The sequence below is a fragment of the Diaphorobacter sp. LR2014-1 genome, assembly GCF_002916785.1.
Lineage (GTDB): Bacteria > Pseudomonadota > Gammaproteobacteria > Burkholderiales > Burkholderiaceae_C > Diaphorobacter > Diaphorobacter nitroreducens.
In genome coordinates, this window is record NZ_MTBE01000021.1 from 1 (window position 1) to 55,604 (window position 55,604).

The following is a 55,604-nucleotide window of genomic DNA, read 5'->3' on the forward strand; positions in this document are numbered from 1 at the left end:
CTAGTGTCGTGAGTTAAAAATTCATTGAATTATTTTCTGCCAATGCAGTCAGTCGTGTAGTGTGTTGCACGACGAGGTGCCCATGAGCGGAAGACCAAAGACTCCATTGGTGTTGAGCGCGACGGAGCGCGAACAACTGATCGCGCTGACCAAGCGTCGCAAGACAGCGCAGGCCCTGGCCTTGCGAGCACGCATTGTGCTGGCCTGTGCCGAGGGCCTGGAAAACAAGGTGGTGGCAGCGCGTCAACGGGTCACTCAGCAAACGGTATCGAAGTGGCGCGGTCGGTTTGTCCAGCTGCGCCTGGACGGTCTGTTTGATGCGCCGCGCCCGGGTGCGCCGCGTACGATTGACGATGCCCGAGTCGATGCCGTCATTGCCAAGACGCTGGAGTGTGTGCCCGCCGGTGCCACGCACTGGAGCACGCGCAGCATGGCGCGCGCCATGGATGTGTCACAGACGGCTGTGAGCCGAATCTGGCGGGCTTTTGGCTTGCAGCCGCACCGCCAGGAAACATTCAAACTCTCCAGTGATCCGCTGTTCGTCGAGAAGGTGCGCGACATTGTCGGCCTGTACCTGGATCCGCCGCTCAAGGCGATGGTGTTGTGCGTGGATGAGAAGAGCCAGATCCAGGCGCTGGACCGCACACAGCCGATACTACCGCTGGCACCGGGCATTGCCGAGCGGCGCACCCACGATTACATGCGCCACGGCACGACGACGCTGTTTGCGGCGCTGGACATTGCCACGGGCGAAGTGATCGGGGAGTTGCATCGGCGCCATCGCAGCGCGGAGTTCCTGCAATTTCTGCGTACCATCGAAGCCAACGTGCCTGCGGGGCTGGACGTGCATCTGGTGATGGACAACTACGGCACGCACAAGACCGCCTCAATCAGGGCATGGTTCGCCAGACACCCCAGGTTTCACGTGCACTTCACTCCCACCTCGGCATCCTGGCTGAACCAGGTAGAGCGTTGGTTCGCTACCCTCACTGAGAAGTACATCCGTCGCGGCACGCACAGATCAACAAGACAGCTCGAACAAGCAATCCGCCAATACCTCAAACTCAACAACGCTGATCCAAAACCATTCGTCTGGGCCAAGTCTGCCCAAGACATCCTTGCAAGCGTTGAAAGATTTTGTCTGCGAATTTCTAACTCAGGACACTAGTGCGATGACCGGGCTGAAAGTTTGCAAAGCCGTGAACACCTGCTCCCACTGCTGAATCCAACAGATTCACGAGGTTCCAACACACACTCTCGTGTCAATTCACACTTCCTCTTCGCCTCCGACCGTAAGGTCGCAATCCAATTGCGTTTGCTGCTGCTCGAGGATGGCAGTTCGACATGGGGCATGCGCTATTTACAATGTCTCGTTCCCCATAACTGGTACAGAACCTGGAGGACGCCGAACTCCACGGCATGATGAGCTTGACGCACGACAGCGCTCGGTAACGCCGCACGTTGGTCTCCCAGCGCACCCCCCAGCGGTCCACCATGTCGCCGGCCGGCCTGCGGACGGTCACCAGTTCCCAGCCCAGCCTTTGCGCGAGGCGCTCGCACACCGGCGCCGAATCCTTCCACTCAATCCGGCCCAGGTCGCTGTGGATCAGGACCCGCTGCCCCATATGCCCGATGGCGTCGAGATGGCTGCACACGCGGTACGCGAGCGCCTGGCTGTCCTTGCCACCGCTCACCCCCACATAGGCCGGCGCGTGCTCCGCCAGTGCCGCGTCGATCATGGGATCGCGGGCGATGTCGAAGCGCGGTGCGGGAACGGAGCCAGGGCGGGTTGTCATGCTCCCAGCATCCCTGCGAACAGCGCGCATTCAAGGGCGGCCCCGCACGCGCGCCCTCCTCATTCGCCTCCAGCTTGCCGCCGGGGCTGCAGGGAGGCTGTCGTCCCGCGCGCTCTGAACAGCAGCGCACGTTCTCCTCAATAGACGTCGCGGGCATAGCGCCGGTCTCTCGACATACAGGCCAGGTAGTCCGTGGCGGCATCCGCCGTCATGGCGCCATGCTCCTGCACGATCTGCCGGAGCGCTGCATCCACGTCCCTGGCCATGCGGCCGGCATCGCCGCAAACATAGAAGTGCGCGCCCTCCTGCAACCAGGCCCACAGCAGCGCGCCCTGCTCCCGCAACCGTCCGAAGTTCGTGGGGTGGGTCTTGATGCCGGAGACTTTGACCACCTTGCCACCCTGCACGTCCAGGGCCATGCCGCAGCCCACCCCGCAATAGGGGCACACGGTCTTCACCGAGGTCGTGGTCGCCGAGTTCATCCCGTCCTCCCGGAGAGCCGCTGCGCGCGGCGCAGGGGGTCCTGCGGCGGTCGGCAACAGCAGCCTGTCGAATGCGCAAAAAAAACGCGTCCGCACCTTCCTGACCACCGCGCTGAAGCGATGAAGGAACGTGCGGACGCCGTTGTCCTGCCTGAATCACGCCCAACATCGGGCGAGGTCCATGGATCTGCCTAGATCATGGATCCGGTGTCGCAAGACTTGTGCCAGCGATATACCTCCACGGATATAGCGCCGGTACACCGACAAGCCTGCGCTTGCTGCACCAGAACGCAGCAGCCGACATGCGGCAGTGCCCGGCTTGGTGCGCTGCACCGGAATGCTGGCGGCGGCTACAGGCCGTCGGTGCGACCCTCCACGACCTGCAGCAGCATCAGCATCACCCGCCGCGAAAGCTGCTGCGGCGAGTGCACGCACAGGCTGAGGACCGGGGTCGGGGTCAGCCCGGCAACTCCAACGCCGCCACCAGCGCCTCGGTCATCGCTTCATTGAGCGCGCGCGGCACGTCGAAGGTCTCGTGCAACGTGTTCATCGCATGGAACAGGCGGTGCATCACGCGGCCCAGCTGTTCGGGCGCGCGCATCCGGTAGCTGACCGCGGCGCCCTGCCCGGGCTGCGGCTCCGCGTCCACCAGCATCAGCACGATCAGCTTCAACTGGTCGGGCAGGGGCAGCAGGAAGTGCAGCCAATAGCCCCACTGCGCATCGACCGCGCGGAAGAAGCGCACGCATTCGGGGATCAGCGGCAGCGGCCGGGGATCGTCGTCGTAGCCTTCGACCTGGATCACCATGCGGCCGGCGAAGCGCATCACCTGGTTCGCGTCATCGCTGAACAGCAGGAGCCGCTCGACCGTGCTGCCGACGCGGAAGGCCTCGATGTCGGCGCGGGTGATGACGACGATGGCCAGGTCCGCCTTCGGCGACAGGCGACCGAATCCGTCGGCATCCGTGATTCTGATTTCCATGGCAAATGCTCCTATGTGTGGTGGTGCGGCCTCGCGGCCGCTCAGTCCTCATCCTTGGCAGCGTGCGCGGGAGGGGCCGCGCCATCGAGCGGCCGCTGCCGGGCCCCCTGCGCCGCTGCGGCGCGCGCATCCATCACCTCGCGGGTGCGAAACCCGACCGGCAGCCGCACCTGGGGGTCGGCGAAGACCCACAGATGGAACTGGTTCGCCGTGTCCACGAGCCGCGACTCGGCCGGATAGACCTCGAAGCCCTCGTGCTCCTCGCCGACGATGGCGTTCTTGATCCGCTGCAGATCGCGCCAGTCGTGGATGGGCGCGCGGTCGCGGCGCTTGATCGACAGCCAGAGCATGTCGCTGGTGTCCGGCCCGAAGGGCGCCGCGATCCGCTGGACGTTGACCTGGTAGCGCTCGTTCACGTAGACGCGCTGGCGCCTAAGCGCCGCAGCCTGCGCGCGCGCCGCTTCCACGTCGATCCCGAAGCGCGCGGCCAGCACACGCGGATTGAACGCGCCATCGGGCAGGCGCGCGGCTTCGAAGGGGCCCATCGGCGGCAGGGGCGTCTCGAGCCGCTGCAGCGCGATGGCGCTGTTGTCCAGGCGGTGCGAGCGCCGCTGCCCACGCCTCCCGCTCGCCTGCGACCGTGGGGCCGACCTCGGCGCTAGCCATGCCCGGCCGCATCCAGGTGAACCAGCACGCGCCGGCCAGATCGGCGCCGTCCTCCGGCCGGCCACGGTGGACCTCGTAGCCATCGGCCTGCAGCAGGCGCCGCACTTCTTCGCAGAATCGGGTCGTGTTCATGATGAAGGGGGTGTTTCGTCGTCGGGGCGGCCGCTGTCGCCGCGTTGCCCAAGCTTCCCGCGCTTGCGCGCGGGTTCAACCCCGCCGGGCGGCGGCCGCGCCGTATCCTGGGTGCCGTCAGGCCCGAACAGCAGCCTCTGCACGTGCGCGCGTGGCAGGTGCGGCGCGGAGCCCGGCTCGCGGGCGGCGGCATGCGTGCGCGTCGCCGACGCCGAAGCCCCGTGGCCTCCATCGCCCCCATGCCGCGGCACCTCGCCGGTGCCGGCTCCAGCGGCCGGTTGCCCCTCGGGCGCGGATGCCTCCTCGCTGGCGAACCGGCGCTGCAGGCGGTATCGCCAGCCGCCGAGCACATGGGCCGGGGTATGCCACCGGCTCCAGACCTCTCCGCTCAGCGAGTTGCCATGCACCACGACGGCCGGGATGTGCAGCAGCGCGAGCTGCAGGAAACTCATGTGGACGCACCGCACGTCGATGTCGACGCACGTGGCGTGCAGGACCTGCTGGTAGTTCAGCCCCGCCGCATGCAGCGCGTCGGCCATCGCGATCACCATCCCCCCTGCCCCGCAGGCGGGCTCCATGACGTCGACGAAGCCATTGGCTTCGACCTCGCCCCTGGCGGCGGCCGCGTCCCCCACGAGGACCCGCGCCATGAGCTGCGAGACGTGGAACGGCGTGAACACCTGGCCCGCCCTGTCGTTGCCCAGGTCCAGCGTCATGTACAGGCTGCCGAGCAGGTCCTCGAACTCGCCTTGCGCGCAGCACTGTTCCATCGCGAGGGAGAGGTACCCCAGCATGCGCGGAAAGCGCTCAAAGTCCTCGCGCGGGTACTTCTTCACGATGTCGTGGTAGCGGGCCTCCCGCTGGTCGAACTGGGCCTTGTCCACCGCGTTGCTGATCGACAGGCACGACAGCTCGATGAAGTCGGCGAACACGTCGCGAACGCTCCAGCGCGGCGCCATGCCCTGCAGCAGCGCGACAAGCTCGCGCCGTGGATCCTCGATTCCCCGGCCTTCCCGGCCGGAAGGGTGTTGCTTCATCACGTTCTCCTTCGTCCTCGCGATGGCGAGGCGTCGGAGACAGGTTCGAAGGCAAAGCAGGCGGATCAACCCCGCGTCCGGCGGGGCCCGGCCAGGGCCGTGGCCTGGACGCCGGCGCATCGGACAGCGCCGATGGCGGCTCCAGGCCGGCGCTGCCGCTCAGGGGGTCGGGGACGGGTCCTGCGCGCACTCGAGCCACGCCGGCCGCCGGGCGCGGTGGAACCGGCAGGTGGCCCAGTGGCGCCGGGCCCGTGCGCGCAAGGCCTCCTGGTGGTAGCGCCGCTGGCCCGGCGTGCCCCGGTACGCCAGCTCCCCTGCGTTCACCCAGTGCTGGATGGTTGTGGCGCTCACCCCGGCCTCGCGCGCGGCGGCGCCCAGGCTCAGCCATTCGGGGGCCTGCGGCTCGCGCACTGCCTGGGGATGCCGCAGCGCTTCACGCAGCCGCTCCACCATCGGCCCGGTGAGGTACTGGCGGCGCCGGTCCCAGCGCGCCTGCGCCACGCGGACGGTGCCGTCGCGCTTGCGCGCCTTCACCCAGGCCAGCGGCACGTCCAGCAGTGCCGCCGCCTCTTCCAGCGTGTGGCCCTCCTGGGATTCCCGCCGCTTGATGGCCGCCTGCACCGTCACCAGCGGGATGCCCCGGGCCGTCCGCCACGTGAGCCCGTCGAGCAGCACGCGCAGGCGCTCGATGGAGACGCCCACGCGGCGCGCGGCCTCCGCTTCGCTGAACCCCAGCCGCTCGCGCAACTGCGCGCACTGCTGGCGCAGCACGTAGTCCCTGCCGCGCATCGCGCCCTCCGTGCCGTGTTTGGAGCCCAGGGTGCCCGCCGCGATGTGCTGGCGCAGTTCGCGCGGCGTGAACAGGTACTGGCGACAGGCCGTCTCCAGCGCGATCCAGGACCGTTCTCCCTCGCCGCTGGGGCAGCGGCGAGCGATCCACCGCGTGGCGTCGGTGCGGGTCACGTAGAGCGTGCCGTTGCAGGACGCGGCCGCCAGGACGCCGCTGGCGATGGCGCGGCGCACGTGGCTCTGCGGGCAGCAGGCCGCCGCGGCCACCTCCGCCACCGTGCTTCCGGGCGTCCAGGGCCGCGTCAGGTGGCGCTTGGCGCCCTGGGCCAGGCCCGGGTAGCGCGCCGCGAAGTCGTCGAAGTCCTTCGGCGCCCCCTGCACGCCCCAGATGTCCCGGCAGGTCGCGCAGTCCTCGGGGTGGCGCCGCTGCTGCCACCGGCGCCAGGTGGCCCGCAGGTTGTCGGCCAGGGGCTTGCCATGCCAGGGCATGGGCCGGCCCGCGCGCCGGTCCGCGATGAGCTGGCGCGCCATGTCGGCCGCGATGTGCCAGGTGCCGAACTGCGTGGACGGCCCGGGCACCCCGAAGGGGTTGCAGCGCAGGGCCGTCGGCACATGGCCCATGCGCGCGAACTCGGACAGTTTGTCGCTGCGGATGCCCAGGGGTTCGCGCAGGGATGCAAGGCGCACGAAGCCCTCGGGTGGCGCGGCGCGCTGCGCCTTCCAGGCGGCCCAGGCCGCGTGCGGTATCACGAGCCGGCGGCCGACCTTGTGCGCGGCGAGCGCGCCGCTGCGGATGGCCTGGTGGATCAGCGCCGTCGAGCCAACCTCGCGCCCGGCCTCGGTGGTCGTGATGCCGCCGAGCACGTCGCCCGACTGCAGGCCGATCAGATGGACGCGCCCCTGCACGGCCACGGCGGTGCGCTCGGCGGCCGCATCGCCCGTGCGTTCGCGCAGGCGCGCCGTGAGCACCTGCGCGATTTCTTCCGTCCCGAGCTGGCCCACCAGCCCAGCCAGCAGAGCGACCTCCGGCGCCTGCCACTCGTAGCCGCCCCGCCCCGTCCTGCGCGGCGCGGGCCATTCCTCCTCGGCCGGAGCGCGGCCGTGCCGCAGGGCGAACAGTTCGGCGAAGTCGAGCGGCCTGTCCCGCCTCTCGCAGGCGCCCGTCCGCCGCACCGACGCGACCGCCTCGGGCGACCCCGAGCACGGTGGCCAGATGGTGCACGGCCGCGCGCCAGCCGTGCGCGAGCACGAAGTCCACCCAGCGCGGTTCCTCGTCCGCGCCGCCCGGAACAAGCGCGGCAGCATCGTGCCGTTCCATCATCGCGTCTCCAGTTCGTCCTGCAGCGCGGCAGCGCCGGCCAGCATCTGCTGGGTGGACAGCCCCGCGATGGCGCCCAGCAGGCCCACCACCGGATCGGTCAAGGCCTGCAGGCGCCCGGTCGGGATGCCCCGCATGGCGCGGTCCCATTGGCTGAAGGTGGCCGGCAGGGTCCGGCGCACGGGCCGGGCCTTGGGCGCCACCCTGGCCAACGCCTGCGCCATCGGCATGCGCACCTTCTCGACGCCGCGGCGCGAGAGACAGAAGAATTCGCCCGGCGCCAGCGCATTGAGGTCCGTGAACTCGATGCGCGATGCCCGGAACTGCGGCGCCAGTGCCGCCCAGGCAGTCGCGTCCTCCTGGCAGCCGATCAAGGTCAGGTTCTTGTTCGCGAAGAGCGTGCGGTGCAGCGTGCCGGTGTACCGCAAGGCAGTGATGAACAGGTCGAGGGCGCGCTTGCGGCCCCGGCCGGCGAACTCGTTGATGATGCCGGCGGCCTCGCCCGCATCTTCGGCGCATTTCTTGGCGGTGCTGAACAACTGTCCCTCGTCCACCACGACGAACAGCGGCTTTCGGATGCGCTCGGCCGCGTCGAGGATGGCGCGGCCATAGGGCAGGAACGCGGTGGCATCGCGCGCGCTGACCACGACGATGGACTGCGCGCGGCTTTGCAGCAGCGCGGCCAGATGCTCCGCGTCGCGCACCGCCGCGCCGTAGAGCGACTCCATCTCGCTTTCAGGGTCGATCAGCACGCTGACCCAGCCCTGGGCCGACAGCTGCTCGGCCATCAGCAGGCCGGCATTGGTCTTGCCCATGCCGCGCGGGCCAACCGCGACCGCCAGCAGGCCCGTGGTGGCGTACTCGGCCAGGTCGATCGGCGCGCCGCCGAGGTCCAGGTGCGCGGTCAGCATCTCTTCGCGCCGGATGACGGCGTGGGGGACCATAGGGTGGTTCATTGCCCGTCCTCCGGCTGCAGCAGCGTGTCGCGCAGGCAGAGCACCTGCTTGGGGTTCAGCGAGAACACCACGGCGAAGTCGTCGATGACCTGCTCCGTGATGGCGGCCAGCAGCCCCGAGCGGCGCGCCTGGGCGATCAGCTTGCGCTGGGCCGCCCAGCCGTGGCCGCCCGCAGGGGCTGCCGCCGTGAAGGTGCCGATCTGCGCATGCAGCTGGTCCATGCCGTACGGCGTGGCATCGGGGCCGAGGTCGCAGGCGAGCCGCTCGTTGAGCAGCGCGAGCAACTGCTGGGCCGGCATGAAGCCGTGCACCTTGCGGATCAGCGCGCGCTCGGCTTCGGTGAACTCGCGCGCAGGCGCCGACGGCGCGCGCGCGGCCAGGGCCGCGGGCGCCGTGGGCGGCGAGGCGCCGGGCTGGCCCAGCCCCAGGCGGCGCGCCTCGGGCCGGCGCTTGCAGGCGCCGCACAGCGCCAGCGAGGGGTCGTCGTCCTCCTCCGCACCGAGGATGCAGGTGCACAGGCGGCAGCGCAGGGACGCTTGCGCGGCGGCCGGCGGGACGACCCCGTCCTCACGCGGGTGCGGGTGCGCCTGCTTGGCCGACAACGCCCCGGGGTGCGCGCAGGGTGCGGACGGCGCCGATGAGGGCGTCTGTCTGCGCGTCGTGCAGTCGGGCCAGGGCGGGCGCTTGGCCGGCGCGTCGCGCGATGGAAGATCGAGAAGGGAAGATGGCATGGCGAGGCTCCTGTGTGTTTCCAGGCTATCGCCTCGCCTTGCGCCTTCAAGGGCGCATGCGGCCGGTTCCCGCGCGCCGGCCTCTTTCCCGATGCGGTGGGCGCTCCGCAGCCGCCCTCAGACCTGCAGGGCCGGGTTGAGCAGGTCGATGCCGGCGCCCTTGCACTTGATCCATGGACCGCAAGGATGGTCCTCGCCGTCCCACGCGCCCAGCGCCGCGAGCGCGTCCTGTCCGTGCCCGTAGCAATAGCGGCGCTCGTAGCCTTCCCAGGTGAGGCCGACCACAAGGCCGAAGGTGAAGTTGAAGCGACGGACGCCGCAGACCACGCCGCCGATCCGCCGCAACTGGCGGTAGCCCTGGTTCTGCAGCCAGGCGTCGAGCGCGCCAGCGTTCACGGCCCCGGCCTCGGCCGACCACCCCGCTCGGCACCTCTCACCTAGTCACGTTCGAACGAGAACGCCCCCGGCCGCGCCGCCCAGCGCGCTTTGCGATGGGCATCGAAGTCGGGATCGATCTGGCGGGCGAGCGCATCGACCTCGCGCTGCAGGCCACCGGTGTCAAGGCCGAGGACATGGGCGGCCGCACAGATGCCGCCGCCGAACTTGTCGAACAGGGCGGCGGCGACGGCCGGCGATTCGGCGCCCCGCTGCACGTCGGACGTGCGCCCCTCGGCCGCGCTGCGCACCTCGCGCCGGAGCTCGTCCAGCCATCGTTGCGCCTGCGCCTCTTCCTGCGTCGAGGCGTCCGGCCCACTGGTATCCGCCATCTTCATACCCCTTGTTTCACTGGAAAGATCATAGCCCTGGCCCCTGTCCGCGCTCGACGTCCCCCGGTGGCGGGCGGTTTGCAGGATGCCCTAAAAATATATATCCTATGCATATACCGAAATGACAAGGATCGTGCGATGCCCACCACCACCGGCCAGCAGCCGCTGAAGCTGAACTTCAAGGACGACACCCTCACGACGGTGTCGCGCGACGCGTTGAAGGCCATTGCCAGGAAACTGGGTTTCAACGAGACCCAGACGGTTCTCTACGCGCTCGCCAGGCTCAGGGACGAGGTGCTTGTCGAGCAGGACACGGAGAAGCTCCTGCCGCTCACCCGGACCCAGCACCAGGCGATCGCGAAGGCCGAGCCCAAGGGCAAAGGCAGGGTCATCGGTTCGCTGCTGTGAGCGCGACCTACTGGACACCCCGCCCGAAGCCCGGCGACATCGTCGAATGCCGCTTTCCCCAGCAAGTGGGCGTGCCGGGCCCCAAGGACCGGCCGGCCCTGGTGCTTCAGGTCGAGGAAGCGGCCGACGATCCCGCGGGTTCCGTCGTCGTGGTGGCGTACGCCACTTCGCAGAACACGACGGCGGTGTATCCGGGCGAGTTCGTGATCGATGCCAGCGCCAAGACAGGCCTGACCAAGGCCACCAAGTTCGACCTGGTCAACCACCACCGGCTGCCCTTCGATGATGCCTGGTTCGCGCCTGCGCCTGGCAAGACGCCGAAACATCCCCGGCGGGGCCGGCTCGACCTCCAGGACGCCGTGGTGAAGCGCAAACTGCAGTCGGCCATCCTGGAGGCCAGGAGTCAGCCCAAGGCCTTCTGAGGCCCGTCGCGACTCTCCGGACTTCGCCCGCCTGGGCGGGGCTCCAGCCGTTCACCGGATCGACGGGAACGACCCGGCCGCCATCCGGTGCTGCAGCGCGGCTTCGTAGATCGCGCCGCCCACGGCGGCGAGCGCCGTGAAGTCCTCGTCCGTCAGGCGCGTGCGCCGTTGCGACATCCAGCGCGCGAGCCCCACGACGGCCTCGTCGAGCGGCGGGTTGCGGTTGCGGACCGACAGGTCCTCGAAGACGGCGACGATGTCCTGCGCGGTCATGGCGGCCGCGTGGATCTTGGGCAGCGCCATCGTGGCATCCGCACCGTGGCTGCGGCGCGGGCGCCGGGGCATGCGCAGCACGTGGGCGATGTGACGGGCATACGTCGCGACCGCGCGCCAATAGCAGGCCATGGGGCCTTTGCGGCGGCGCCACGCGTTCTCGGCCTCGTCGTTGGCCTGGGCGCGCAGATCCATCAGGAGCCGCGCCAGCGCTGCACGCTCCGGGGCACCCAGCGCCTGCAGGCCCTGCGCGGCCGGCAAGCGCAGCAAGGGATTGAGATAGCCCATGGCGGTCACCTCCCCGGCGCGTCGGCGGCGCACGGCCCCGGTGGCCGGCGCACCGCGGTGCGCGGCGCTGCCGCCGTCGGCGGGCGGCGGTTCCCTGCAGGGGCTTTGGTGGAGCGAGACGGTATGGTCATGCGGCCAGTCTGGCCCCGGCATCGGCGCCATCAAGGGCGCACCCGCGCCCGCCCGAATGGCCCGCTGGCCCACCGCCTTCGGGGCTCCAACGGTCCGAAGGGTGCTGGTCCGGCCATGCCGCTGCTACGATCGGCACCGGGCCGAGCCCCCTGCTTTCCTCCCCGAGCAGGCCGCGCTCCGCCGCCACTGCGGAGCGTCTTGCCACCCCGGGCCGCATGCATTGCGCCCGGGGTGTTTCTTCCACGGCCCGGCCACCGCGCGGGCGCCGCGGACAAGATCACCTCCGCCGCGCGCGGCTGCCTCGCGAAGCCTCAGGCGTCCTTGAGCCGCCAGACGCCCCGCCCGGGCGACTCGAACCAATGCTCCGAGCGATTGAGCACCTGGCGCACCTTGGCCTGCCAATGCGGGTTCGCCTCGCAGCGGTTCGCCGCCGCGCCGCGCACGGCCTCGTAAAGCGTGGCCAGTTCCGCCTGCCCGCCCAACTGCATGAGGCACAGGTGGACGATGGCGCGCCACGTCGAGCGCAGCCGCTGGTGCGCCCCCGCCGCGAGTCCGCGCAGCACGCCGAACACCGTCGTCTCGCGGCGCCGCCACAGCAGGATGTATTCGTGCGTGATGCGCGGCAGCGCCATGCCGCGATAGGCGCGCGCATCGCTGCGCACGTTGTGCTGCGCCTTCAGCAGCACAGCCGCGAGCTCGTCCGAGGGCATGCGCGCGATGGCCTCGGCCTGGTAGGAGACATAGCGCCCGCCCTGCCGACGGTCCCCGATGATGGTGCCGTAGTGCCCCCCGGGACGCGCGGCGGCGCGCTGGTTGAGCAGCACGACCTGCAGCTTCTCGTGGAAGTCCTCGTCGTCGGCGCAGCGGCTCAGGTCGTCCGGATGCGCCTGCGTGCCCCAGACCTCGCCCGAATAGACGATCATGGGCCCATAGGGCACGTGCGAGATGCAGGCGTCCACGGGCTCGCCGCCGATGGTGGCCAGGATCGAGTGCCGCAGCGCGTTGAAGCCCATGCGCAGGTCCAGGCCGTGGGCGAGGATGCCTAGCTCGCGCGCCACCTCCACCGAGGTGCCGCTGCCCGCCATGGGATCGCAGAAGCTGCGGGGCCGCAGCATCTCGAACAAGGCGCGGTAGACATGGCCGGAGCAATTGCCCCGGTAGCGCGCGTTGCCCCATGGGCCGCGCTCTGGAAAGCTGAGGATGGATGACATGGCCGGATGGCTCCTTTGCGCGTCCAGTCTCCCGCGCGCCGCCTTCATTTCAAGCGCGGCGGCGCCTGCGGACGCGACGATCCCCCGGCAGCCGAGCTGCGCGGGGGATCCACGGTTCGTCGATGTCCTGCCAGGGACGGCTATCCGCCCTTCTCCGACGCCATGCGCTCCCGCATCTCCTCGACGAAGGCGAGCGGCTGCATCAGCCCGTACCGTGCGAGGCGCACGGGAATGTCCTCGGCGGCCAGCTCACCGTTCTCGATTCGCCGGCACAGGAAGTCAGCGATCTCGTCCTCGGACAAGGCGGCGGCGTCCGGGTCCCCGGGCTGCTCCGCGCCGAGGATCTCCGCGTCGGTGACCGAGACGCCGACGGTCCGCGAATGGAATCCCCAGTCGAGGCGCCCGACGAACTCGGCGAGACTCGCTCCCGCCGCGACGCGGACCTGCAGCGCCACCGTCAGATGGACGCAGGCCTTCACCGGCGCTTCCTCGTACCAGCGCCAGCGCGCGAACGCGAGGGCCTCGTCGGTGATGTCCGCCACGTCGTCCACGCCGAAGAACTCGCACACCGATTCCACGAGGGTGACCCGGAAAGGACCGTTCCACGCCACGTGCGCCTGCCCCACCGCGTCGCTGCTATCCCGGTTGTCGCGCAGCGCGCGCAGCTCTCCGCCCGCCATGCGTAGCACGTGGCCGGTCGCGTCGAACTCGAGCGCTTCGCACTCCACCGCCTCCTCCCTTGCGCTCCAGTATTCCTTGTGGAAGGTCCCGGTGATGCGGCGGTTCGTCACGCTCGCCAGCAGTCGGCCGTCGCGCTCCACGGTGAAGGTCGAGCACTCGCCGACCGGGATGCCTCCCATCAACTCTTCTGCGAGGCCGATCGCCTCGCAGAGTGTGCCCAGGTCGTCATAGCGACCGCCATCTTGAAAAACGCCATATCGAGGCATGTCCATCTCCTTGTTCATTGCGCCGCGTCAGCGCAGCGGGACGGAAGCTAGCAACGCATCCAGCGCGCGGCCGTGCAGCGAACAGAAGCGCTCGCAGTGCTCCGCCACATGGCGCTCGAGCCCCGCCCGGCGCGCCAGCGCCAGCAGTTGCAGCACGGCCTCCGAGGGCACGAACCGCAGTTCGCGCCGCCGCTCATCGACCCACACGATGGGGCCGCATCCGGCGCCGGGCCGGGCGGCCTCGACGCCGTCGATCTCCCGGGAGAACCTGGCGCACACGGCGTCGAGCCAGAGCACCTGGTTGTTCCTCAGCCACGCCGTACCGTCATCGAGCCCGTGCGCGCCCGTGAGCAGGTCGCCCGCACGCCGCCACACTTCCTCCAGCATCTGGCTGTGCGAAAGCACCCCGGCTTGGCGGTCGCTGATCCAAAGCCAGGACAGCACCCACGCGCCGCCCTCTCCGCGCGCCGTGGCCGTGTGGACGTCGATCCGGATGTCCGCGTTCGACGCCGTGGCTTCGCGGGCCGCCGAGACATACGGGTCGTCTTCGGGCGCGGCGAGCACTTGGAGGCACTCGCCGATGGTCAGGCCGTCGCGGCGCAGCGCGTTCAGCGCTCGCGCGCGCGCCGTCCCGCGGTTCGCCTCGGCATCCTCTGCGTCCTCGCCCGGCCTACGCTGGTGCTCGGTCTCGCGCAGGCAGCGCCGCGCCTGGGCGACCAGGTCCCAGCAACTGGCGCTGGCGGCCTTGCCGTCGTCGGCGGCGTACCTCAGCGCGTACGCCAGGAGGCTGTCGACAAGATCTCTCATGTCGTTGCTCATGTGATTTCTCCTTCAGGAAGTGAAGGGGCGGCCTGCCCCCGAGGGGCACGGCGCCCCGGGGGGTGATCGATGACGCCGCGGCGGCGCCTTGCCGCCTACGGCCTTTTGTGCCCAGCCCGTACGCCGGGACTGAACGGATGTGAAGTGCCACGGCGCCACGCCCCGGATGGGACAGTGGCCGGCCGCGGCAGCCGTTGCGCGGCTAGTGCGCCGCGGCGCCCAGGCGCACCACCGTGGACAGCACCGTGTCCTCCAGGGTCTCCTCGGCATACGCATGGCCGATGAAGCCCCAGCATTCCTCGTCGCGGTCCTCGATGCGCCGTCCGGTGGCGCGGTCTAGCACGTAGACGACGACGCCGTAGACCTCGCCGTTGACCCAGGCGTTGTATTCCTCCAGCACGGCCTGGCAGTAGCGCGTGGCCTCCTCGGCGAGCGTGGCCGCGAGCTCGGCCGGCGCGAGGCTCAGGCCGCGCGCGTCGGCCCACGCGGCCAGAGGGCCGGCCTCGGTCGCATGGTCACCGTCCCAGGTGTGCCCGCCGTCGTTGGAATGGCGAACGACCGGCGGTTCGTTCCCGCCGCCGGTGGCGCCGAACCAGCGCACCTCGCCGCCGCCCAGCGCCCGCAGCACGTTGCAACGGATGTTGTCCTCGGCCTGCTGGTCCGGCACCCAGATGGCGCCGCCGCGCGTCGTGTCCCAGGGGCATTGCATGCCCTGACCCGCGACGCTGTAGACCACGCCACCATGCTCGTAGATGTCGAGCAGGACGGCGAGCGGGCTGCCGATGCGGCCCGCGGCGCGGGCGCGCTTCCACGCGGCCTCGGCCTCGCGCTCGTCGAGCAGGCTGGACAGGTCCTTGAGCTTGTCGCGCCAGGCCTGCGGCAGCTCGGCCCACCACGGCACGTCGAGGAACCACTGCGCCACGTAGTCCAGCGCGTACGCCCAGCCTTCCTGGTGGATGGCCTGCGCGACCGTCTTGAGGACCGCGTCCCAGCTGGCGGCCGCCCGGCCACGGCTGCGCAGCAGATTGCCGAGTGTCGCCATCAGCGAACGGTTCGAACGGATCGACGCGCAGACCTGTCCGGCCAGGAGGTCGGACACGCATTCCGCGGCGAGGTCCTTGTTGCCCTCGCCGTCGCGGCCCAGCGCCTCGAAAAAGGACGCCTCCTCGCCAGGGCGCGCGCGGCGCCCGCGGTGGTACAGGCTGCCGTTGCCCTGGTCTTCGGTCAGGGGGTTGCAGTGCCCGGCATCGTCGTCGTGGCACAGGCCGCCGGCCACGATGAATTGCTCCATCACGACCATGCGGGCCTCGGTGTCGGGCTCCAGGCGGCATCCGGCCTTGACGTCGATCCCTTCGTCCGCATCGGCCGCGCCGCCGGGGGCGACTTCGGACAGCGACTCGCGTGCTGCCTCGACGCCAGGCAGTGCCAGCGCGCGGCTGGTGAACGGAACTCCTTCCACGGCAACGACCGTCTCCGGCCGCAGGTTGGAAAGAGCCATGACTTGGTGCTTGTTCATTGACGGTCCCATTGAACAGGTCGCGGGGCCGCCCCCTGCGGGAGTGCGTCCCGCGGGGGTTGAAACATGTCCGGCGCCCGATCGGCGCGTCGGACGGCGATGAAGGTCTGGCGCCCGGTCCGCGCACGGCGGTCCGGTGCCCAGAGCGAAGGCCGGCAGGCGCCGGCCAGGGCGGGCCGAGCCGCCGCGTACGCAGGCAAGCCCAGCCCGGAAAAATCGAGGCCATCCGGCATTGGCCGATGCAACGCCGGCGGCGCCTGTGCCTGTCCCGACCGGATCAGCCCAGCGGGATCACGGTCAGAACCGCGTCCAGCGTCCTGCCGTACTGCGCGCAGAAGCGCTCGCAATGTTCGGCGAGCTTCGGCGCCAGGCCGGCCTTCCTGGCGAGCCCAAGCAGATGCAGCAGCGCCTCGGAAGGAACGAACCACAGGGCGCTCCCCGTCTCGTCGACCCACAGGATGGCGCCGGGTTCGGCCGTGGGCCGTACCGACGTGATCGCATCGATCTCTTCGGCATGGTGGGTGACCAGTTCCTCCAGCCAGAGGAGCTGGTTCTCGCGCAGCGCGAAGGTCTCCTTGTCGAGGCCGTGGACGGCGGCGAGGGCCTGGCCCGCGTGCTCGGCCAGTTCCTCCAGCATCTCGCTGTGCGAGAGAACGCCGGCCTGGTGGTCGCTGACCCACAGCCACGCCAGGACCCAGGCGCCGCCGTCGCCGACCGAGGTGGTCGTCTCGTCGTCGATCTCCACGTCGTCGTCCCATCGGATGGCCTCGCGGGCCGCAGTGACGTAGGGATCGTCATTGGGGACGGCCAGCGTCCTGATGCACTCGCCAATGGCCAGGCCATCGGTCCGCAGCGCCGCGAGGGCCGCGGCGCGATGGCTACCGGCGGTCTCGGGGCATGCGCATGCCGCTGACGGCGGTGCTGTGCCCGCAGGCACCTCGCGGGGCTCAGTGCCGGAAGCGCCCGGGTTCGATTCGGGATGGGTCATGGTGGCTCCTTGAAGAACGCGCGGGGCCACGCCGATCCCTTCGGGGAAGTGGCAGCTTCCCGCGGAAAGGGTAAGACGATCCCGCATGCGCAGGCACGCGGGACACAAAGAAACGGGCCATCCTGGAAAGGGATGCCGCGGGTCGGGTGTCGGGCCGTCCATCGGAAGGGCGGCGGGGTCGCACAACGGGCGGGAGTCCGTGGTCTCTGAGGGCTGCGATTCGCTGGATCGACCAGCGGGCTGGCAGCTTGCCCACGCCGGTGCATGGCACCGCAAGCGCGTTCACTCTATCACTGGCCACCACTTCCTTCAATCCTTACGCAGGGCCTCGCGGCTGGCGGACGCCCGCCACCACGCCCGGGCGATGCACGCCGGGTGGTCACGGCGGCGGCGCACTGTTTCAGCGGGACGAGCGCCGCGGCGTGCGGAAGGTGATCGACCACCGCAGCACCCTCACCGGCACTGCCCGCAGCGCTGGAGGGAGGGCGGGGAGCTGGGCCACGACTACGCCACGGTCGGCCTGACGCTGCGCAGCCACCCGCTGGCGCTGCTGCGCCCTGCCCTGGCCCGGCGCCAGTTGGCCAGGGCGGCCGACCTCGAGGACGTGCCCGACGGCCGTTTCGTGCGCTGCGCCGGCATCGGCACGGTGCGCCGGCAGCCGGAGGCGGCCAACGGCACCATCTTCGTCAGCCTCGAGGCCGAGACCGGCAACGTGCAGGTCACCGTGTGGAAGTCGCTGCGGGAAAAGCAGCGGCCCGAGGTGCTGCGCTCGCGCCTGGCCGCGGTGTACGGGAAATGGCAGCGCGAGGGCGACGTGAAGAACCTCGTCGCGCACCGGCTGGCCGACCTCACGCCGCTGCTGGGGCGGCTGGCGACGACGTCGCGGGATTTCCGTTGAAGGCCGCGCCGCATCGCCACCCGAACCGCCCGCGTACTGGGGCGGTTTCGCGGGCATGCGCGCTGCGCCGCGCCGCGTGCCGCCGGCGATGCCCACAATGACCTCGCGCGCTGTCTCCTTCAAGGAGGCGCCTCCCGGCCCTGGCCGGGCGCCGCAGACGTCACCTGCCCCGACCTGAGCGCGACCCGCGCTCGCCGACTCCCCTGGGAACACCGCTTCCCTGGGGAGGCGGGTGTTCCCCTTTTCACCTGGAGAACACCATGCCCACTCCCGACCATGCCGGTGCCGATGCGGCACCGGACCGAGACCCCTCCGACCTCGAAGAGGTCCTCGGCGACGACGACGCGCAGCTCGTCGTGGACGCCCTCTACCGCCTGCGCGCGGACAAGCTCGAAGCGCTGCAGAGCGTCCAGGCCGAAGGCCTGTGCCCCGGAGGCCGCCCCTTCGAGCCGCAGGACTTCGGCATCCCGCAGATGAACCGCCTGCTGGCCCGCCTGGGTGCGGAGCCAGTCGACGAGACCTCCCCAGCGACGGAGCACTGACATGGGCCCGACCCCCTACCGGTACCTCCCCCTCTGGGCCAAGGTGGCCATCGAGCGGCTGGACGCCTGCGCCGAGCTGCGCACCGAGGCGATGCTCGACGAATTGCTCGACGGCTACGCGAGGACCTACGGAGAAGCCGTCGATGCGCAGAACCGCGAATCGGCCCGGCACATCTGCCGCCGCCGCTTCCTGGGCTCGTACAGCGAGCCGCCCCAGAGCGAGCCCGTCCCGCCCGGCACCCTGCGACTGGTGCGACTCGCCCGGGAGGGCGCGCTGGGCATCGGAGACCTCGTCGCGACGCAACGGCTGGGCGAATGCGAGGTCGCCCGCGTCCACACGCCGAACGCGATCGAGGTGCGCGCACTGGCCACCGGCCGGCACTACCTGATCAGCGGCCTGCATTTCGGGCCGGACGCCCGCGTCGTGGACCCCGGGAAGCCTCCCGGCACGCCGCGCCCCTGAAGCCACATCCACCGGCGGGCAGGCATCGCCTGGCCGCCTTCCGTTGCAAGGAGTACCGCATGTCCATTCCCAGCGCCATCGAAGGCGCGATGAATCTCTGGAACTCGGTGGAGACGGCGCTTCGCGCCGCCAACCCCGGCGCCAGCCACGAAGCACTTTTCCAGGCCACGGCCGAGGCCATGAACCAGGCCCTCGGCCTGGGGTGGAACGGCACGCGCGTCGTGTTCGACGACGGCACCTACAGCGTGCGGGTCAGCCGCGTGCTGGCGACCATCGCGCAGGGGGGCGGCGCCCGGTTCAGCGTGCCCGCAGGCCACGCCTGGTTCGACCGGTGCGCGCAGGCACGCACCGCCCGCGCCGCCGAAGCCCTCTATGCCGAGCTGCTGGCGCTGTCGGGTCCCTGAGCGGTCTGCCGACGCCACCCCGCCCCGGCCGCTGCGCGTGCCGCGCCCCCGAGCGCTGCCGCCACGCGCAATGCCCCGTCTACGGGGGCCATTGCGCGGGCGAGCGGTGGGCGGCGGCTTCCTGCAGCGGCGGGAGCCGCCCACAATCTGCTGGTCCCTTGCTTCCGCGCCTTCCTGCGGAAGCCCTCCCGGCCGACGCCGGGCGCCGCAGGCGTTATCTGCACCAGAGACCGCGGGCGCATCGCGCCCTCTTTCCCACGGGAATGCTGCTTCCCGCTGGGGTCGCGGCGTTCCCTGCCCATCTGCAAGGAGAACTCCATGACCCATCCTGTCCACGGCCGGACTCCGGCCACGATGTCCTGAGCGGAGGCGAGCATGCCGCATGCCACCTTCCCGCCCTGCCCTGTCTGCCAGGGCGACGGCTGCCTCCTCGGATCGCTGGGGCGCAGCACCTGGTTCCGTTGCCGCCAGTGCGGCATGGTCTTCCGCCGCGCCCGCCGGGCCCGCGGCCCACGCACGCCGGCGCCCAAGGCGCAGGGAGGCGCGTCATGAGGACCGCGCTGTCCCGATCCCTGCTGCGCCACCTGGAGCCCCTGGCGGCGATCTCGATCGTCCACCTCAGCGGCCCGACACGCGAGCGGCTCGCCGAAGGCAGGCTGTCCATCGTCGCGTACCCCAACGACTACGGCGGCTTCGTCCACGTGGGCACCGAGGACACGACGCCGGAGGAGCCCGATCTGGCCGCCATCTTCCGCATCGCGCGGCCCGCCGGGGTCGTGTGGATCAAGTTCGACGCGGATGCGCCAGCCGTCGACGGCCTGCCGGCGTTCGACGGCGCGGAGGACGCGCCATGAGCCGCCACATCGCCCATCTGGAGCACCGCGGCCGCAAGGTCACCGTGGTGGCGGGCTACGACCGGCCGCTGCGCGAGCTGTTCCTGCAGGTCCTCTATGCCGACCTGCCGCCCTGGGAGGACGAGCAGTTCCTCTATGCCAGCCTCGACGATCCGGCCCACGACTGGACCGACATCAACACCGTGGCCGACAGGCTGGAAGCGCTCGGGATCGCGGTGCCGGTCGGCATGATCGAGAGCATCTTCCTCGACCAGTGCCGCAACATCGGCAACCTGGTCGTCGAGCACCACGGCGATCAGCCACCGACGGTGCTGGCGGCCGGGTGATCCGACGGCACCGGCCCGCATGCGCGGGCCGGTGCCGTTCCCATCCCCCCGCCTGCCACGGCGTCCATGCCCGGCGCCTGATCCGCCACCCTGAATCAGCGCGCGCGGGCGCCGTTTCCGGCCGCGAGCGCGGCCGCCCTCTCGCCAGCCTGCGCGGCCCCTGGCATGCTGAAGGCGCTTGTCGGGCCCGCGCCCGAGCACGCCTTGTGCGTTCCCGAGCACCTCGGGCGTTGCGGTCGTTACCCGCCTGGTGCACTGCACCGCTGCCCTCTGCATCGCCGCCCTCGGGCGGCCGATCGCCTGCCGGCCCCGCCGGCCCCAGCCACTGCGCCCGCGCCCAGCGCGGCGCCTCCCCCTTCTCAGCGGCCCTGTCCGCGCAAACGTGCCGTACCCGCTCGCGGGTCGCGGCCCATCTCGTTTTCAGAAAGGCCATCCCATGCCCAACATCACCGAAATCCTGTGCGCCATCGAGCGCCGCGCCGAGCGCGCCATCGTTCAAGAGCTGCGCGTGATGACGCAGGAGATCCTCGCGATGCGCACCCACCTGTCGCACGAGCACCGCGCGCACGCCGATGCGCTGCTGCTCAAGCTCGACCATCTGGAGCGCTGCCAGCACGTGGAGACCGCGCCCCTGGCCATGGCGGCGCCGGATGGCGCGCCCGTGGTCCGCGGCGGCCCGCCGCTGGACACGCTCACGGCGCTGCAGCCGAGCCACCACCTGGTCCATTTCTACAGCCATGACGTCGGCGAACTGGAGCGGGTCGAGCTCACCGAGACGCTCGCCCAGGCCGCGCAGCTGGTGCGTGGGCACCTGTGCGCGCAGCCCCGGCCCGTGTGGCAGGTGCTGCACCACGCCGCGGACGGCGAGCTGAGGTTCCTCGGCGGCGAGGACATGGTGCTCGCCAGCATCCTGCCGACCGAGCCCAGCACGCCCGAGGTGGAGAGCGCGGTCGAGCACGCCTGCGCGGCGCTGACCGCTGGCGATCCCACGGCGCTGCGGCGCCTGTTCGCCGACCCTGCGGCACGCCGTCCGGCGCGCCTGGTCGCCTGACACCGGCACCACGGCGCCACCATTCACCCACCCCGCGGGGCCCGTCCCGCGCAGGGCCGGGTTCCGCCTTCACCGGAGGAATCCACCATGGATGTGACGCTGAATGCCGATATGCAGCTGTACGTCATCCCGAGCGGCGACGGCTACAGCTGCCTGGGCTTCGACAATGCCCGCGGCCATGCCGACCTGATCGCCGAGCGGCTCGGCCGCCGGGATCTGGCTTTCGCGGAGGGCGAGCACGGAACGCTCGCCGGCTACGCCAGATACTGCACGGCTGTCCACGCCTGGGGGCGCTCGCCGCTGGCCGGGTGTACGTATTTCGGGCCGGGCACCGATCCTCAGGCGGCGCGCGTGCTGGAAGCCTGCCGCCGCGACGGCCGCAAGGTGCGGCTGATGCTCGGCGACACCGCCACCGGCCGGTGCTGGCTGGAGGAACACGGCGTCGTCGGCTGCATCGGCCGCTCCACCGGCACCCTCAAGGTGCCGCTGCTGGTCGAGCCGGGCGCCGGCGGCGGCGGGTCCATCCTGACCGATTGCCTGCTGCGCATCGTCGAGTGGGACACCGGCCGCGACCTCTACCGGCACCGCGCCTACCGCCTGCCGAAGCTGGCGCTGCGCCACACCCCCGAGGAGAAAGCGCGTGCCTGGCAGGTGCTGCAGGGCGGCACCGTCGCCGCCGCGTTTTCCGACGCGGGCCGGGCTGGCGCCTACCTCGCCTTCATGTGCGGCGAGACCGTGGAGCCGCGGATTTTTCAGTGAGGCGGCAACGGCGGCCCTGACGGGCCGTCCCGCCTTCCCTTCTTCCCGATGCCACCACCCCCTTGGCGGGCGGCGGCCTGGAGACACCATGTACGAGATCCCTTTCGAGACGCTCAAGGAGCGCGCCAAGTGCGCGCTGGACCAGCGGATCGCCCGTTGCGATCCCTCGCACGGCGCGGTCGGCTTCGATGGCGGCCGCGCCGTGCGCATGCTCATTCCCTACACGCTGCTGGAAGCCGAGGAACGCGCGGTGCTGAGGGCGCTCGCGGCAGAGAGCGCGCAACGCTCGCCCCTGGGGCAGCGGGCCCGATCGCAGGCGCTGGCCGGCCGGACCGACTGGTCGCAGTGGCTGCTGCACGTGCGGCGCCGTGGCCACCGCCTCATCGATCACTGGGACGTGCGCTGCGTGGCGCACCTCATCGCGCACTTTCCCGAGTGTGTGACGGAGCGCCAGCGGCGCTTCGCCATCGCCTGCCACGTGAACGACGGCGCCGAGGAATGGGTCGTCGCCTTCACGGAAGCGCCCGCGGCGCGGGACCGGCGATGAGCCGCGGTCCGAAGCCCGCGGCGGGCCCACCCGACCTCGGCTGGCGCGACGACGGGCTGTTCACGTTGTTCCTGCCGAACACGAAGGCCGGCGAGGACGCCTGGCGCGTGCTGACTGCGCACACCGAGGGCACCGGCAAGGTGTTCTCGCACCACGCGCCGGAGGTCATCCGCCAGCTTCGCGCCCAGGGATACACCGTCGCGCGGCTGCCCGCCGGCAGCGGCGGGCCTTCCAGGGACGACGCGCTGCTCGCCGGATTGCTGGGCACACCGCAGCCGCCGAGCCGGCCCTAGCCGCGCCACGGTGCGAAAAGCGGACAGCCGGGACACCCGGCCGCGTCCGCGCTCGCGCCACTGGCGCGCCCCCATCACGGCGCCTCGCCCCGAGGCGCCGCCACAGCGAGCCCGCCGTCAGGGCGGGCTCTTTCAATGACCCCCTGGGGCGCCGCCGTCCCGAGAGGAACGCGTGCGCCCCCTTCATTCGAGGAAACGACATGCAAGACAACGAGCAACGGGAGAGCGCCCCGCTCTCCGCACCGCAGCGCATCGCCGCCAACCGGGCGGCGATCTTCGACGCGCTGCGCGCCGACGGCGTCGCGCGCGCGGTGGCCAGCTACACCGGCTCCGGCGACAACGGCGGCCCGGAAGGCGTCCAATACGAGTTGCCGGACGGCAGGACGCTGGAGCCCATTCCCGAGGTCCTCCAGTACAGGGAGACCTGCGAATGGTCCGGCGGCACCTGGCAGATGACGGTGACGCTGAAGGACTGGCCCCTGGACGACGCCATCACGGACGTCGCCATGGAGCTTGTCGACGAGCACTTCGGCGGCTGGGAGAACGGCGACGGCGCCTCGGGCGAGGTCGTCTTCGACACGGCCGATGGCAGCGTGGTCATCGAGCACCGGGCGTACTTTACCGACTCCGACTACCAGGAGGTCCGGCTGTGAAGGCGCATGTCTCGCTGGCCTGCTGGCCGGGGATGCGCCACGAAGCGGCCGCGGCGCTCCTGCACGCTCCGATCGGCGAACCGCTATTCGGACCGCTGTCGGCCGAGCACGTCCAGCTGGTGCCGCAATCGACGGGCTGCCTGACCGAGGACCGGGCCGACGCGCTGCGCATGGCCCATCCGCGCACACGCTTCCGGCTGCACGCCAACGTACATGTCCTCGCGGACCGCCGCTTCGCCGACCTCAGCGGCTTCACGCTGCACGCCGATTGGTTCGTCCAGGCGGCGCGCATCAGCCGCAGGCTCGGGGCGCCCGCGTACACGGCGCACGCCGGCCGGCGCGCGCAAGCGACGCTGTCCATGGCGCTGGAGCACGCGCGCCGCTGCGCCGACCTGTTCGGCTGCCCGGTCGGCATCGAGGGCCACTACCCCACGCCGGGCGACACGTGGCTGGTCTCGAGCTGGTCCGAATACCGGGCGGTGTTCGAGTCGGGCGTGCCCTACGCGCTCGATCTGTCGCACCTGCACATCCTGGCGACTGCCACCGGACGCCATGAGCCGACGTTCGTGGCCGAGATGCTCGCCTGCGAGCGCTGCATCGAGGTCCACGTCAGCGACAACGACGGCCGCGGCGACTGGCACCAGGTCTGCACCGTGCCGTCCTGGTGGTACCCGCTGCTGATCCACATCCAACCCAGCGCGGTGGTGTTCTCAGAGGGAAACCACCGCAGAACGAGGAACACCCATGTCCACTGAATCCACAGAAGAGCAGCCCGCCTACCTCGCGGGCGCCGACGGCGCCGTGGCGCTCAATGCCGCCGGCATCGGGGCCGAAGCCCGCTACCGGGCGGCGCATGCCGATCGCGAGCGGCTCGACCGCAGCTGGGCGGGCGCCACGCTGGCGGCGCTCTTCCTCCAGCACGCCTGGCTCGACGCCGTCACGCTGTCGTTCGAGGTCACATCCGAGTACGACGACAGCGGGGGCTTCTACCGCTGCATCCGGTGCCAGGCCTCGGCGGTCCGCGCGGTTCCTGGGCTGAACGGACCAGAGGAGGCGTTCCCGGATGGTGAGTTCGACCTCGATGCCGCCAGCAGCCTCGTCGAGGAAGCGCTGGAAGACGGCGAATTCGACCTCTACACCGGTCTTGCCAAGTATCCCGAGGGGTTCGACACGCTCACCGTGTCGCTGGAGCGCGCGGCCATCGCCACGCTGCTTGAGCACTGCCCCTTCGACGGAGACCTCGCCTGCGCGGCCTGGGGATTGACGTAAGCCGGGCAAGGCGGGGGCAGCGACGGCGCCTTCAGTGCGTCCTCGCCCTCCCCTGCTGCGCGCATTCCGGCCGCCCGGCCGGAATGCGCCCTTACCTCCGGGCCGCCGTCGCCGATGCCGGCCGGCGGCCCGCCACTTCTTTCGGAGATATCCCATGACCTACCAGTTGATGACCATCGGCCCCTCGCCCTGCGAGGAGGCCTGCGCCCAGGTCGGCCGGGCCGACTACGACGAGCGCTCGCGGCGCGAGTGCCGGGTGTTCCTGCGCATGCTGGAGCGCCTGTACCCGCTGGCCGACGACGTGCCGGCCCGGTTCACAGTGCGGAGCTTTCCGCACGATTTCGGCGCCTACCGCGAGGTCTGCGTCCGCTACGACGACACCGATGCCCGCGCCTGCGACCACGCCTACGAGGTCGAGGGCAACACCCCGGCCGAATGGGACGCGATCGCGCGCTATGAACTGCTCTGGATCGAGCGGCACGACCTGCTCCAGCGCGCCGTGCAACGCGGCGAGATGCTGCCGCAGGAGGTGCCCGAGCAGTACCGCCGGGATGAGGCTCCGGCGCTGCCCACGCAACTGAGTTTCGCCGAGCTGCTCGCGGCGTTCCCGCTGTAGCCCGGAGCACGCGAGCGGCGGGGCGCTGCGCCGCCGGGCATCACCCAGGCGGCATGTTCCCATGAGCCACCAGGCAGGCTTCCTCCGGAGCGCCTGCCTCTTCGACGCGGAGGCGGCCGGTTTGTCCCTGGCGGACACCGCCGCCTGGCCCTTTCAGGCCGCCTGAAGCCTGGATGAACGCACCGGCCGCTGGGACGCGCCGACGATCTTCGGCGCAAGCATGCGGCGCCTGGCCCGGCCGGGCGCTGCCGAGGCGCCATCCCCGGGTCCCGCCGGGATCACCGGCGGATGTCCGCGGGCGGCGCGGTGAATTGCGTGTCGATCAAGCGCCAGGCGTCCTGTGCCAGCGGCGCCGCGCTTTCCTCGAGGATATGCGCGACCAGTCCGCCGCAGCGCCCGATCAGCGCAAGGCACGTCGCGAGCCGTGGCTCGAGCCCCATGCCCAGGACGCACAGCGCCGTCCCGCCGGCCGCGTTCAGCGGCAGGCGCCGGCCCTGCCGCTCGAGTTCCTGCACGATGGCGTCGGCCAGGCGCCATGCCTTGCCGTGGAAGCCGTTCTCCTGCGCGATGCGCCGCAGCGCGGGGACGCGGGGATCGCCCTCGGTGTGCACCGGATGGCCAAAGCCGACAAACCGGGTTCCCGCCGAAGGTGCGGCCAGTTCGCGCGCGAGCCGGGCGTAGGCTTCAGGGCCGTTGCCGTCGGTCAGGCCCGCCGTCCAGCCGGCGAACTGCTCGGCCGCCAGCGACGCCGGGCCCAGGAAGCGGGAGCCCGCGCCCAGCAGCCCCGCCGCGACGGCGCCAGCCAGCGACTCGGGTGCGCCGAGATAGGCCATCCGGGCGGCGATGGCCGGCGGGGTCAGGCCATGGTCCAGGGCCACCACGAGGATGGCGTCGATCATCCGCTTCTCCTCGGCGCGCGGCCTGCGGCCCAGCACGCACAGGACCAGCGCCTCCACGAAGTCCATCTTGCCGAGGACCTCGTGCGCCAGGTCATGGCCGCGCAGCGTGACCGTGTGGGTGCTCGCGTGGCCGATGGCTGTCACGTTCATGGCGGATACCTTCCTTTTTGTCTTTCGCGTCGCTCACGGCAGCAGGACGATCTTGCCCAGGTGCAGGTTGCCGCGCATGAACTCCTGGGCCTGCAGCGCCTCGTCCAGGGGGAACGTCCTGGAGATCACGGGGCGCAGCGTGCCGTCCGCGAGGCGCGGCCCAAGCTCCGCCTCGAACCGCCGGCACACCTGCGCCCGCTCCGCGAGGCTGCGGCTGCGGAAGGACACGCCGATCAGCTGCAGCCGGCGCAAAGCGAGCAGGTTCAGGTCGAGCGTGTCCTCGGTGCCGCCCAGCATGCCGAGCACCACGATGCGCCCGCGAACCGCCGCCGCGGCCAGATTCTGGGCGAGCACGCCGCCGCCGATCGCATCCAGGATCAGCGCCGTCCCCTGCCCGCCGGTCTTCTCCAGGACGGCGCGCGAGAAGTCGGGCGCCCGCGCCAGGTCCACGATCTCCTGCAGGCCGTGCGCGCGCAGCGGCTCGGCCCTGTCGGCACGGCGCGTCGAGCCCATGACGAGGCCCGCGCCGAGCACCCGCGCGATCTGCACCGCGGCGATTCCCACGCCGGAGGTCACGGAGTGGATGAGGACCGATTCGCCGCCGGCCAGGTGGCCGGCGCTGCGCAGCGCGTCGTGCGCCGTCAGGTAGCTCACCGGCACGGCTGCGGCGTCGAGCAGCGGCAGCGCGTCCGGCACCCTCAGGGCCACGTCTTCGTCTACGCACACCTGTTCGGCGTAGCTGCCGTCGGCCAAGGCCATGACGCGGTCGCCGGGCGCGAAGCGCGTCACCCCCGGGCCCAGCGCGATGACTTCGCCGCTCATCTCGTTGCCCGCGATGTGGACTGGACGCGGCGCATAGTGCTTCTGCGTACGGCTCAGGTCCGAGCGGTTCAGGGCCGCGGCATGGACGTGCACCAGCACCTGGCCCGGCCCGGGCACCGGCGCGGCCACCTCCCGCACCTGCAGCGTCTTGCCTTGCGGCGAATCGACCACCACGACGGCTTTCATCGGCGCGCCTCCCGGCCGCCGGCGGCGAAGGAACTAGAACGCATGGGTGATCCCGATGCCGATGTTCTTGGCGGTGGGGTTGCCCGCGGGAACCGCGTTCGCCGGACGCGGCGCGGGCCCGGTCGACAGCACGTACTGGGAGCCGTTGCGGTTGCGCACCGCCCCGACGGATCCCCACAGCGTGGTGCGCTTGGACAGTGCGTACTCCGCGCCGAGCGCCAGCCACGGCACATCCCTGTTGCCCACCGGCGCCGCGTAGTCGCTGCGGTCGCGCAGGTAGAACACCTCGCCGATCAGCGTCCAGGCACCCACCGGCGCGCGCACCCCCAGGTTCAGCAGCGTGAAGTCGCCCGCGCCGCGGGCGGTCAGCCCCTCCATGCGCTCCAGCACGCCGGTGCAGGTGAGGCAGTCGTTCTTCTCGCGCGTGTACCCGGCGAAGACCTTTGCGAAGCCCGCGTCGTAGCTGCCGCCCACCATCAGGCCGCGCGCCGCGCCCACCCGGTCCGTGCTGCCGGCGCCGCGCTGCTTGGCCACCGAGACGAGGACGTTCCAGGGGCGTGCGTTGTACTGCAGCGTGGCCCCGACCATGCTGCCCTGCGTGGTGCTCTTCTCGCCGGCGGATCCGTGCAGTTGGAGCTGCACGCCGCCCCAGGACGGCGAGGTGTAGTGCACTGCGTTGTCGGAGCGGGCCGCGGCGATCAGGTGCAGCGGGTACTTGTCGCTCGTCGCGGTGCTCCTCGTGATCGCCGACACCGAGCCCGACTGGCCGGCCTGGAATGCATTGACCGAAAGCGATGCCACATAGAAGGTGCTGCCCATGCGGCCGAGGCGGATCGTGCCCCAGTCCTTGGAGGAAAGCCCCACCGTGGCCTCCCGCCCGAACGCGCGGCCGCCCTGGGCGAACGTGCCGGTGTCGGCGTTGATGCCGCTTTCGAGGCGGAACACCGCCGACAGGCCGCCGCCGAGGTCCTCGGTTCCGCGGAATCCCAGCCGCGAGCCGACCAGCCCGCCGGACAGCTGACGCACCTGGCTGAACGATCCGGCCTTGCCGTAGTCCATGCCGACGTCGAGCACGCCGTAGACCACCACGTTGGTCTGCGCGTGGGAGTGGGAGGCGGCCAGGGCAAAGCAAGCCCCCGCCGCCGCGATGGCGTGTTTCATGGTTGTCTCCTCTTGTTCTGGTGGTGCCGGTCGGGGGCTACTTGTTCGCGCCCCGTTTGAGCAGCCGGCTCTGGAGTTCGGAATCGGCGCGCGCGCGCTCGAGGAACTGGGCACTGGTGGACCCTTGCACCACGAAGCCCTCCGCCACCAGCTTGTGCCGCAGCGGCTCGCTGAGCACCACAGCGCGGATCGCATCGCTCAGCTGGTCGACCCTGGCCTTGGGCAGCCCTGCGGGAGCGACCACGCCGACCCAGGACGCAGCCTCCATGCCCGGGAAGGTCTCACTGAGCGTCGGGACCTCCGGCAGCAAGGTGGACCGGGTGGGCCCGCCGTACGCGAGCGCGCGCAGCTGACCGCTCTCAATATGGGCCAGGGCCGCCGGCAAGGCGCCCATGATGTAGTCGAAGCGCCCGGCCAGCAGATCCGCCAGGTAGGCGCCACCGCCGCCGTTGTACGGCACGCGCAGCGCCTGGAAGCCGGCCTTCTCGGCGAACAGCGCCGCATTCAAGGTCGTCGACGTGCCCTCGCCGATCGCGCCGTACGTCACCTTGTTCGGGCCCGCCTTGCCGGCGGCGATGAGGTCGTCCAGGGTCCTGTAGGGCGTGCGGGCGGAGGTGACCAGCACATGCGGCGCGGTCACCACGAGGCTGACGAACTCGAAGGACCTGAACGGATGGTAGGCAAGGCTCGGGTAGACGAGGTGGTCCACGGCGTGCGAGTCGTAGACGATCCCGAGCATCGATCCGTCGGCCGGCGCACGCGCGACCTCGCTGATGCCGATGGTCCCGCCGGCGCCGGGCTTGTTGAGCACGAGGAAATTCTGGCCCAGCTTCTCCGTCAACCCATTCGCCACGTAGCGGCCCACCTTGTCGGTGGTGCCTCCAGCAGGGTACGGAACGACCACCGTGACCGGCCTGGGGCTGGCGAAGATGGCGGGGGCGATGGCGCCCAGCGGCACGCCCAGCAAAATCGATCTGCGTTTCATCGTTGTCTCCTTGATGTCTTCCGTTCTTCCCTTGGACAGCAGCCCTGCCCCACCCGGTGCGCGGCCGCACCGGCTGGCGGCTCTCCGATACACGGTGCTGCGTGGCCGGCCGCAGCGCGGCAGGCTCAGTTCACTCCGCGGGCCTTGCCCTCCCAGTACGGCGCGCGCAACGCCTTCTTGTCGATCTTCCCGACCTTCGTCACCGGCAGGCTGCCCGTGATCTCGATCGTCTTGGGCGCCTTGATCGAGCCGATGTTCGCCTTGGCGAAGGCAATGAGATCCGCCTCGGCGGGGCAACACTGGGGCTGCGGCACGACGAAGGCCTTCACGGCCTCGCCCCAGCGTTCGTCGGGCACGCCGATCACCGCCGAGGCCTTGACGTCCGGGTGCGCCTCCAGGACGCTTTCCACCTCCGACGCATAGACGTTGAACCCGCCGGAGATGATCATGTCCTTGGCGCGGTCGACGATATGGAAGAAGCCGTACGGGTCCACGCGGGCCAGGTCACCGGTATGCAGCCAGCCGTCCCTGATCGTCGCCTCGGTCAGCTCGGGGTTGTTCAGGTAGCCCAGCATCACGTGCGGCGCCCGCACGCAGATCTCGCCCACCTCCCCGGAGCCGGTGCGCGCCTGGCCGTCCTGGCCGACCAGCTTGATGCTCACGCCCGGATAGGGCTTGCCGGCCGCCATGAGCCGCTGCGGATCCTCGTGCACATGCTCCTGCGCCGACAGGTACAGGATGGCGCCGGGCGCCTCCGACTGACCGTAGCTCTGGACCAGCACCGGCCCGAACAGCTCCAGCGCCTGCCGCAGGCGGGCGGGCGACGCCGGAGCGGCGCCGTAGGTGACCCTGCGCAGTTGCCCGCGCTGGATCCGGGCCACGTCCGGGTGGTCGAGCAAGGCGTACAGCATCGTCGGCACCAGGAACAGCGAGTTGACCCGGCCGCTGGCGATCTCCGCGGTCACGCGCGCCGCATCGAACCCGTTGTGGATGACGACGCGCCCGCCCATCCACAGCACCGGGGGGATGAACGAGCCGCCGCCGTGCGAGATCGGCGAGGCCACGAGCAGCCGGGTATCGCCGTCGTAGCCGTTGGCGATGACGTGCAGCATCGTGGCGTAGGTCAGCGCGGCCGAGGCGATCATCACGCCCTTGGGCTTGCCCGTCGTGCCGCCGGTGTAGTTGAGGCGGGCGCAGCCCTGCGGGTCCGCGGCCCCGGCGAACGAGCGCAGCGGGCGCTGCGGCTGCCCGGCGGCCGCGGTGGCCAGCTCGTCGTGGGTCGCGCGCAGGAATGCGTGCCCGCAGGACGCCGCCAATTGCTGCGCGCGGCCGGCACGCCCTGCATCGACGATCACCAGGGCGGGCCGGCTGTCCTCGATGGCGAAGCGATGGTCCTCCAGATCGCCGTTGTATTGCAGCGGCACCAGGGTGAAGCCTCCGACGTAGGCCGCCGCGACCACCAGGAAGGCCTCATAGCCGTTCGCCGCGATCTGCGCGATCCGGTCGCCCGGCTTCAAGCCCAGGGCCCGCAGCGCGCCGATCGTCCTGGCGACGTCCGACGCCAGCTGCGCATACGTCACCTCGGCGCCGTCGCACTCGATCGCCACCCTGGCGCCGGAGCGCTCGAACGCATGGACCAGCGCCTCTCCCATCGACGCCATCGCGTTTGCCTGCATTGCTTTCCCTTCCATCCACATCGGTTGCACCGAAGTCTAGGAAGGGCGGCGCGCCCGTGGTGCCGCGAAGTTCCACATACAGGGAACTTCGCGCGAATGGCCGCGCGCTAGGGCGTGACGGGGACGGCGAAAGCGTCGGCCGGGAAGCGGGAGCGTTGCAGCAGGCTCTCTTGCAGGACCAGCGCTTCCGCATAGAGCGCGTCCAGCACCGACTGCTCATGGCTGCGGCTCATGCGGCCCAGGGTCGTGGCCACGCTGATGGCCAGCAGGGGCCGTCCCGACCCGTCGTTGATGCTCACGCCGAGCGACACCACCCCGTGCGCCACATGGTTCGCCATCCGGGCGAAACCCAGCGCGCGCGTGCGCTCCACCATCTCCTGGACGTAGGCCGAGGAGACGCCGGCGAAGGCCTCCAGCCGCTTGCGGTTCGCCGCGTTGATCACGGTCACCTGCTCGTCGCTCAGCTGGCTGAGCACCGCCATCCCCATCGAGCCCACCCCCAGGGGATGGACGCGGCCTTTCGGCGGCACGATGGGCGGGCGCACTTCGGCGCCGATGCGGTGGTCGATGCACACGGACGAGGCGCCACACCGCTTGCCCAGGAACACGGTGTCGCCCGTACTGCAGGCGATGCGGTCCAGCGAAGTCTCGCACAGCGGGCGCACGTCGTAGCGGTAGGACGAGACCAATCCCATCTCGTAGGCCAGGGGCCCGAGCCGGTACCTGCGCTGCTCGTCACGGGACAGCAGTCCGGCGCCGACGAGCTCCAACAGCAGCCGATGGGTCGTGGACTTGTTCAGGCCCGTGGCCTCCACCACGTCCGAGAGACCCAGTCCGCCCTGGCCCGCCTGCATGATCAGCGAGGCGATCCGCAGGCCCCGCCCCAGCGTCTGTGCGCCGTCACGCCTGGCGCCGTGATCAAACGGTACAACCATGATGTCTCCCAAGATGGTTTCGGATGCCATGCCTGTGCCCGGACCGAGACCAGAGCGCCGGACGATTCTTGTCATATTTTGCAGCCTTACCCCGCCGCCCCTTCCCAGGGGCGTGCGAGCGGCAGCGGGCCGACGCCCCATCCGGCGGACTGTCCGGCAAGGGTGCGCAGCGCCGTCAGGGGCGCTCCGCGCGGGCGCGGCCGCTCACCGCGGCGCGAGGGACTGCGGATCCAGCGTCACGACCGTGGCGTCTCGCCGCCGCGGTCGTCCGCGCCGGGAGGGTCCTCGGCCAGCAGCCGATGGCGCTCCTCGGGCCGGGTCAGCCCGGGCAGCACCCGGCTGGCCACCAGCCAGCACACCCCGAAGGCCGACAGCGCCACCGCCTCGCCGTAGAACACGATGCGCGGCAGCCGCGCCTCGATGCCCAGATCGTCACCCCAGATGCCATTGACCAGCAGCACGGCCATGGCCGCGACCATGGCCCAGAAGCATGCGAGGTACAGCCTCGCGCGCCAGTGCGCCTGCCGGTGGGGCTTGCTGCGCGCATGCCGGTAGAACGCGATGCAGAAATACGCCAGCACCGAGAACATGACGGCGGCGCAGGCATAGTGGACATAGGGGATGATCTCCTCGCGGCCGCCGCACTTGCAGGGAAACATGGCCACGCCGAGGCCCGCCAGCGCCGCCACCCGGGACAGGACCATGTGCGCCCGGGTCTGCCCGTTGTACGAGAGCAGGAAGGCCGAGATCGCAAACAGGAAGCCGACGAAGATGTTGCGCGACCAGTCGCCCGCGAAATACGACTCGCTGATGGATGCGAGCGGGCGCTCGAGTGTGGACACCCAGCCGGTGACGGAAGCGATCGCAATGGCGATGACGCCCACGATCAGCTTCGTGGTGAGCTGGTTGATCTCGGGATACCGGGGTTTCCTGATGACGCGCATGATCTCTCTCCTCCTGCGAATGCGTTGTACCGGAACCGAGGGCATGCCGCCACAGCTGAGCAGCGCCGCGCCGTCCGGTTCGCCGCTTGGCCAGGGGGCGGCCGCGGGCGGACACCGCTCCATGCTGCCGCCGTGCGGGTCGCCTGAGCCGCCCGCGCCACGTCAGGCCGCCTCGGCCAAGCCGGGCGCATCGAGCGGCCGGTCGCCGATGACGATGCGAAACGGCGGCAGGCCGCGCAGCAGCATGCGGCCCCAATGCGTTCTCCCGAGCCGCGGATCCAGCACCGTCACCGTGCCGTGGTCGTCGTCCGTGCGCAGCAGCCGCCCCGTGGCCTGCGCCAGCCGGATGCCGACCTCCGGCACGCTGCGTTCCAGGAATGCGGAGCGCCCCTGTGCCTCTATCCACTCGCGGCGCGTCTCTTCCAGCGGGTTGTCCGGCACGGAGAACGGCAGCTTGGCGCAGATGACATGGGTGCAGTACTCGCCCGGCAGATCGACGCCCTCGGCCAGGCTGGCCAGACCGAACAGCACCGAGCGCTCGCCCGCATCGATCCGGGCACGGTGGCGCTCGAGCAGCTCGCGCCGGGAGCATTCACCCTGCATGAGCACGCAGGCCTTCAGTTCGTCGGGTAAGGCTGCCTGGACCTCGCGCATCTGCCGGGCCGAGGCGAACAGCACCAGCGAGCCGCGCTGGCGCGCCAGCAAGGCAGGAAGACGCCGCACGATCTCCTGCCCATGGGCGGCCGCATCGCGGGGATCGGCGCGCACTCCCGGGATATGCAGGACCGCCCGGCGCCCATAGTCGAACGGCGATGCCAGCGCCAAAGGTTCCAGTGCCGCATAGCCTTGCAGTCCCGCCTCCTCCAGGAACATGGCGAAGCGCCCGCAGGCGCGCAAGGTCGCCGACGTCAACACCGCAGCGCCGACCTTGTTCCACAGCAGTTCCCGCAGCCGCGGCCCGCCGCTGATCGGCGCCGCGCAGACCAGGAAGTCGTCGCCACCGCCCGAACCCGCATGGCGCTCCACCCAGCGCGCCACGGGCAGCGGATGCTGCGTCTCGTCGCACAGCATCCAGTCCCAGGTCGCGACCAGCTCCTCCAGTTTCGGGAAGTACCCCCCGAGCGTGGCCAGGTGCGGCTGCACGGCCTCGGCACGATCGCCTGCGCGGTCCACGAGCGCCGTGCGGAGCGTCAGAAGGTCCTGGCCCATCGCGCGCGCTGCGTCCAGCACGGCAGCGCCCGCTTTCCGCACCTCCACAGGCAGCACGCCGCCTGCGAAGCGGCTGATGCGTTGCTGGCCAGCGAACTCGCAGTGCCGCCCCACGGCCTCCAGCAGGCGCTCCAGCGCCGCGCACAGCCGCGCGGCAGGGAGGGCAGGATCCGGGAGATCCGGGCCGAACCGGCCGAGCCGCAGCGCCGTGACGGCGGCGCGGGCATCGCGGGCCGCATGGGACACCCAGGAGGCCGCACTGCACACGGAGTGGCGCGAGGCGCAGTGGTCCACCACCTTGGAGGGCAGGCTGTGCGCCTCGTCGAAGACTACCAGCGCCTCGCGCAGATCGGGCAGCGTGCTGCCGGGCTCCATGTCCGCTGCCGCCAGCACGAGGTCGTGGTTGGCGATGGTGAGGTCGGCCTCCTTGGCACGCTGGCGGGCCTGGTAGAAGGGGCAGCGCGCATAGCTCGGACAGCGGCTGCCCAGGCAGCCCGGGCGGTCCGTCGTGACGCTGGCCCAGACGGACTCCGGGATCACCTGCGGCCAGGCGTCGCGGTCTCCGCACCAGCGGCCGGCATCGAAGGCCTCGGCCAGGCGCGAGAACCAGCGCAGCGGCCGCACGCCGGCACCGTCCGCCGCCGCGTCGTCTTGCTGCCCGGGCGCGTCGCGCGGCTCGACCGCGGCCTGCTGGTCCAGACGCTGCGCGAGCCGCGCCGGGCACAGGAAGCGCCTCCGGCCCTTGGCCACGACGTAGGAGACCGGGAACGGCAGAAAGCGCAGCAGGTCCGGCACGTCCTTGTGCAGCAGTTGCTCCTGCAGCGTGACGGTGGACGAGGACACGACCAGCTTGCGGCCGCGCAAGTGCGCCAGCACCAGTGCGGGCAGCAGATAGGCGACCGTCTTGCCGGTGCCCGTTCCGGCCTCGATCACGGCGAGGTGCGCTCCGTCGCTTCGCTCTGCGTCGCTGGCATCGACGCGGGCAAGCGCGTGCGCCACCGCCGCGATCATCTGCAGCTGCGGGCGGCGCGCGCGGAACCCCGGCGATCGTTCGCGGATCGCGTCGAGACACCGTTGCATCAGCTGCTTCTCGTCGGGGGTGAGCATGGCCCAGCATCGCCCCCGTTTCGGCCCGGTCAACCCCGGCGGCGACCGCGAGGCGCAGGCAGCGCATGGCATCGCAGGCTGCGGCGCAGCGCCCTGGACCCGAGCAAGTGCCGCCGCGGGACCGGCAACGATTCCAGGCTTCCGGCGCTGGCTCCTTATCCCGGCGGATACGCTGCAGCACGCCCTGTGGCCGCGTCAAGGTCGCAACTGCGGCACTTCCTTCCCCGGGGGCACGTGCCCTCTAGCGCCGCGCCCGGCGAGCCGCTACCGGCGCCCCGTCCGTGCTGTGGGATCCACAGGCCGAAAGCGCCGTGCTGGAGACGCTGCGGCTTGGCAGATCCAGCAGCATCTGCTGCCGGACCCGCAGGGCGAGCACGCGCGGCGCATGCGCATGCACCTGCGGGCGCGGCATCGCGAGGCGTCACGGACCGCGCCCTGAGGCCGGTGCCGCGGCCCTGCCCGTCCCGATGCCGGGCGGCGCGGGGCCGCAGCCGACTCCGCCGCGCCCGAACTGCCCCAGGTACCTCCGGATTGACGCCGCATGCAGGTGTGGCCCAATCAACCACCGCACGATCACAAGAAGAACCGCACGTTGGACTCCACCACTTCCATTTCCGCGACAGGCTCCAGGTTCGAGCGGCGCAAGCAGGCGCGCCCGGGCGAATTGCTGGAGGCGGCGCTCGCGCTGTTCGTCGAGAAGGGGTTCGCCGCCACCCGCGTCGACGAAGTGGCAGCCCGGGCGGGCGTCTCCAAGGGCACGCTGTTCCTGTACTTCTCCACCAAGGAAGACTTGCTCAAGGCCGTGGTGCGCGAGGTCATCGCAGGACGCTTCGCCGAATGGGGCCGCGAGCTGGACAGCTTCGAGGGCAGCACGGAAGAACTGCTGCGTTACTGCATGCAGGTGTGGTGGCGGCGCGTGGGGGACACGCCGGCCGCGGGCATCTCCAAGCTGATGCTGTGCGAGGCACAGAACTTCCCCGAGCTGTCGGACTTCTACCGGCGCGAGGTCATCGAGCCCGGCAACGAACTGGTCGGCCGCATCCTGCGGCGGGGTGTCGAACGCGGCGAGCTGCGCATTCCCGAAATGCAATACGCCGTCAAGCTCGTGCTCGCACCCATGCTCTTCCTCTCGCTGTGGGAGCATGCGGGAGGACTGCGCACCCCGCAGCCCAACGACTTCGACCAGCAGCGCTTTCTCAGCCTGCACGTCGAGGCACTGCTGCACGGTTGGCGCGCCACGCCATCGGTACCGTCGCCCGCGGCGTGAGTTCCTCCTGCTTCGGCCTTTGCCTCTCTCCAACCGGCCCGCCGACGAAGCACCTCGCGTCCCGGGCCGGCAGGGGTCGGCCCAGGGGATCAGCCACGTGCGCCGGTGGGCTCGGAAGACGAGCGCGCGATGTCTGCAAGGTCGCTCACATAAGCCTGCAGCAACTGGCGGGCGGACGGTTCGGTCGTCGCAGCGGTCCGGTAGAAGCATTCCAGCAGCAGTTCGTCATCGAACTCGCTGATCGCGAGCAGCAGATCGAACCCGCCATCACCGCCCCGATCACCTGACGCGTCGGACTCGAGCAGCCGCGCGATGGTCGCCTCTCCCAGCCAGCACCGCGTGTACCGGAAAGCCACGCCGCCCCGCGCGTCGGCGTATGCCATGCCGGGGCCAGCACCGCCCGCGATCGCCCGGCGCATGTCCTTCGGCATGGCCGTCTCGTCGCGCGGCTGCACGGCGCCACCGGCGACGCCGCGCTGCATCGCCCCACCCTGGCCCGGTTCCGGCCAAAGAACGGTGATCGATGCCTCCCCATGCAGTCCTTGCCGGTCGAGCGCCAGGCCGAACATCGCCAGCAGCATTTCGGCGAGACGGCATCCGCTGCGCCGGGCGGCGCGCCGAAGGTCCCATACCGCCCCATCGGTGATCAGGAGCGAAAGCTGGCCATGGGTCTGTGGCGGCTGCACCGCGGCGCCTGCGCGCCGCGGACCCGGTTCACGGGCATCCGGCGCCATGTCGGCTGCCGCAGACGGCGGCGGTGGGGCGCCAGGCGGACCGAGATCTGCCGGCAACCTGCATGTGGGATCGCACATGGGGTCCATCAGCTCGACAGCCGTCCCTGCACTTCGACCCAGCACGCGAAGAGCGGTTGCCCGCCGATCACCACCGGCGGCGCCGCGCGGTGGGCGGCACAGCCGGCTCGCCGCAGCAGCCGTTCCACGCCGAGCGGAGACACCGTGATCAGGCGCTGGACGCCGTTGTCGGCCGCCAGACGCAGCACCTCGCGCAGCAGCTGCAGGGTGACCGGCGACGAGAACTGGCCCAGGGGATGGGCCCCCGCCTGCGCGAAATCCACGGCCGCGAAACGCGACAGTTCCCAGACGTCGGCGCGCCGCGGCGGCTCGACGCCCCCCATCAGCTGCGGGAACACCTCGCCGAGCAGATAGGGCTTGTCGGTCGGCATCAGGCGGGCGGTGCCGACCAGGCGGCCGTCGTACTCGCGGGCGGCCAGATAGATGGTGTCGGGGCGGTCGAACTGGTCCAGCTCCAGCCCCTCGCGGGCCGGAAGCTCCCATCCGAGCGTCTCGATGAACACCTTGTGCCGGTAACGCGCAATGCCCTCGAACAATTCCGGCGACAGGGACCTCGGGGTGCCTTCAATAATCTCCACATCGGCCTCCAGCAACGACTGACGAGCCGCCATTGCATCGTCAGCCCGCGCTTTGCGGTACTACCAACTGCTGGAGGACACTTATAGCGTGCAGCGCAACAGGACCTGCCGCGGGTTGTCGCGCCACGGCAGCGCGTCCACCACGGTGCCCAGGACTTCGAGATTGCGCCGCCAGGCGTAGTCGGCGCCATGCCGGTCGATCAACATGACGTTGCTGCGGGGCCAGCCCACGCGCGCCAGCCCGAGCACGCCCGGCGCGCACACCAGCCGCCAGTCCCAGCCGATGCTCAGGCACGGCGCGGCGCGGCTGAACCACTCGCTGTAGCCGCAGATCGCGGTCTGTGCGCCGCACCGCGCAATGTCCTGGGGGTCCTGTTCCAGCCGCGAAAGCATGTGCTCCAGCCGAAGGTCGAGCATGGCGTCCAGCGACAGCCGCACAAAGCCATCCGTGCTGGACAGCCAGGGACCTTCACCGTACGCGGGACCGTATTGCCATGTCATGTCGTCATCGTGCGCCTATGCCGCGGGCCGGGCGCTCCGCCGCGCGCACCCGACAGTTTCGGAGAGCGGCGGCGGCCCGTCAAACCGTCGCTGCGCTTCTCACGACAGCAGGCCCATCGCGAGCGCGCGAACGGCGGCGGTTGCCTTGTTGGGCGAATTCATCTTGAGGGTCGCGTTCTTGACGTGGTAGTTCACCGTATCGATGCTGATCGAGAGGATGAGCGCGATCTCCCCGGCGGTCTTGCCGTCGATGGTCCATTTGAGCACTTCCGTCTCCCGGGCCGTCAGGTCGGCGCCCGGCGGTCCGTACAGCCTGGGCTTGAAGTGGCGGCCCAGTGCCATGTGCGCGATGTTCACCAGCCAGGACATCTGCATCCGCTTGTCCGCCATCTCCGTGCCGGTGATCGGCTCGGACGAGCGCGACAGGCTGAGCATGCTCGTCACCCCGTACGCGTCCAGGCTCGACTGGCACCAGCCGTAGCGCAGGCCTGCGGACTGCGCCTCGGACCACAGCCCCGGGGTCGATGCGAAGACCTGTTCGCTCCAGACGAGCGGCACCTGGCTGCTGCGCCCGTGCAGCACCGTGGGGTCGACGCGCACGTAGCCCGCCTCGAGATACCGGTGCTGCCACACCGCGGGGTAGTCGTTGACCAGCATGACCTTCGGATCGGTCACCGGCAGGGGCACGCGCAGCCCGAACGCGCACCACTCGAAGCCCAGGCCCCTGGCGGCGAACGCGATATGGGCGAACACCTCGTCCTCGGCGCCGTCGGGGTCGATGGCCTGCATCAGGGATCCCGCCCAGTTCTCCATGGCTCTTCTCCCGCCCACCCTCCTTCCAGAGAATCCCCACGGCGGCGGGCGCACCGTGCATGGACATGGAACACACTGGTCTACCTTGTGGGCGGCCAACGACTCCCCGCCGCCAGCGGATATTGCTGTCGGCAGGCCGCCCGACACGCAGTGCCGGGCAACGCAACTACCGATTTTGCTGCGATTGCACGGAAATCGGGCAGGTTATTCCGGCGGACCGTCCCCTGGAGCGGGCAGACGCAGGCCACCGGACGGCAGCCGCTGGCGCTGTTCGGTCGTCCGGTGGGTTGCATGCGACGCTCCTCAGCGGCTGGCGCGCCCGGGCTCGCGCTGCAGCAGGGCCAATGCGCGGGCCACACCCAGCCGCGCGTCGCCTCTGCCGAGGCGCACGAGCGCCCGCTGCAACTCGGCGACGAGCGGGGCGTTCTGCGGCACGAGCGCGTTCCAGGACAGGTCGGCGGACTCCGCGCCGGCGAGCGCGCGCCGAGTGGGCGCCCGGGCCCCGAACACATCGATCGCGCCGTCGCCAAGCCGCACGTCGCGCTTCAGCTCGCGCAGCGCCTGTGTGGCGGCCAGGGCGTAGGGCTTGAGCGGATCCGCATCGGACCAGTCCTTCAATGCGGCGGGCCGCTGCAGCGGCCGTGGCGCAGGCTCGACGCGCGCGTAGAGCTCATGGCAGCGCTGCAGGTACCGGCGCTTGCGCAGCGCCACGGAGGGAGGATCGCCGGGCCGGGGCCGCAGCGCCTCGCGCAGCCGGCGTGCCGGGCCGTCCGCGGGGTTCCCTGGCGGGTCGGTGCTTGCTCTGGAGGCGGCAGAGGCGGGCCCCAGCCACCCCGGCCAGTCCCTCGGGGCGCCGTGCGCGATCGCCCTGCCCTCCCAGGCCTCGACGGGCGCGCTGCAGAAGGACCGGGCCGCCTGTCCAAGTCCCGCGGGGCCGAGGAAGACCAGGCTGAGATCGGCGCGGCCGTCGAGCCGGGGCGCCACGCCGAGGAACAAGTCGGCGCGGCGCGTCGAGAGCAGATAGCGCGCCAGCTCGTTGCGCCGGTCCCAGGGCTCGTTGGGATAGCCGAACCGGCGGAACAGATAGGCAAAAAGGTTGCCGTACTCCAGCTGCGTGCCCACGGTGGCCGCGAGCACGGGGTCGAAGGGGCGCGCGGCGCCATGCGCCGGGCGACGCACCGTCGCGAAGCTCAACACCTCAAAGGACCCCGCGCCGTCCGGGAGCGAGGCCAACTGCATTCGAAAGGACATGTCTGACACCTCCGCCTGCATCTTCCACGCCTCGCACCGGGCTTCAACCCCCGGCCGTGGCCAGCCGCAGGGCCCCGGGCTGGTCTGCCAGCCGGGGCGGTCGCGCAGTGTCGCGGGCGAAGGCGGCCGGCCGACCCCGGGGTAAGGCAGTGGGATGCGTGCAGGCGGATGCGTGCGGGCGGATGCGTGCGGGCGAAGCGATGGATGCAGCGGCGGCACCCAGGGGCCGCTGCGGTTGCCGGTGCCGCGCGCAGCGCCGGCGCGGCTGCGGCGGGTCGCGGCCGGATGGCAGGGCCGGGAGCGTGCGCTTCAGCTGTCGGCGCTGAAGCCGATGCTCTTGACGATCGGCTCCCACTTCTTCTGGGCATCGCGCAGCGCCTCCGTCAGTTGCGCAGGCGTGGACGGCGACACCTCCATCCCGAAGGACGCGAAGCTCTCCTCCACCTCCTTGGACGCCAGCGCGCGGTGCACGGCCGCATGGAGCTTCTGCACCGCGAACGCGGGTGCCCCGGCGGGCAGGTAGACGCCGTACCACTCCTGGAACACCATGTTCTTGAAGCCCTGCTCCACCAGCGTGGGCACCTTGGGCGTGAACCGGCTCCGTTCGGACCCGGTCGTCGCGAGGAGCCGCAGCCTGGGCTGGTTCAGGAAAGTGCCCAGCGGGCTGCAGAGCGCCGGAAGGTTGCCGCCGATCATGTCCGTGATCGCCGCGCCGGAGCCCTTGTAGCCGATGTGGGTGATCTCCACGCCCGCCGCCCTGCCGAGCGAGATGGCCGCGAAATGCAGCGTCGACCCCGTGGCGGGCGAGCCCATACTGGCGCGGTCCGGGTGCGCCTTGTACCAGGCCATCAGGTCGTTCACCGTCCGCACCTGCTCCGGGACCGCGGGGCCGACCGCGATGCCGCAATCGAGGGTTGCGGCCATGGACACCGGCGCGAGATCCGCCGCCGGGTCATAGGGAAGCTTGCGGTAGGTGAACGGATAGACGCCGAGCATCGACATGGGGGTGACGAGAATGCTGGCGCCGTCGGGCGCCGCGGCCTTGACCGCGACCACGGCGAGCTGACCGCCCGCCCCGAGGCGGCTTTCCACCACGACGGCCGGCGCATAGTCGTTGACGAGCCGGTCCCCGATCTTGCGGGCAACGACATCCGTGGTCGTGCCCGGCGGAAAGCCCACGAGGATGCGCGCCAGTTCGGGCCCCGGCGCCGCGCGCAGCGGACCGGACGCGGCCAGCGCCATCGCAGCCGACCCGGCCTGCAGGATCCTTCTCCTCGAATACGCCATCGCTGTCTCCTTTGTCTCTTTTGTTGCGGGCCGGTGCGCGCGGGGCCGCCCAGTACCGTGTTCGCCAGGAGAGTAGCCAAGGCGGCAGCTTGCGTCCAATGCAATTTAAGCCGCCTAGCGTTGCAATCCTTGCAATAAGATGGAGGTGCCGCGCGCCAACGGCGCGGCAGCCGGCGACGAAGGCGGCCGGTCGGGCCAGGCCCGCGCTGAATACACGAAGGAGCCCCTCTTGGACCTGGCCGCATGCATCGCCGAACTCTTGAAGGCACCGACCCTGTCCGCCATGGCGGCGGCGGCCCAGGCACTGCCGGCGCCCACCGCCACGCGTGAAGAGGCCAAGGCTCTCTACGAGCGCCTGGCCGGGTGCATCGCAGCGAACGACCGCCGCGACGCCGTGGCGTCCACGTTGGCCCTGCTGCGCCTCGACGGCAGCACGTGGCTCGCGCGCATGCGCAAGGACGGCCTGTTGCGCGCTTCGCGCTATGGATACGACGGCGGCTGCCTGAAGAAGATCGTGGCGGCGGCGCTCGAACTGTCCGCGACCTCGCCGCTGCCGTCCGAGCAGGTCCAGTACCTGCAGTCCGTGCAGGCGCTGCTGGCGCTCGCCGGGCCCGCGAGGCAGATCCACCGGAGCATCGTCGACCGCCTGAAGGCGCGCCGAGGCGCGGCCCTCAAGACCCTGCTGGCGCTCGTCAACTCCTCGTTCTCCATCAACTGGCTGGGCAGCGAGCAGGCCGACGAGAGCCAGCCGCTGCGCTGGAGCGCCACCGAGCTCGCATCGGCGTTCTCCCGGCTCTACATGATCTCGCGGGACGGTCCCGGCATCGGCGCCCGGACGTGGACCTGGACCGACGACCACGCCGCATCGGCGCATGAGGGCGTCTATTCCAGCCTGCTGGTGGACGCCCTGAGGCTCAACGAGCTGATCGACGCGGAGGTCCTGCTCGATGGCCTTCCGTACAAGGCGCAAGCCACCCCCGCCGGGGTGCTGGTCTCGGCCATCGATCCCGAATTCGAACGATCCGTCCGGCTGGGCTACATCCAGGCCGACCAGCAGTTGCTGATACGCGCGGCCTCGTCCGAGCGGCACCTGGGCGGTGAGCAGCCGAAGCTGCCCTCGTTCCAGGACGCGCTGTCCGCGTTCTTCCAGGCCGGCCTGCTGGAGTTCGTTTCGCTCCGGACAGAGCCCGTAGAGCGGTTCGTGATCACGCTGCCAAGTCTTGCGCCGCTGATCGAGATCCTGAATGTCGACGGCCCGTTCCTGGAGGAGTTCCCTCTCCTCCAAGGCGCCCTGATCGACACCTTCCAGCCGCCCGGCAGCACCGACCTGCGGGTCAGCGGGCAGCTCTCCATCATGGACCTGCTCAAGGCGCAACGGCTGTTCAACCTCATCGACACCATGTTCCGCAAGAAGCTGGAAACGGTGGACGACCCAGTGAAGCGCAGGGTCCTGGGGCTTCGGTCCACCGTGATGGTCGCGCCACGCGCGGATCTGCTGCGGATGCTGCAGGTCGTGATGTCGCCAGAGAAGGCGCAGGAGCTGATCTCGCTGCTGTCGCTGCCGACGACGAACTCCGCGGCGGGCGCCAACGTGTACATCGACCTCCAGTACCGGCCGTTCGTGCACTCGCTGGACCCCAAGGGCGACTATATCGCCATTCCACCGGCGATCGTGGCCAAGTCCAACCTCGCGCGCAGCATCATGCACGCCAGCGGGATCAAGGGCGTGACCGCGGCGGCCGACGATCCGATGCAGGTGGCCGTGGCGACGGCGCTGCGGCAAGCGGGCTTTCTCGTGCGGGAGAGCTTCGACTTCAACATCAGCGGCAGGCGCGAGACCGACATCTTCTGCTACCGCGATGGCGTGCTCTTCGTCATCGAATGCAAGAACGCCTACCACCCGTGCTCGCCGCACGAGCTGCGCAACAGCTACGACCTGGTCCTGAAGGCAGAGGAGCAACTGGACCTCCGCGCCCTATGGCTCGCGGAACCCGGCAACCAGGCGCGGCTCTTCAAGGCGCTTGGCTGGGACGCCACCGCCCCGGCGCGCGTGCGCACCTGCGTGGTCACGGCCAACCGCGCCTTCAGCGGCTACCGCTGCGGCGCCCACCCGGTGCGACAGGCGCACGAGCTGATCAACTTGCTGGTGCGCGGCTACGTGGGAAGAGGTCCCGGAGAGCCGCCGCGCCGCTTCTGGCGCGCCGAGGCCTTCGAGGTCGACGACCTGCTCGACTACCTGGATGGGAAGTCCGTACTCCAGACGCAGCATGCCGCCATGGCCCCCGCAAGGCGCGGCATCGCCCTCAAGGACCGCCGGCTGGAGTTCGCGCAGTTCGTGATGAACCTGGAGGACATGGCCCGGCTCCTCGAGGAATCCTTCGACGCGGCCCAGGACCCCCAGGCACCGCAGGACGGCACCGAGGCGCCGGCCTCGGCGACCGCCGCGCCCTGAAGCGCCATGGCGGCCCACCGGATCTGGCGGACCCCGTGTCCCGCGAGTGAACCGCGCGGATGCCGGGAGCGCGCGGGCCTGGCGGCCATGCGCAACACAGGAGGCGACAGCGATGCCCATCAACCTGAAACAGCTCCACCACATGGTGCTGCTGTCCGAGGAACAGCACTTCGGGCGCGCGGCGGAGCGGGCCTTCCTGTCGGCCTCCGCGTTCAGCCGCAGCGTCGCCGCCCTCGAGGAGTCCGTGTCGATGCCCCTCTTCGACCGGCGGGCGAACGGGGTCCGGCTCACGATGGCAGGCGAGCGGGTGCTCGCCAGGGCCAAAAGGCTCCTGCTGAGCAGCGAGGAGCTGTCCGAGGAGCTGCGGCTCCTGCGCACGGGCGAGCTCGGCGACCTGGTCGTGGGCGCGGGCCCGCTGTCCGCGCCGGCGGTGGTGCTCCCCGCCATCGCCGCGTTCCAGCAAGCCCACCCGCGCGTCGGCGTGCGGCTGGACGTCGCGCACACCCGGGAGCTGCAAAGAAGGCTGATGGAGGAGCAACTCGACTTCTTCGTCGCCGATGTGCGCGAGCTCATCGACCATGAACGCTGCGCGGTCGAGCCGATCGGGCGCATGCGGCTCAGCCTGATGTGCCGCGAAGGCCATCCCCTGGCCGGCCGCGCGACCGTGACCCTCGGGGAGCTGCGGGCGCAGCGGCTCGCCTCCGTCCATATCCCCGCGATCCTGAGCGCCCGGCTGGCGAAGCTGATCGCCCGCGACGAGAAGGGAATGCTGCCGCTGGCCTTGGAATGCGAGAGCGTCATCGTCCTGCGCGAGTACGCGCTTCGGACCGATGCCGTCATCCTCGCCGCGCCGCAGGCCATGGGCGCGGAGCGCCCGGGCTGTGGGCTGTGCAGCCTCCAGGTGCGCGAGTTGTCGCAGCTGGAAGACCAGAACCCGCTTGCCGTGGCCATGGGGCTCGTCACGCTGAAGGACCGCACCCGGACCGCGTCCATGGACATGCTGATCGATGTCCTCCGTACCGGGGCTTCGGCGCGAGGCGGTCAAGCGACCCCCGGCCGCTCAGGGACCGCCAGCGCATCGCCGGCGGCCCGGCGGCCCTCGCGCCGCGACTAGGGCCGGTTCGCACGGACACGGCCCATCGGCGATCGGTGCGATGCACTGGAGAACTGCTGGCGCAGCGGTCGCACGCGCACTTGCTCGCGGGCGTAGGCGGGAAACGAACGGCGGCCCGTGCTATTTCAGCAGGTGCCCGCTGCGCGCCCGCACGACGACGTCGACCCGGTCGGAGGCGGCGGAGGGCGAGGCCGAGAAATTCGCGGTGAAGCCCCCGAGATCGACGCTGCCCATGTTGTTCATGGCGGCGAGTACGCCGCACGCGTCGACCATGCCCGCCGCGGAGGCGCGCTGCAGCGTGTCCACGCAGATGCGCGTCTTGATGGAGCCCACCAGCCCGAGAGCGAACTACGGGCTCGCGGAACCCGGGACGCGGATGACTGGAGGCCACAGTCCGACCGCGCAGTTCACACCCTGTCGCCCGCGAGGAATCCCGCCAGTTCGTCCACCAGCCGCCACCGCGCATGCTCCAGATGCAGAAGGTGCGTACCCCGGTCTATGGTCACGAGCCGCTTGTGCGGCGACCCGAGAGACTCAAAGAGGGCCGCGGCATCACCCTCGCTCGAGAGCTTGTCCTGCGCGCCTCGCACCAGAAGGAGGTCGTGGCGCAGCCGGGGTGCATCGAAGAGCTGTCCTCCCCGGAGCACCTGAAGCGCATCCACCTTTGGGCCCATGGGTGCGCGGAAGCCTTCGGCAGAGCTGCCACGCCCTTGGTCGGAATCCATCAGCGAGCTTTCCGCACACGCCAGCGCAGCGGGGTCTCGATACTCCGCCGCGTCGGCAGCGCCAATCTCCCAGTCCCATCCACGCCTCAGCGCACCACGCAACACGACGGTGTAGCCGCCAAGGCGGGGGTCGAGGTTTGGGGGGACCTTGCCGTCACCGACGTTCGCCGCGGCGCCAGCGGCGGGGCGCCAGACCGGCGCGTAGAGGGCCAGGCGGCGCACGCACCCCGGGGCCGCCAGCGTGAAGTTGGCGCTGCGAGCCGTGCCCCACGAATAGCCGATCAGGTCCACGCAGGCGACGTCCTCTTGCTTTCGCACGAACGCCACGACGTCGGCGAGGTCTGCGACCGCATCGGCCATGCAGCCCAGCGCAGGGCGGCTGTGCTGGGGCGGGACTTCCATGAAGGCCGGGCGGCTCGAACGGCCATAGCCACGAAGATCGAACAGATAGACACGCAGCCCCGCGTCCGCAAGCGCCTGCTGGAGCGAATAGCCGGGAACGTCCAGGATGGCCGACCCCGGCTGAAAGAAGCCGTGAACCAACACCGCGGGCACCGATCCGGGCTTGCCGCGCCTTCGGACAAACAGACACGCATCAGGATCCGAGGTGCTGGGGATGCGCCACTCCTCGGCATGGGTACAACCCTTCGACGGCATCGCTCGGCTACTCCGGCTGTACGCCCGCGAGCCTCATGGCTTCCGCGATCACAGGCCCCTCGCGCTCCACCGCCGCGCGGAACTCGGACGGCGAGTTGCCCAGCGCGCGCCATCCGAAGCCTTGGAGGAACTTCTGCGTCTCCGGCAGCTTCAGCGCCGCGACCGCGGCATCCCGAAGCCGGCTCACCACGGACACGGGAGTTCCGGCGGGTGCGGCCAGGCCCAGCCAGATCGGGACCGCGAAAGTCGGATCGGTGAAGCCCAGCTCGACGAAGGTGGGGACGTCGGGGATCAGCGGTGAACGCTGCGTGCCGGCGATGGCGGAAATGGTGGCAAGGCCCTTCTGCTGGATGTCCAAAGCCTGCGGAATGCTGGCGATCGTCATCTGGATATGTCCGCCCATGAGATCCTGCGCGGCGGGCGCACCTCCTTTGTAGGCGACGATGGTCAGGTTGCCGCGCGTCTGCCGGGCTAGCGCCGAGCCGATCAGGTGCGGGTAGCTCCCTGGGCCCCACGTGCCGTAGTTGAGCGCAGCACCGCCCGGGCCAATTTGCTTCAGCCCTGAGACACCCGCGTCGGTCCGCAAGATCAGCACAGGCGGTGTCAGCGCCAACTGGGTGACGAATGCGAAGTCCTTAAAGGGGTCGTAGGGCAGCTTCTTGAAGAGGTGAGGAACGTAGGTAAAGCTATCGGCCAGCGTCAGAAGCACCGTATGGCCGTCCGCTGGGGCCCGTGCAACCTCGGCGCTGCCAATGGTGCTGCTGGCTCCCGGCTTGTTGTCGACGATCACGGGCTGCTTGAGCATCTCCTGCATGCCCTTGGCAATCTGGCGGCCCGCAGCATCGACTGGTCCTCCCGCCGGGTAGGGAATCACGATGCGAACGGGCTTGACCGGAAAACCCGTCTGCGGCTGAGCTTGAACGCCGCACGCGCCAAACGCGAGCGCGGCGGCAATGAATCGAACGAACTGACGAAGCATGCGTGTCTCCTTGTTGTGGGCGAATCCACAGCCATCTTAGGAACGGCTCGGCGCGACGCCCAACGACGTGGGCCATAGAATCCATCGACGGCATCGATAACCCTGAAATTGACGCATGGCCCTCGACATTGACCTGCTGCGGGTGGTGCAAGCGCTGGCCCGGCATGGCAGCGTGACTGCCGCAGCAGCGAGCCTCAACCTGAGCCAATCGACGGTCAGCCATGCGCTGTCCCGGTTGCGCGCGCACTATGGCGACCCGCTGTTCGAGCGATCGGGAAACCAGTTGACGCGCACGCCGCTGGCAATCAAGCTTGCCACCGAGGCCGAGCGTCTGCTGCTCGACTTCGAGCGCGTCCAGAGACTGAGCGAGTCTTTCGATCCGCAGCGCTCCAGCCGGGTCTTCCGCATCCACATGATCGACGTGGCGGAACTTGTGTTCCTGCCCGGCCTGTTGCGGCGCATCGCCAACGAAGACTGGCGCATCGGACTGGAGATCGTGCGTGCAGGCGGCGAGGAGGTGTGGGCCGAGCTCGAGGCGGGCCGGATCGACCTCGTGATCGGCACGCCCAGCAAGGCCCATCCGAACCTCTATCGCCAACGGCTGCTGGAGCAGCAGTACGTCGGCATTGCGCGCAAATCCCATCCATTGCGCGCAGAGCTGCAGACGGTCAGCGGCTACCTGCGCAGCGCGCATTGTGTGGTCACGCCGCGCGGCCCGGCCATCGGACGCATCGAGGCCGCGCTGGCCGCTCTCTCGCCTTCCCGCCGAGTGCAGCTACAGGTTCCGGATTTTCTGTCCGTGCCCTCGCTCGTTGCGCAGTCCGACCTGGTGGCGGCCGTACCCGAGAGCCTTGTCGCCCTCCATCCGGATAGGCCGCGTCTGCACGTTTTCGCGCTGCCCATTGCCCAGCCCCGCTTCACCGTGGTTCAGCATTGGCATCGTCGGGTCCATGGCGACGGCGCGAACAAGTGGCTTCGCACGCTGCTGCGTCAGGTGGCGCCACAACTATTGGCATCCGGTCACTGAAGTCCGGGGACTTTCTACCTCGGTGATCGGCCGTCTCTGCAGTCGGACCCTTGCACGAGATTCACGCAGGGCTAGGCAGTCAGCGCCGAGGCGGCGGGATGCCGGCGTCACTTCAACAGGTGCCCGCTGCGCGACCGCACGACGATATCGACCCGGTCGGAGGCGGCGGAGGGCGAGGCCGAGAAATTCGCGGTGAAGCCCCCGAGATCGACGCTGCCCATGGTGTTCATGGCGGCGAGTACGCCGCGCGCGTCGACCATGCCCGCCGCGGAGGCGCGCCGCAGCGCGTCCACGCAGATGCGCGCGTTGATGTAGCCCTCCATCCCGGCGAAGGTCACCGCCTGTCCGCCGCCCGCGAAACGCTCCGCGTGCTCCTGCAGGTCCCGGGTCAACTGGATCGACGCGACCTCGGGGTTGGGAACGACCGAGGTGAAACCCACCACCCTGCCCGAGAACCCGGTCAGCAGCGAGTTCACGTTGCCCGCGGCGAAGGTCGTGACGAACAACGGCCACCGGTCGCTGGCTTCCTGGCTCAGCCTGGATACGAGTGCGAAGCCCTCCACGCCCATGTCCACGAACATCGCGTGGTACCTGCCCGAAGTGGCCTCGGAGCGGAAACGCGCCACCGATGCCGACGCGGAAGGGTCCACGTCGAGCACGGTCGATGCGATGCGCTGCCGCGCGAAGGCCTCCTGCAGCGCGGCCGCGCCCTCGGAGACGGGAAGCCGGTCGGTGACGATCACGACCTTGCTCGTGCCGAGCGCCAGCATCTGCTTGGTCAGCGCCTCCGCCTCCATCGCATAGGTCGCGCGCGTGCGGAACACATAAGGGTTGGCGTCCCGGCCGAGGGCTGCCGCCCCCGACATCGGGCCGATCAGCGCCACCTTCTCGGTGCGCGCCACCTGCGCGCCCGCCGCGCAGGCGGCATCGCCCACGCAGTTGAGCAACGCGACCGCCTTGTGCTGGGTGACCAGCTGGCGCAGGTTGTCGACGTGGCGGCGCGGGTCGCCTCCATCGTCCAAGGTGAGCAGCTTGAGCTGCCGCCCGCGGATGCCTCCCGAGGCGTTGACGAACTCGATGTAGGCCCGGGCGCCCGCACTGGCGCGCGCGGCACTGCCGTCGTCGGCGCTGCCCAGGGGCAGGGACTGGCCAATGACCAGCGGCTCGGCGGCGAAGGCCCAGCCGGCTGGTGCCAGCGCGAGCCAGGCCGCGGCGCGCAGCAGACGGCGCCGCGCCCATCCGGGGCGGGGCTTCGATCCAGGCTGCGCTGCGTCTCCCGAATGCACCAATGCATTTCCCATGGCGGTTCTCCTACTTGGACAGTTGGACTTCAGAAGGGATGCGGCGGGCCCACGTCTCGTTCGCCGCATCGATATGGGTGGGCGGGAGCGCGTCGTCCGGCGGCGCCGACCGCAGCAGCCCGGCAATCTGGTGCGCCGCCACGGCCTTGGAAAACAGCCAGCCCTGGTACGCATCGCAGCCGTAGCGCACGAGCAGCGAAAGCTGCTCGGTGCTCTCCACGCCCTCGGCCACCACCCGCAGGCCCAGGGTCTGCGCCAGCACGACGATGGCCCGCACGAGGGCGGCATCTTCGGGGCTGCGCAACAAAGGGCGCAGGAAATCGCGGTCGATCTTGATGCGCGACACCGGCAGATGCTTCAGATAGGCCAGCGAGGAATAACCGGTCCCGAAATCGTCCAGCGTGATGGAGATGCCCAGCCGTTGCAGGCGCCACAGCACCTGCCTGGCCTGCTCCGGATCCGCCATGGCTTCCGATTCGGTCACTTCGATCTCCAGGAGATCGGGACGCGCGCCATGCCGAGCCAGGCTGCGCTCGATCTGCTCGACGAGGTCCACCTGGCGCAGTTGCTGCGTCGACAGGTTGACCGCGACACGCAGCGGCAGGCCGGCCTCCGTCCACGCGGCGATCTGCCGGCACGCGCGGTCGATCACCCAGGCACCCAGTGCGAGGATCATGCCCGTGGCCTCCGCCACGGGGATGAAACGGCTGGGCGGGATCTCCCCGAGTTGGGGATGGGTCCATCGCAGCAGTGCTTCCACTGATTCGACCTCGGCCGTGGCCACATTGACCTGCGGCTGGTAGTGCAGTTCCAGCCCGTCGGAGTCCAGCGCGATCTTGAGCTGCTCGCGCAGCTGGAGCTTCTCCTCCATGCGCCAGCCCATGTGGTGCGCGTAGAAGGCGTAGCTGGCGCGGCCGGAATTCTTGGCGTGGTACATGGCCATGTCCGCGTAGCGCAGCAGCGTGGTGGCGTCCCGCGCATCCCTGGGATACACGGCGATTCCCAGGCTGGCGCTGAACGCCAGATCGAAGCCGTGCATCCGGTAGGGCTGGCACAGGACACCGAGCAGCTTGGCGGCCACTTGCTCCACGTCCTGGGGCTGCGCGATCGCGGGCAGGACCACGGTGAACTCGTCGCCACCGAGCCGCGCCACGGTATCGCCGGCACGCAGCGCGCTTTGGAGCCGCCGCGACGCCTCCAGCAGCAGCCGTTCGCCCGCGGCATGCCCATAGCCGTCGTTGATGGCCTTGAAGTCGTCCAGGTCCAGCAGCAACAACGCGAAGGACTGGCCCGTTCGCTCCGAAACGGCGATGGCCTGTTCGAGTTCCAGGCCAAACTGCCAGCGGTTGGCCAGGCCCGTCAGCGTATCGTGGGTGGCCTGGAAGCGGATCCTGGCCTCCAGCCCGCGCACGTCCGAGATATCGCGCACGAATGCCACGGCGGTTCCGCCGGAGACATCCGTGTGGCCCAGCGCGATAGCCACGGCCGTCAGGCTGCCGTCCTTGCGCATGATCCGGAAATCCTGTCCCCTGCCCATGGGCCTGCCCGACGGCGACCGGAAATACGCCTCCAGCTGGCGGGCGTGCGCGTCGCGGGCGGCCGGCGGAAGGAAGATGCCTACCGACTGTCCGCACAGTTCCTCGGACGCATAGCCGGAGATGGCCTCCATGGCCGCATTGACCATGACGATGTGCCCTGCCCGGTCCACCATCAGGATCCCGTCGGGAGATGCCTCCATGGCCGCAAGCGCCAGGGTTTCCCGGTGCGGCAGATGCCGCGCCGGGACCGGGGATGCATCCTCGAGGAGCCCGGGCCCCTTTTGTCCATCCGTGCCTGTCATCGCGTCAGCTGTCCAGCTTGAAGCCGGACTTCTCGATGATGGGCTTCCAGGTAGCGTAGTCCGCGCGGGCGAGCCTGGCCAACCGCTGCGCGCTGCCGCTCTCGGTCTGCATGCCAAAGCCGGCGATGCGCTCGCGCACCTCCTGTTGCGCCAGCACCGCCTGGAGCGCCTCGTTCAGGCGCGACACCACCTCCGCCGCCGCGTCGTGCGGCAGGTAGAGGGCCGACCAGCCGCGGGGCACGGACGGATAGCCGAGTTCACCGAAGGTGGGAACGTCGGGAAGCAGCGCGCTGCGCTGGTCGCCGGTGACGGCCTGGATGCGCGTCCTGCCGGACCGGTGGAACTCCAGCATGTCCGAGGCCAGCGCGTTGACGCCAAAGGTGATCTGCCCGCCGGACGCCAGCGCCGTCAGCAGGGGGGCGCCGCCCTGGTAGGGCACGGCCGTCAGCGGCACGCCAAACTTCTCGCCCAGCACCAGTCCGAAGAAATGCGGCGCGCTGCCCGCGCCGGGGTGGCCGAACGCCGCGCGATCAGGGCTTCTGCGGAGCCATTCGGCCAGCGCCCCCAGCGAGTCGGCCCTGGGGTCCGGACCCGTGGCCAGCACATAGGAAAAGCTCGAGACCGCCGCCACCGGCGTGAAGTCCTGGAACACGTCGAAGCCGAGCCTCGTGAACACATGCGGCGCATGCACCATGAGGGAGTCCGTGGCCAGCATCAGGTTCGTTCCGTCCGCTGGCTGGCGCTTGAAGAGGCTTGCGGCCAGCCGCGCGCCCGCCCCGGGGCGGTTCTCCACGATCACGGTTCGCCGAAGTTCCCGTTCCAATCCCTGCGCCAGCAAGCGCGCGATGGCGTCCATCAGCCCCCCGGGCGGGTAGCCCACCGTAAACTTCACGACGGCGCCCGGCTGTGCGAGGGCCGGGGCGGCGAGGCAGGCCGCCGCCGCGCCCGCGGCGCGCAGGAGCGTGCGGCGGGACGCGCGCGGGGGCGGCGGCGGGTGCCGCAGCGAAGCTGTGCTCATGACATGTCTCCTGGTCTCGTTTTGTTCTACTTACTCAGTGCGCCCTCTCCGGGGCGCCTGGGTGGGCCGGAGACACGCTCCGGCCCGGTGCGCGTCAGGCCGCCAGCTGCTCCGCCCCTTGGCGAGCCAGGCGCTCGCGCAGCTCCGCCCGCACTCCTTCGACCTTGTCCGCGTGCGCCTGGCGCACATGGCCGTAGCCGCGAATCCGTTCGGGCAGCGCCGCGAGTTCGACCGCCGCATCAGCCGTCTCCGGCGCCGCCTGCCCGAGGATCAGATCGAGATCCGCCTCGTAGCGCGCGAGCAGGCCCAGGGCCAGCTTGCGCTCCGGCGTGCGGCGGAAGGGATCGAGCCAGGTGTTGCGCAAGCCACGCAGCCGCTGCAGCACGCCCATGGCCGACAGCATCCAGGGTCCCACCTCGCGCTTGTGCCAGTGGCCCTCGGCGTCACGCCGGCCGAACGGCCAGGCCCCCAGGTGGAAGTGCAGCTTGTAGTCGCCCTCGAACTGCGCCTCGATCGAGCGCCGGAACTCCGGCGCGCTGTACAGGCGGGCGACCTCGAACTCGTCCTTCTCGGCCAGCAGCTTGTAGTAGTAGCGCGCGGCCGCGCGCGCCAGGCGGCCGTTGGCGCCGATGGCCGCGTCCTTGCGCTGCACCTTGGCCACCCGATCGCGGTAGCGTTGCGCGTAGGCGCTGTTCTGGTAGTCGGTCAGGCGGCGGCTGCGGTCCTCCACAATGTCTTCCACGCGCTGCAGCGGCCGCGGCGCGAACTGGATGACCTGGCCATCCGAGGCCTTGGCCGCGGCGCGCTCGACCGCCTTGAGGTCCACGGCGGCGCGCCGGCCCCACTCGAAGCTCTGGCGGTTGAAATCGACCTCGACGCCGTTGAGCTCGATCGCCCGCTGCAGCGCCGCCAGCGTCACCGGGATGCGGCCGTGCTGCCACGCGAAGCCGACCAGGAACATGTTGATGGCGATCGCATCGCCCATGAGGGTGGTGGCCAGGCGGCTCGCGTCGAGCGCGTGCAGATGGCCCTGGGTGCGCTCGCCGAGGCGGTTGAGCAACTGCTCGGCGTGCGGATCCCAGTCGGGGGACTTGGTGAACTCGCCGGTGGGGTTCACCGCCGTGTTCACGACGACGAAGCTGCGCTCGGCGGCGACCTTGGACAAGGCCTCCTGGCTCGCCGTCACGATCAGGTCGCAGCCGATCACCGCGTCGGCCTCGCCGACCGTGAGGCGCGAACTCGGGATCGCGGCCGCATCGGTCGCGAAGCGCAGGTGCGTCATCACGGCGCCGTACTTCTGCGCCAGGCCGGTCAGGTCCAGGAGGCTGGTGGCCAGGCCGTCGAGCTGGGCCGCCTGCCCCAGGACCGTGCCCACGGTCACGATGCCCGTGCCGCCGATGCCGGCCAGCAGGACGTTGTAGCCGCCCTCCACGCCGCGCAGCGTCGGCTCCGGCAGCGCCGGCCAGTCGCCACCGGCGGCCCCGCCGCGCGCCGGGCGCCTGAGTTGCCCGCCGTGGACGGTGACGAAGCTCGGGCAGAAGCCTTCCACGCAGGAGAAGTCCTTGTTGCAGCTGGACTGGTTGATCCGCCGCTTGCGGCCGAGCTCGGTCTCCAGCGGTTCGACCGACATGCAGTTGGATTTGACGCCGCAGTCGCCGCAGCCTTCGCAGACCTCGGCGTTGATGAAGGTGCGCTTGTCGGGGTCGGGCGCCTTCTTGCGCTTGCGCAGCCGGCGCAGCTCCGTGGCGCAGGCCTGGTCATAGACCAGCACCGACACGCCGTCGAACTCGCGCAGCTCGCGCTGCACCGCATCGAGCTCGACGCGCGGGCGCAGCGTCACGCCATCGGGCAGCGTCACCCCGTCGTAGCGTCCGGTGTCGTCGGTGACCACGACGATGCGGCCCACGCCTTCGGCGCGCGCGATGTCGATGATCCGGGCCACGGTGACGTCGCCATCGTGGTGCTGTCCGCCGGTCATCGAGACGTAGCCGTTGTACAGGACCTTGTAGGTCACGCGCACGCGCGCCGCCACCGCCTGGCGCAGCGCCAGGCTGCCCGAGTGGTAGAAGGTGCCGTCGCCGATGTTCACGAAGACATGCCGCTCGTCGGTGAAGGACGACTGGCCGACCCAGAACATCCCCTCGCCGCCCATGTGCGTGACCGTGCCCGTGGTCTCCGGGCGGATCCACATCGCCATGCCGTGGCAGCCGATGCCGGGCATCGCCCGGCTGCCCTCGGGCACCACGGTGGACGTGTTGTGCGGACAGCCCGAGCAGAAGTTGGGCATGCGCACCGGGCCCGGTGAGGCCGGCGCCATCTGCACGGCGTCGGTGGACGGAATGCCCGCGAGCAGCGCGATCGAGCGCGCGACGATCTGGGGCGAGAGCTCGCCGGAGATCGGCAGCTGCCCGGGCTCGGGCCGTCCCATGCCGGGCGGCATCGCCTTGCCGACCACGCGCACCTGCGCGCCGCCCCCCAGCTCCTGCAGGATGGCGCGCAGCTGCTCTTCGATGAAGGGACGCTTTTCCTCGATGACCAGCACGGCCTCCAGGCCCTGGACGAACTCGGCGGTG

Annotated in this window: 56 protein-coding genes and 3 pseudogenes (1 of these 59 running past the window's edge); 21 read left to right on the forward strand and 38 right to left on the reverse strand. The window is 70.5% G+C overall.

The window, feature by feature from the left end; genetic code table 11:
• Positions 1–82 precede the first annotated feature (82 nt).
• Positions 83–1,168, forward strand: a complete 1,086-nt coding sequence (locus tag BV908_RS14155; RefSeq protein WP_011805018.1) for an IS630 family transposase — start codon at positions 83–85, stop codon at positions 1,166–1,168.
• 94 nt (positions 1,169–1,262) lie between these two features.
• On the opposite strand, the gene BV908_RS14160 is transcribed toward BV908_RS14155, so the two are convergent.
• From BV908_RS14160 to BV908_RS14205, 11 genes and pseudogenes are all read right to left on the reverse strand, one after another.
• Complete coding sequence (locus BV908_RS14160) at positions 1,263–1,796, reverse strand: ATP-binding protein (protein ID WP_175518477.1); 534 nt, start codon at positions 1,794–1,796, stop codon at positions 1,263–1,265.
• Between the two features lie 137 nt (positions 1,797–1,933).
• Positions 1,934–2,143 (reverse strand): annotated as a pseudogene (locus tag BV908_RS22800) (sulfite reductase); the annotation flags it as partial.
• Positions 2,144–2,149: 6 nt separating this feature from the next.
• Positions 2,150–2,278 (reverse strand): annotated as a pseudogene (locus tag BV908_RS22915) (hypothetical protein); the annotation flags it as partial.
• A gap of 457 nt (positions 2,279–2,735) precedes the next feature.
• A complete protein-coding gene (locus BV908_RS14170; RefSeq protein ID WP_059400423.1) occupies positions 2,736–3,260 on the reverse strand; it encodes a hypothetical protein in 525 nt (174 codons plus the stop codon).
• A gap of 41 nt (positions 3,261–3,301) precedes the next feature.
• Complete coding sequence (locus BV908_RS14175) at positions 3,302–3,805, reverse strand: hypothetical protein (protein ID WP_059400422.1); 504 nt, start codon at positions 3,803–3,805, stop codon at positions 3,302–3,304.
• 249 nt (positions 3,806–4,054) lie between these two features.
• The gene (locus BV908_RS14180; RefSeq protein WP_059400421.1) at positions 4,055–5,095 is read right to left on the reverse strand and encodes an N-6 DNA methylase; all 1,041 of its coding nucleotides are present in this window, start codon (positions 5,093–5,095) and stop codon (positions 4,055–4,057) included.
• Positions 5,096–5,254: 159 nt separating this feature from the next.
• Positions 5,255–7,057, reverse strand: a complete 1,803-nt coding sequence (locus BV908_RS14185) for a helix-turn-helix domain-containing protein (protein ID WP_059400420.1) — start codon at positions 7,055–7,057, stop codon at positions 5,255–5,257.
• A gap of 144 nt (positions 7,058–7,201) precedes the next feature.
• Positions 7,202–8,158: a hypothetical protein gene (locus BV908_RS14190; RefSeq protein WP_139222811.1), complete on the reverse strand. Its 957-nt coding sequence runs from the start codon at positions 8,156–8,158 to the stop codon at positions 7,202–7,204.
• Positions 8,155–8,889, reverse strand: a complete 735-nt coding sequence (locus BV908_RS14195) for a hypothetical protein (RefSeq protein WP_139222810.1) — start codon at positions 8,887–8,889, stop codon at positions 8,155–8,157. The genes BV908_RS14190 and BV908_RS14195 overlap by 4 nt, the downstream gene beginning before the upstream one ends.
• 117 nt (positions 8,890–9,006) lie before the next feature.
• Positions 9,007–9,285 (reverse strand): hypothetical protein, encoded by a 279-nt coding sequence (locus BV908_RS14200; protein WP_059400417.1) that lies wholly within the window; start codon positions 9,283–9,285, stop codon positions 9,007–9,009.
• A gap of 41 nt (positions 9,286–9,326) precedes the next feature.
• Positions 9,327–9,656, reverse strand: a complete 330-nt coding sequence (locus BV908_RS14205; RefSeq protein WP_103738495.1) for a hypothetical protein — start codon at positions 9,654–9,656, stop codon at positions 9,327–9,329.
• Between the two features lie 138 nt (positions 9,657–9,794).
• On the opposite strand from BV908_RS14205, the gene BV908_RS14210 reads away from it, so the two are divergent.
• Together BV908_RS14210 and BV908_RS14215 are read left to right on the forward strand one after the other, a co-directional pair.
• Positions 9,795–10,064, forward strand: coding sequence for a hypothetical protein (locus tag BV908_RS14210; RefSeq protein WP_059400415.1), 270 nt, complete (start codon positions 9,795–9,797; stop codon positions 10,062–10,064).
• Positions 10,061–10,486, forward strand: a complete 426-nt coding sequence (locus tag BV908_RS14215) for a type II toxin-antitoxin system PemK/MazF family toxin (protein ID WP_059400414.1) — start codon at positions 10,061–10,063, stop codon at positions 10,484–10,486. The genes BV908_RS14210 and BV908_RS14215 overlap by 4 nt, the downstream gene beginning before the upstream one ends.
• Before the next feature lie 51 nt (positions 10,487–10,537).
• Here BV908_RS14215 and BV908_RS22805 read toward each other — a convergent pair whose 3' ends face one another.
• The 6 genes from BV908_RS22805 to BV908_RS14245 form a co-directional block, all read right to left on the reverse strand.
• A complete protein-coding gene (locus BV908_RS22805; protein ID WP_242455314.1) occupies positions 10,538–11,047 on the reverse strand; it encodes a hypothetical protein in 510 nt (169 codons plus the stop codon).
• A gap of 443 nt (positions 11,048–11,490) precedes the next feature.
• Positions 11,491–12,390: a hypothetical protein gene (locus BV908_RS14225; RefSeq protein WP_059400413.1), complete on the reverse strand. Its 900-nt coding sequence runs from the start codon at positions 12,388–12,390 to the stop codon at positions 11,491–11,493.
• A 140-nt stretch (positions 12,391–12,530) separates the two neighbouring features.
• Positions 12,531–13,355 (reverse strand): hypothetical protein, encoded by an 825-nt coding sequence (locus BV908_RS22810; protein ID WP_242455313.1) that lies wholly within the window; start codon positions 13,353–13,355, stop codon positions 12,531–12,533.
• A 9-nt stretch (positions 13,356–13,364) separates the two neighbouring features.
• On the reverse strand, positions 13,365–14,156 hold the full coding sequence (locus tag BV908_RS14235; protein ID WP_059400412.1) for a hypothetical protein: 792 nt from the start codon (positions 14,154–14,156) through the stop codon (positions 13,365–13,367).
• A gap of 202 nt (positions 14,157–14,358) precedes the next feature.
• Positions 14,359–15,615 (reverse strand): hypothetical protein, encoded by a 1,257-nt coding sequence (locus tag BV908_RS14240; RefSeq protein ID WP_146052260.1) that lies wholly within the window; start codon positions 15,613–15,615, stop codon positions 14,359–14,361.
• A gap of 334 nt (positions 15,616–15,949) precedes the next feature.
• Complete coding sequence (locus BV908_RS14245) at positions 15,950–16,660, reverse strand: hypothetical protein (protein WP_059400410.1); 711 nt, start codon at positions 16,658–16,660, stop codon at positions 15,950–15,952.
• Between the two features lie 481 nt (positions 16,661–17,141).
• Between BV908_RS14245 and BV908_RS22220 the strand changes: the two are divergent.
• The 14 genes and pseudogenes from BV908_RS22220 to BV908_RS14315 form a co-directional block, all read left to right on the forward strand.
• Positions 17,142–17,558: pseudogene (locus BV908_RS22220) on the forward strand (error-prone DNA polymerase); the annotation flags it as partial.
• A gap of 260 nt (positions 17,559–17,818) precedes the next feature.
• Complete coding sequence (locus BV908_RS14255; RefSeq protein WP_059400408.1) at positions 17,819–18,100, forward strand: hypothetical protein; 282 nt, start codon at positions 17,819–17,821, stop codon at positions 18,098–18,100.
• A 1-nt stretch (position 18,101) separates the two neighbouring features.
• The gene (locus BV908_RS14260; protein ID WP_059400407.1) at positions 18,102–18,563 is read left to right on the forward strand and encodes a hypothetical protein; all 462 of its coding nucleotides are present in this window, start codon (positions 18,102–18,104) and stop codon (positions 18,561–18,563) included.
• A gap of 59 nt (positions 18,564–18,622) precedes the next feature.
• Positions 18,623–18,967 (forward strand): hypothetical protein, encoded by a 345-nt coding sequence (locus BV908_RS14265; RefSeq protein WP_059400406.1) that lies wholly within the window; start codon positions 18,623–18,625, stop codon positions 18,965–18,967.
• A gap of 548 nt (positions 18,968–19,515) precedes the next feature.
• Positions 19,516–19,821 carry a hypothetical protein gene (locus BV908_RS14270; protein ID WP_059400405.1) on the forward strand — a complete coding sequence of 102 codons (306 nt, stop codon included), beginning with the start codon at positions 19,516–19,518 and terminating at the stop codon, positions 19,819–19,821.
• Entirely contained in the window at positions 19,818–20,147 is a 330-nt protein-coding gene (locus BV908_RS14275; RefSeq protein ID WP_059400404.1) for a hypothetical protein, read from the forward strand. Before BV908_RS14270 ends, BV908_RS14275 begins: the two co-directional genes overlap by 4 nt.
• Positions 20,148–20,583: 436 nt before the next feature.
• Positions 20,584–21,198 carry a hypothetical protein gene (locus BV908_RS14280; protein ID WP_059400403.1) on the forward strand — a complete coding sequence of 205 codons (615 nt, stop codon included), beginning with the start codon at positions 20,584–20,586 and terminating at the stop codon, positions 21,196–21,198.
• Between the two features lie 87 nt (positions 21,199–21,285).
• Entirely contained in the window at positions 21,286–21,957 is a 672-nt protein-coding gene (locus BV908_RS14285; protein WP_059400402.1) for a hypothetical protein, read from the forward strand.
• An 88-nt stretch (positions 21,958–22,045) separates the two neighbouring features.
• A complete protein-coding gene (locus tag BV908_RS14290) occupies positions 22,046–22,504 on the forward strand; it encodes a hypothetical protein (protein ID WP_059400401.1) in 459 nt (152 codons plus the stop codon).
• Entirely contained in the window at positions 22,501–22,797 is a 297-nt protein-coding gene (locus BV908_RS14295; protein WP_059400400.1) for a hypothetical protein, read from the forward strand. The genes BV908_RS14290 and BV908_RS14295 overlap by 4 nt, the downstream gene beginning before the upstream one ends.
• 200 nt (positions 22,798–22,997) lie before the next feature.
• Positions 22,998–23,450 (forward strand): DUF6878 family protein, encoded by a 453-nt coding sequence (locus tag BV908_RS14300; RefSeq protein WP_059400399.1) that lies wholly within the window; start codon positions 22,998–23,000, stop codon positions 23,448–23,450.
• Positions 23,447–24,205, forward strand: a complete 759-nt coding sequence (locus tag BV908_RS14305) for a hypothetical protein (protein ID WP_059400398.1) — start codon at positions 23,447–23,449, stop codon at positions 24,203–24,205. Before BV908_RS14300 ends, BV908_RS14305 begins: the two co-directional genes overlap by 4 nt.
• Positions 24,195–24,719 carry a hypothetical protein gene (locus tag BV908_RS14310; protein ID WP_059400397.1) on the forward strand — a complete coding sequence of 175 codons (525 nt, stop codon included), beginning with the start codon at positions 24,195–24,197 and terminating at the stop codon, positions 24,717–24,719. Before BV908_RS14305 ends, BV908_RS14310 begins: the two co-directional genes overlap by 11 nt.
• A 154-nt stretch (positions 24,720–24,873) precedes the next feature.
• On the forward strand, positions 24,874–25,335 hold the full coding sequence (locus BV908_RS14315) for a hypothetical protein (RefSeq protein ID WP_059400396.1): 462 nt from the start codon (positions 24,874–24,876) through the stop codon (positions 25,333–25,335).
• Positions 25,336–25,613: 278 nt separating this feature from the next.
• Here BV908_RS14315 and BV908_RS14320 read toward each other — a convergent pair whose 3' ends face one another.
• From BV908_RS14320 to dinG, 8 genes are all read right to left on the reverse strand, one after another.
• Positions 25,614–26,384 carry a citryl-CoA lyase gene (locus BV908_RS14320; RefSeq protein ID WP_059400395.1) on the reverse strand — a complete coding sequence of 257 codons (771 nt, stop codon included), beginning with the start codon at positions 26,382–26,384 and terminating at the stop codon, positions 25,614–25,616.
• Between the two features lie 33 nt (positions 26,385–26,417).
• Positions 26,418–27,392: a zinc-binding dehydrogenase gene (locus tag BV908_RS14325; protein ID WP_059400394.1), complete on the reverse strand. Its 975-nt coding sequence runs from the start codon at positions 27,390–27,392 to the stop codon at positions 26,418–26,420.
• A gap of 33 nt (positions 27,393–27,425) precedes the next feature.
• Positions 27,426–28,553 carry a porin gene (locus BV908_RS14330; protein ID WP_059400393.1) on the reverse strand — a complete coding sequence of 376 codons (1,128 nt, stop codon included), beginning with the start codon at positions 28,551–28,553 and terminating at the stop codon, positions 27,426–27,428.
• Between the two features lie 37 nt (positions 28,554–28,590).
• Positions 28,591–29,538, reverse strand: a complete 948-nt coding sequence (locus BV908_RS14335) for a tripartite tricarboxylate transporter substrate-binding protein (RefSeq protein WP_063840196.1) — start codon at positions 29,536–29,538, stop codon at positions 28,591–28,593.
• A gap of 125 nt (positions 29,539–29,663) precedes the next feature.
• On the reverse strand, positions 29,664–31,229 hold the full coding sequence (locus BV908_RS14340; protein WP_063840201.1) for an AMP-binding protein: 1,566 nt from the start codon (positions 31,227–31,229) through the stop codon (positions 29,664–29,666).
• A gap of 92 nt (positions 31,230–31,321) precedes the next feature.
• Positions 31,322–32,149, reverse strand: coding sequence for an IclR family transcriptional regulator (locus tag BV908_RS14345; protein WP_172739422.1), 828 nt, complete (start codon positions 32,147–32,149; stop codon positions 31,322–31,324).
• 236 nt (positions 32,150–32,385) lie between these two features.
• Positions 32,386–33,093, reverse strand: a complete 708-nt coding sequence (locus BV908_RS14350) for a hypothetical protein (protein ID WP_059400389.1) — start codon at positions 33,091–33,093, stop codon at positions 32,386–32,388.
• 162 nt (positions 33,094–33,255) lie between these two features.
• On the reverse strand, positions 33,256–35,409 hold the full coding sequence (dinG, locus tag BV908_RS14355) for an ATP-dependent DNA helicase DinG (RefSeq protein ID WP_059400388.1): 2,154 nt from the start codon (positions 35,407–35,409) through the stop codon (positions 33,256–33,258).
• 541 nt (positions 35,410–35,950) lie between these two features.
• Between dinG and BV908_RS14360 the strand changes: the two genes are divergently transcribed.
• Positions 35,951–36,676: a TetR/AcrR family transcriptional regulator gene (locus BV908_RS14360; protein WP_082136773.1), complete on the forward strand. Its 726-nt coding sequence runs from the start codon at positions 35,951–35,953 to the stop codon at positions 36,674–36,676.
• An 89-nt stretch (positions 36,677–36,765) separates the two neighbouring features.
• Here BV908_RS14360 and BV908_RS14365 read toward each other — a convergent pair whose 3' ends face one another.
• The 6 genes from BV908_RS14365 to BV908_RS14390 all read right to left on the reverse strand — a co-directional run bounded on the left by BV908_RS14365 (position 36,766) and on the right by BV908_RS14390 (position 41,918).
• Positions 36,766–37,410, reverse strand: a complete 645-nt coding sequence (locus BV908_RS14365) for a hypothetical protein (RefSeq protein WP_139222806.1) — start codon at positions 37,408–37,410, stop codon at positions 36,766–36,768.
• A gap of 86 nt (positions 37,411–37,496) precedes the next feature.
• Positions 37,497–38,099, reverse strand: a complete 603-nt coding sequence (locus tag BV908_RS14370; RefSeq protein WP_092939581.1) for an acyl-homoserine-lactone synthase — start codon at positions 38,097–38,099, stop codon at positions 37,497–37,499.
• Positions 38,100–38,147: 48 nt separating this feature from the next.
• A complete protein-coding gene (locus BV908_RS14375; RefSeq protein WP_059400386.1) occupies positions 38,148–38,567 on the reverse strand; it encodes a DUF4902 domain-containing protein in 420 nt (139 codons plus the stop codon).
• A 99-nt stretch (positions 38,568–38,666) separates the two neighbouring features.
• Positions 38,667–39,380: an autoinducer binding domain-containing protein gene (locus BV908_RS14380; RefSeq protein ID WP_059400385.1), complete on the reverse strand. Its 714-nt coding sequence runs from the start codon at positions 39,378–39,380 to the stop codon at positions 38,667–38,669.
• Between the two features lie 303 nt (positions 39,381–39,683).
• Positions 39,684–40,631, reverse strand: coding sequence for a hypothetical protein (locus tag BV908_RS14385; protein WP_139222805.1), 948 nt, complete (start codon positions 40,629–40,631; stop codon positions 39,684–39,686).
• A gap of 309 nt (positions 40,632–40,940) precedes the next feature.
• Positions 40,941–41,918 carry a tripartite tricarboxylate transporter substrate-binding protein gene (locus tag BV908_RS14390; protein ID WP_063840195.1) on the reverse strand — a complete coding sequence of 326 codons (978 nt, stop codon included), beginning with the start codon at positions 41,916–41,918 and terminating at the stop codon, positions 40,941–40,943.
• A gap of 229 nt (positions 41,919–42,147) precedes the next feature.
• Here BV908_RS14390 and BV908_RS14395 point away from each other — a divergent pair, with 229 nt between their 5' ends.
• Entirely contained in the window at positions 42,148–44,370 is a 2,223-nt protein-coding gene (locus tag BV908_RS14395) for an endonuclease (protein ID WP_139222804.1), read from the forward strand.
• Positions 44,371–44,482: 112 nt separating this feature from the next.
• The gene (locus tag BV908_RS14400; protein WP_059400381.1) at positions 44,483–45,484 is read left to right on the forward strand and encodes a LysR family transcriptional regulator; all 1,002 of its coding nucleotides are present in this window, start codon (positions 44,483–44,485) and stop codon (positions 45,482–45,484) included.
• Positions 45,485–45,604: 120 nt separating this feature from the next.
• Here the strand turns inward: BV908_RS14400 and BV908_RS14405 are convergent, their stop codons facing one another.
• The 3 genes from BV908_RS14405 to BV908_RS14415 all read right to left on the reverse strand — a co-directional run bounded on the left by BV908_RS14405 (position 45,605) and on the right by BV908_RS14415 (position 47,845).
• Entirely contained in the window at positions 45,605–45,817 is a 213-nt protein-coding gene (locus BV908_RS14405) for a hypothetical protein (protein WP_059400380.1), read from the reverse strand.
• 74 nt (positions 45,818–45,891) lie between these two features.
• On the reverse strand, positions 45,892–46,866 hold the full coding sequence (locus tag BV908_RS14410) for an alpha/beta fold hydrolase (protein WP_082136771.1): 975 nt from the start codon (positions 46,864–46,866) through the stop codon (positions 45,892–45,894).
• 7 nt (positions 46,867–46,873) lie between these two features.
• A complete protein-coding gene (locus BV908_RS14415) occupies positions 46,874–47,845 on the reverse strand; it encodes a tripartite tricarboxylate transporter substrate binding protein (RefSeq protein WP_059400378.1) in 972 nt (323 codons plus the stop codon).
• Positions 47,846–47,960: 115 nt separating this feature from the next.
• On the opposite strand from BV908_RS14415, the gene BV908_RS14420 reads away from it, so the two are divergent.
• On the forward strand, positions 47,961–48,872 hold the full coding sequence (locus BV908_RS14420) for a LysR family transcriptional regulator (protein WP_059400377.1): 912 nt from the start codon (positions 47,961–47,963) through the stop codon (positions 48,870–48,872).
• 107 nt (positions 48,873–48,979) lie between these two features.
• Here BV908_RS14420 and BV908_RS14425 read toward each other — a convergent pair whose 3' ends face one another.
• The 4 genes from BV908_RS14425 to BV908_RS14440 all read right to left on the reverse strand — a co-directional run.
• Positions 48,980–50,173, reverse strand: coding sequence for an ABC transporter substrate-binding protein (locus BV908_RS14425; protein WP_059400376.1), 1,194 nt, complete (start codon positions 50,171–50,173; stop codon positions 48,980–48,982).
• A gap of 10 nt (positions 50,174–50,183) precedes the next feature.
• Positions 50,184–51,911 carry an EAL domain-containing protein gene (locus BV908_RS14430; RefSeq protein ID WP_063840194.1) on the reverse strand — a complete coding sequence of 576 codons (1,728 nt, stop codon included), beginning with the start codon at positions 51,909–51,911 and terminating at the stop codon, positions 50,184–50,186.
• A 106-nt stretch (positions 51,912–52,017) separates the two neighbouring features.
• Complete coding sequence (locus BV908_RS14435) at positions 52,018–53,031, reverse strand: tripartite tricarboxylate transporter substrate-binding protein (RefSeq protein ID WP_059400375.1); 1,014 nt, start codon at positions 53,029–53,031, stop codon at positions 52,018–52,020.
• A 94-nt stretch (positions 53,032–53,125) separates the two neighbouring features.
• On the reverse strand, positions 53,126–55,604 hold the 3' portion of the coding sequence (locus tag BV908_RS14440; protein WP_059400374.1) for an indolepyruvate ferredoxin oxidoreductase family protein. It continues 980 nt past the right edge of the window; only the last 2,479 of its 3,459 coding nucleotides appear in the window; its start codon lies beyond the right edge, outside the window; it ends in the stop codon at positions 53,126–53,128.

Coding starts and splice junctions, on each gene's coding strand:
- BV908_RS14155 (WP_011805018.1), top strand. CDS start 83: ATGAGCGGAAGACCAAAGACTCCATTGGTGTTGAGCGCGACGGAGCGC.
- BV908_RS14160 (WP_175518477.1), bottom strand. CDS start 1,796: ATGACAACCCGCCCTGGCTCCGTTCCCGCACCGCGCTTCGACATCGCC.
- BV908_RS14170 (WP_059400423.1), bottom strand. CDS start 3,260: ATGGAAATCAGAATCACGGATGCCGACGGATTCGGTCGCCTGTCGCCG.
- BV908_RS14175 (WP_059400422.1), bottom strand. CDS start 3,805: ATGGGCCCCTTCGAAGCCGCGCGCCTGCCCGATGGCGCGTTCAATCCG.
- BV908_RS14180 (WP_059400421.1), bottom strand. CDS start 5,095: ATGAAGCAACACCCTTCCGGCCGGGAAGGCCGGGGAATCGAGGATCCA.
- BV908_RS14190 (WP_139222811.1), bottom strand. CDS start 8,158: ATGAACCACCCTATGGTCCCCCACGCCGTCATCCGGCGCGAAGAGATG.
- BV908_RS14195 (WP_139222810.1), bottom strand. CDS start 8,889: ATGCCATCTTCCCTTCTCGATCTTCCATCGCGCGACGCGCCGGCCAAG.
- BV908_RS14205 (WP_103738495.1), bottom strand. CDS start 9,656: ATGGCGGATACCAGTGGGCCGGACGCCTCGACGCAGGAAGAGGCGCAG.
- BV908_RS14210 (WP_059400415.1), top strand. CDS start 9,795: ATGCCCACCACCACCGGCCAGCAGCCGCTGAAGCTGAACTTCAAGGAC.
- BV908_RS22805 (WP_242455314.1), bottom strand. CDS start 11,047: ATGGGCTATCTCAATCCCTTGCTGCGCTTGCCGGCCGCGCAGGGCCTG.
- BV908_RS14225 (WP_059400413.1), bottom strand. CDS start 12,390: ATGTCATCCATCCTCAGCTTTCCAGAGCGCGGCCCATGGGGCAACGCG.
- BV908_RS22810 (WP_242455313.1), bottom strand. CDS start 13,355: ATGAACAAGGAGATGGACATGCCTCGATATGGCGTTTTTCAAGATGGC.
- BV908_RS14235 (WP_059400412.1), bottom strand. CDS start 14,156: ATGAGCAACGACATGAGAGATCTTGTCGACAGCCTCCTGGCGTACGCG.
- BV908_RS14245 (WP_059400410.1), bottom strand. CDS start 16,660: ATGACCCATCCCGAATCGAACCCGGGCGCTTCCGGCACTGAGCCCCGC.
- BV908_RS14255 (WP_059400408.1), top strand. CDS start 17,819: ATGCCCACTCCCGACCATGCCGGTGCCGATGCGGCACCGGACCGAGAC.
- BV908_RS14260 (WP_059400407.1), top strand. CDS start 18,102: ATGGGCCCGACCCCCTACCGGTACCTCCCCCTCTGGGCCAAGGTGGCC.
- BV908_RS14265 (WP_059400406.1), top strand. CDS start 18,623: ATGTCCATTCCCAGCGCCATCGAAGGCGCGATGAATCTCTGGAACTCG.
- BV908_RS14270 (WP_059400405.1), top strand. CDS start 19,516: ATGAGGACCGCGCTGTCCCGATCCCTGCTGCGCCACCTGGAGCCCCTG.
- BV908_RS14275 (WP_059400404.1), top strand. CDS start 19,818: ATGAGCCGCCACATCGCCCATCTGGAGCACCGCGGCCGCAAGGTCACC.
- BV908_RS14280 (WP_059400403.1), top strand. CDS start 20,584: ATGCCCAACATCACCGAAATCCTGTGCGCCATCGAGCGCCGCGCCGAG.
- BV908_RS14285 (WP_059400402.1), top strand. CDS start 21,286: ATGGATGTGACGCTGAATGCCGATATGCAGCTGTACGTCATCCCGAGC.
- BV908_RS14290 (WP_059400401.1), top strand. CDS start 22,046: ATGTACGAGATCCCTTTCGAGACGCTCAAGGAGCGCGCCAAGTGCGCG.
- BV908_RS14295 (WP_059400400.1), top strand. CDS start 22,501: ATGAGCCGCGGTCCGAAGCCCGCGGCGGGCCCACCCGACCTCGGCTGG.
- BV908_RS14300 (WP_059400399.1), top strand. CDS start 22,998: ATGCAAGACAACGAGCAACGGGAGAGCGCCCCGCTCTCCGCACCGCAG.
- BV908_RS14310 (WP_059400397.1), top strand. CDS start 24,195: ATGTCCACTGAATCCACAGAAGAGCAGCCCGCCTACCTCGCGGGCGCC.
- BV908_RS14315 (WP_059400396.1), top strand. CDS start 24,874: ATGACCTACCAGTTGATGACCATCGGCCCCTCGCCCTGCGAGGAGGCC.
- BV908_RS14320 (WP_059400395.1), bottom strand. CDS start 26,384: ATGAACGTGACAGCCATCGGCCACGCGAGCACCCACACGGTCACGCTG.
- BV908_RS14325 (WP_059400394.1), bottom strand. CDS start 27,392: ATGAAAGCCGTCGTGGTGGTCGATTCGCCGCAAGGCAAGACGCTGCAG.
- BV908_RS14330 (WP_059400393.1), bottom strand. CDS start 28,553: ATGAAACACGCCATCGCGGCGGCGGGGGCTTGCTTTGCCCTGGCCGCC.
- BV908_RS14335 (WP_063840196.1), bottom strand. CDS start 29,538: ATGAAACGCAGATCGATTTTGCTGGGCGTGCCGCTGGGCGCCATCGCC.
- BV908_RS14340 (WP_063840201.1), bottom strand. CDS start 31,229: ATGGAAGGGAAAGCAATGCAGGCAAACGCGATGGCGTCGATGGGAGAG.
- BV908_RS14345 (WP_172739422.1), bottom strand. CDS start 32,149: ATGGTTGTACCGTTTGATCACGGCGCCAGGCGTGACGGCGCACAGACG.
- BV908_RS14350 (WP_059400389.1), bottom strand. CDS start 33,093: ATGCGCGTCATCAGGAAACCCCGGTATCCCGAGATCAACCAGCTCACC.
- dinG (WP_059400388.1), bottom strand. CDS start 35,409: ATGCTCACCCCCGACGAGAAGCAGCTGATGCAACGGTGTCTCGACGCG.
- BV908_RS14360 (WP_082136773.1), top strand. CDS start 35,951: ATGCAGGTGTGGCCCAATCAACCACCGCACGATCACAAGAAGAACCGC.
- BV908_RS14365 (WP_139222806.1), bottom strand. CDS start 37,410: ATGGCGCCGGATGCCCGTGAACCGGGTCCGCGGCGCGCAGGCGCCGCG.
- BV908_RS14370 (WP_092939581.1), bottom strand. CDS start 38,099: ATGGCGGCTCGTCAGTCGTTGCTGGAGGCCGATGTGGAGATTATTGAA.
- BV908_RS14375 (WP_059400386.1), bottom strand. CDS start 38,567: ATGACATGGCAATACGGTCCCGCGTACGGTGAAGGTCCCTGGCTGTCC.
- BV908_RS14380 (WP_059400385.1), bottom strand. CDS start 39,380: ATGGAGAACTGGGCGGGATCCCTGATGCAGGCCATCGACCCCGACGGC.
- BV908_RS14385 (WP_139222805.1), bottom strand. CDS start 40,631: ATGTCCTTTCGAATGCAGTTGGCCTCGCTCCCGGACGGCGCGGGGTCC.
- BV908_RS14390 (WP_063840195.1), bottom strand. CDS start 41,918: ATGGCGTATTCGAGGAGAAGGATCCTGCAGGCCGGGTCGGCTGCGATG.
- BV908_RS14400 (WP_059400381.1), top strand. CDS start 44,483: ATGCCCATCAACCTGAAACAGCTCCACCACATGGTGCTGCTGTCCGAG.
- BV908_RS14410 (WP_082136771.1), bottom strand. CDS start 46,866: ATGCCGTCGAAGGGTTGTACCCATGCCGAGGAGTGGCGCATCCCCAGC.
- BV908_RS14415 (WP_059400378.1), bottom strand. CDS start 47,845: ATGCTTCGTCAGTTCGTTCGATTCATTGCCGCCGCGCTCGCGTTTGGC.
- BV908_RS14420 (WP_059400377.1), top strand. CDS start 47,961: ATGGCCCTCGACATTGACCTGCTGCGGGTGGTGCAAGCGCTGGCCCGG.
- BV908_RS14425 (WP_059400376.1), bottom strand. CDS start 50,173: ATGGGAAATGCATTGGTGCATTCGGGAGACGCAGCGCAGCCTGGATCG.
- BV908_RS14430 (WP_063840194.1), bottom strand. CDS start 51,911: ATGGAGGCATCTCCCGACGGGATCCTGATGGTGGACCGGGCAGGGCAC.
- BV908_RS14435 (WP_059400375.1), bottom strand. CDS start 53,031: ATGAGCACAGCTTCGCTGCGGCACCCGCCGCCGCCCCCGCGCGCGTCC.